We start from the raw sequence: 42585 nt of genomic DNA on the forward strand, positions 1-42585 counted from the left end.
CCAACACGCTTTATTGGTCCTGGCCGGCTAAAACAGGGGGTTTTTCAGTGGTTTCGGACGGTTCTCTTGTTACGCCCGTGCAATCACGCTTTGACTGATACCCGTCAACCTGGCAATCTGCCTGGTCGATATTCCTTCTACTTTTTTAATTCGCCGAAGGAGCTCATCCCGCTTTTCTTTTTCTATGGTTTGAAGCTCAACAGGTATGCTGACCTTGGCTATGTTTTGTATGGCGAGTTTGGCGTCTTGATCGGTTAATTTATACGAGGTGTAACTCATTACGGCTGTCTCTTCTGGTTTTTCGTTCATAAATTGCTTGAATCGATTGAGAGCAATTTCTGGCTCAGAAGAAAATATCCCAAGGGCAAAAGCGGTGTCGATCCAGTCGCTGCCTTCGACATAGTGGCGGTAACTGCTCCAAGGATAGGTTTCTATTGTTCCTTCTCCGGACTTAAGGGGATTTTGATGAATATACCGTAAAACCGTTAAAAAGTATTCATCGGTTTCTACTGCTTCACTTTTAAATCGATCTTGGAATAGGTGCCCATAGCGGCCATATTTTCGATTATACCAGGAGACATAGCTTACACCAATTCGTTTCATGACATGGGCAACGGGTTCCTGGCTTTCTTGAAGCATCAGGTGGATATGGTTATACATCAGGCAATATCCGTAGATGCTATACTGGCTGATTTCTTTGTAATGTGCTAAGTACCACAGAAATTTTTGGTTGTCTTCTTCGTCTTCAAAAATAACTTGCTTGTTTATACCTCGCAGGATGATATGGTAGATTCCGCTTTGGCTAGGTTGTCGGGCTTTTCGGGGCATTCGTCATCACCTCTATTTTGATAGTATCACTTTATTTTTCACGTGTCAACAGAACCGTCCCCTCGAGTCTATCACCTGCCGTATATTCGATATCGGTCAAACCGACGGTCAAATGTGCATATCTCGATATGACCCTACTCAATTATCCAGCAGCAATCAATGTGTCAGACCACTTTTTGCTTTTTTCCACAAACAAATCCAGAGAGATGTGGATAACGGTCATATCAATGCCTAAAAGAGTCACAAGGGGAAGGTTTAACCATCCTCTTGCCGCTGCTCTCTCAGGCAATTAGATTCACTGTATATCTCTTACATACGTTTTATCCCCATTAGGAGATCAGATTGAGGATAACCCTCATCAGCAATCTTCACTGAGCTTCCTAATATATCTAATCATCCCCATTTGGATGCTAGCATCCTTAATGGATGGCAAGAGAACCGTTCCCTTGCCATTCTAGAGGATATCACTATGACGATATAAGACGAACCGGGGGTATCGCAACATTTTTAATGTCTCGATACCCCGGTTTATTTTAAATCACATCGAAAATTTTCCCCGGATTCAAAATCAGGTTAGGATCTAACGCTTTTTTAATGGCCCGCATCATGTTCAGTTCCACCGGGGAAGTATATTCCTGCATCAGCTGCTTGCGCTTGTAGCCGATGCCGTGCTCGCCGGATAGCTTGCCGCCCAGGCGGTAGACTATTTTATACAGGTCATGCTGCATGGCTTCGATCTTGCTGTCCCACTCCGCGTCCGGCATCCTGCCTTTGAGGATATTGAGGTGAATGTTGCCGTCGCCGGCATGGCTAGCCACCCGTGCAGCCAAACTGTGCTTTTGGCTGAGTTTGGTGATTTCGCTCATCATCTCCGGGATCTGATCCACTGGCACTACAATATCCTCTTTGTCCATGATCAGACTTTCGTGACGCACTGCCTCGGCAAAGGCTTTGCGGGCCCGCCAGATTTTTACGGGATCGGCCACCAGCACGCTGAGGGCACCGTTCTGATTACAAAGCTCATCCAGCAGGATGCTTTTGTCATCCAGGGCATCTTCCGAGTCGGCTTCTACCTGGATGATGATGTAGTTGCCCTGATCGCTGGCGGGAAGTTTTTCATTGAGGAAAGACTCCACGCTTTTAATCGTAATATTGTCCATAAATTCCACGCAGGTAGGAGTGACTCCGGCTTTGATGATTTTGTTCACGATGGCAATGGCGGAATCAACGTCAGGGAAAACAGCCAGCAGGTCAGTCACATACCGGGGCAAAGGCATCAGCTTCAGGGTGATTTGAGTCACAATGCCCAAGGTCCCCTCGGAACCGATCATCAGCTGTTCCAGGCAATAACCGGTGGTATTTTTAGCCAGGCGTCCGCCCAGATTGATGATCTCACCCAGCGGCGTCACCACTTCCATGCCGTAAACCTGCTGACGGGTAGTACCGTATTTGACGGCCTTGTTACCGCCGGCGTTAGTGGCCACATTGCCGCCAATGAAGCAGCTGTCGCCGCTGCAGGGATCGCCGGCATAAAACAGACCTTGCTCTTTGGCCGCTTTCTGAACGTCATCCGTCCTCATACCGGGCTCCACGACCATATATAAGCTGTCAGTGTTGATTTCCAGAATTTTGTTCATGCGTTCCAAACTCAGCACAATACCGCCGTGAATCGGCACTGCGCCGCAGGCCAGCCCGGTGCCGGCCCCCCGGGGCACTACGGGGATGAGTTCCCGATTGGCCAACTTCATGATGGCGGCAACTTCTTCGGCTGTTTGCGGCAATACCACCACCTCCGGCAGATGGTGATAGCGGGTTTCAGTCACTTCATCATGAGAGTAAGGCTCTATTTTCTCCTGGTCAGTCATTACATTCCTGGCGCCGACAATTTCAACAAGTTCTGCGATAATTTGCGATGAAACGGATTTATATTTATTCAACCTTACACCCCTCCTTGATAAGAATTATAATCCAGTCCTGACTCCCAGTGCAAGCTCATCGGCAGCCCGAATCCGGGACCGTTTCCTATTGCACCACACCAATCCAACTCCAGTACGTAAACACCATCAACGTCATGAACACGCAGGCCAAAACGCTCATTACGGCGCCGGTCTTCATCAGTTCCCCGCTGGTGATGTGGCCGGTGCCCATGGCAACGGCGTTGGGCATATTGCTGACCGGCAGCAGATATTGGTGCTGCATATTCATGCCCAAAATCAGGGCAAATACCAGCGGGTCGGCCTTAATGGCAACCGCATGAGCAATGACGATCGGCGTCAAAGCAGTGGTTTTGGGTCCGCCACCGGTGAAAAATACCTGGAGAAGAGTAACCACCCAAATGAGAATGACGATTTGCAGACCATGGGACATAGCGGCAATCGGTCCCAGCATGGTTCCGGCCAGCCATTTGGCGGCACCGGAAGTGACCAGGGCAGTCCCCATGGATAAGCCGGCGCCATACAGCACGAAAATATTCCAGGGGACTCTTTGCTGCGCTTCTTTCCAGGGCATAATGCCCCTGGCCGGCCACAGGAGCAGGATCACAGCCAGCAAGCCCACAATGGCAACATTCACCTTATGCAGGGAATCTGTAGCCCAAAGGACCAGGGTAAACAGAAAAATGACCAGGGTATATTTCTCGGGTGCCGTCAGTTTTCCCATGGCTGCCAGTTCTTTCTGGATGTAAGTCTGACCTTGCCCCAGATTGCCGATTTCCGGCGGCCACATGACTTTCAGAACATACACAGAGAGGCAAGCCAGGATAAAAGCAGGCGGTCCGCCGATCTTAAACCAGTCGGACCAGGAAATGACCTGCTTAGTTGCAGATTGAATCAAACCTACGGTAATGGGATTGCCTACGTGGGCAGTCATTACCCCGATGCTCATCATGGTGCCGCTCATGGCCACAATGAAAATCAGCGCTTTGACAATATTGCTCTGTCCCTGCTTGGCATCAAACGCCTGGCCTATGCCTAAGATAATCGGCAGCATTAACAGAGTCCTGGCCGTAATAGACGGCACCAGAAAACTCATTACGGCCATGACCGCCGCCACGGCCCAGTAAACCCTGACCGCAGCTCCTCCTGCCAGATTGACCAATAGCAGGGCAACCCGCTTGGAAAGACCGGACTTTTCCATACAACCGGCCATAATGAAACCAATGACAATCAGCCACAAAGAAGTATTGGCGTAGCCGCTGAAAGCGCCATTTAAATCAGTAGCTTTCAGCGCCGCCAGCAAAAATACGATTACCATTGAGCTAAGCGCATCTTCCAAGGCCTGAGTAACCCAAACAATAATAGCAAATACGGCGATCCCCAGCGTGGCTTTACCGGCAGCTTTTAAACCGGTGATTTCCGGCGTCAGCCACACAATCCCGGCCAGACAGGAAAAAGCCACCATAAGCTGCCACCATTTTTTCGCGGGCACATTCCATTCCTCCCATATATTGAATATTACCTATCGATTGTATGCTTGTATACATGTATATAGGTATAAAGTTTAGTGGGAAGGCAAAAGATTGTCAATATTAAATGCAATTTACATAAAATTAGATTTTTTCACTCTTTTTTTTCGACAGCCTGTCATCGGTATAATAAAAAACCGTTAAACGCTTTATCGCATTTAACGGAAGGGATATTGTTTATGGAAGCTGACAGGGTTACGATCTGTGCGGAATTACGCCCCGGACATGAAACGGATCAACCATTGCAAGCAGCAAAGTACTCCGTTAACTGGAGGACTCCTTCCTTCATGGCCAGAGATCGTTCGATCATATATTCCACTGCCTGCACATATTGCATAAATCTAGCCTGGTCGTTCTGGGCATGCAACTGAAAGAGGCGTTCCATGATACGAGTAATCAGGTCCACCGTAGCCTCGAACTGTATGACGTGCATGCTGCCTTCGGTTGTCCCCTGCTCAATGATCCTCAAAAAAAACNGACCCAAGCATTTCATAGCCTCTCTGCTCGATTCGTTCCAGCAGATGAAAGTGTTTTTCCGGGAACAAATAGCGGAAAACCCTGCTGTTTCCCTGTTTTCCCGGATGCATGGAGACCCTGAAAAGCGCCTGGAACATCAGCCGCAGTTGCTGCGGCGCCGGCTGGCAGCGGTCGATTTTATCACATTCCCGCATGATCATGGTAAAATAACGGACGGCAATGGCATCGAGGATTTCTTCCTTGGTTTGAAAATAGTAATAGAAAGTCCCCTGGGCCACCCCGATCTTTTTGACAATGTCACTGACCGAGGTTTTATCGTAACCATTAGTCAGAAACAGCTCTTCCGCCGCGTCAATCAGTTCATTGGTACGCTCCTGGGGATCTTTTGTCACTCTTGCCATAAAAACCACCTCTACCATTCGACTGACTATCAGTCAACAACAGTATATGCAGATCCCTTCTATCTGTCAATGGGTTTTGCTTTATGTAAGGCGAAATCTAATCCAGCTTTATCACTTGGATGTTTGGTTTTTTTCCTTTATATATGCGGGGATGTTGAACGCCGATATGCTGTATGGTTCTTAGGCTGCCGTACTCAAACGCCTCTGTCAGATGAATCGAATGATCCTGATTCGTATCAGCCGGGCCTGCCAGTCCTTCGATGAAATATTGGGTGAATATGCCCAGGGTCAAGCCTTTAAATGAATCGTCATAGGCGGTTTCCGCATAGTCAGAGGAAACGATCACGGTAAAGCCATACATGCTCAAATCTCTGAATGCCCGATAAGGGCGTTTGGCGCGGGATCTCTCAGAAAAGGTGTGGATTGTCTGATACCCGCGATTTTTGGAATAGCTGGGATCAATGATCACGGTCACGGTTGCCGGCAGTTTTTTTAAGATCATGGATAATTCCGAGGTGGTTACATGGCTTGCTTTGTCATAGCCGGCATCATAAGGGATCAGTGTCTCTTCGTACATATATTCGGAGCGGCCCCGGGCCAAGGTGCGGTCCGCATCGTATGACTGCCAATAAACCTGATTATAACCGCCGTGTCCGGAATAATAGATGATGAGATGATCTTCTGTCGTTAACAAGGCCTGATAACTGTATAGCTTGGCAGTAATGGCTCTTTTAGTCGCTCGGCTGTCGGTTAAAACAGCCACATCCTGCGCTTTACCTGAGAAGAACGCACCAAAAGCTTCGGCGTTTAGCAAGGGCGATTTTAACTCCGGCATATATTTGTACCGGCTGATCCCTATTGCCAATACATAGGGGGCGCGAGACGACGCAGCCGCGGGTTGGTCCGCCGCACCGGCCAGGACGGTTCCGCCAACCGGATTTATGCTGAGACAGATCAGGGCCGTCACTATATATTTTATCATTTTTTTCATAAAACAGGCTCCTCCCTCAGTGATTCCCAATCAATCCTGCCCGGTATGGACATTATATTGAAACTCAGATGTTCCCCGTTCAATATCATAGACCATTTTTTCCGAACGAATCCACCTCTTGTTGACTTGACAGGCCTTTACATTCTCTTCGAATGAAATTTGCCGCAACGTTCCGTCATAAACGGCTGTGTCACTATACACCTCGGCGCCGCCGGTTTCTACAAACAAAACGCCTTCAGCAAAAGTCAAGGCCCCATCACCGTCAGACTGATAATAAAACGAGCCTGCCGTCATGTCGCCGGCTTTCATGGATAGCCTGGCCTCTTTCATCCGAAAAGTATTGTTTGTTACTGCAGCGGCATTAGACGCCTCATTCCGGTACGCCCCCTGAGGCGCTGATATTGTAATGGCGTCGGCCGGGTCGCTATTCACCTGGTAGATCAGATCACCGAACCAGAAAACCTGTTGCGAATCCGGGTAAAAAACAAATTTTCGGGCGGTAATGGCGTCGCCATTTTCCCGCATAATCCGGACGTCAGAGCCTTTCAGTTCATGGTTCTTGGCATTCCAAACGGCTTGTCCGACAGTTAGGGTCATGGTATCCATCATAAAGGTGATTCCCTCGGGGAAATCCACGTCACCGCTTAAAATATTATGATGGGCAGTCGAGGCGATAAAACGGACGGGGGCCGCCTGTTTACGAAAAAAATGGCCTTCTTCAATATCAACAATGGTGGCCAGTGACTCCCCCTCTTTTTGTATGCTGTTGACCCTGGCCTGCCACTGCAGCTGCCCGCTGTGCCAGCCTGCTACGCGAGAATCCTCCACAATCATTTTTTCTTTAACCGTCGGCGCCGGAACCAAAGGGTCGTCGGCAAGACCACCAAAAACAAAGAGAGCGATGAAAGGCAGGGCAATCACGATCACGCTGAATTGTTCCGCTGACAGGTTCAGGTCTTTCCTACTTCGCATGTTTCATATTCCTCATAGTCCGGCCTGGTTAGGGATTTTTAAAGATGAGTTCGGCAAAATACAATTTCTCTTCCGGATAAAATGACAGTATCAAATCACGACAATGGTATTTTCGAGTCAGCCAAATACCGGAAACCACGGACACGTTGGACATTCTTTCAACCTTTACGCCATAAGACCAAATATCGGACAATACTCCCTCCAGATTGACCGAGGCCTCCGTCACCGCCTGGCGTTGAGTCTCATACTTCATTTGGATATACCCCGTCAGGGCGCTGTCGGGATTAAAGGTCAGATAGGCATGGTATTGATTCCATTCTTCCAAATAGGTGTCGTAGGCCGCGGAAACACTCCAATTCCAGAAGGGAAAGGTCCGGCCCTCCAGAGTCAGAGCGGTTACGGCTGCGGTATCCTCGGAAAAATTATGCTCCCCTTCTATTTTAAAGCGGTAATCTTCATCAAAGACATAATTCATGTCCCAGGTAGCCTTTTCTACATCCCTATATAGCCTGGTTTGATAAACCGAATTGTAGCCCTTGGCTGATTCCCGGGTCACGCCGGTAGTGAAATAAATTTGCCGGTTCAGGTTGATGAGAAAATTGGCGGAATGCCGCGTGTTGGTCATTCTGTTGTCATCGCTGAATACCGTCTCGGTTGCATTGGCGGTATGCAGAAAAAATATCTGATCGCTTAGCTTCACCGGCAGGGAACGATAGGAAACTTCCATATCGGTTTGCTGCACCCGCGGCCGGTCTCTCCAGGAAACCTGCGAGGTGGCCAGGGCATACTGGAAGGGTGAGTCGGAGATCGTTCTTAGACTGAGTTTGGGTACTTCCCGCAGTTCATCCAGGGAATCGCTGGCGGATAATTGAGCGGACAGCCAATCACGCCGATAGTCCAACATCAGATTGTACCCGTTCTTTGTATTTTCCGCCGAAAATTGCTCTTCCCGCCGCCAATTCACCATTGCGTGCCCGGTCAAATTTTGGTCCAATCGTAAGGATTGAGACAGACTGCTGTTAACGACGGAGTAAGGCGCCAGTTGATTGTCCTGAAAAAAATATGTGGTGTTAAAATTAGTAGTCCGGAAATCATCCGAGGCCAGATAGCTGGCAGAAGCTTCCCATAGATCAGCTTTCCCAAACCAGCCGTTTTCCCGCCTCTCAAAGGATATGCGCTGGGACGAATCAACATGACTTAACTGCCATTCCCCCCGGAATATTTGGTTGTCCCGCCCGGGAGTGCCTGAGGCATACCAATACAGCTCGTTTTGGGATTTTTCTCCCTTACGGTATTCTCTGGCGCCAAAGCCAAGGCCTCTGCGGCTCATATAATCGCGATAACTCAAGCCATAATCCCGCCGATTCATGTCGTAACGGTTCTGAGTCTTAAGGTACCAACCTTCGTCGTCGTCATACCCTGCCGTTACTTTATCGTACAAAGGCAGAGTGACGGCTTCCAATTCAATGATTTTATGCTGTCCTTCCCAGTAAGCAGCCTTGGTGAGCCTCAGCTTTCGCGAAGAGGGATAATAATCGGCTGTTTTGGCTGTATAGCGAAAGTGAGGCGGGTCTTGGTCGCATACCGTGACAGAGGCGTCTTCAGTGTGATAGGTATTGGACATGCAGGTCAGCTTTGAGCCTGATAATCTATAAGTTACCTCATCCAGGGTGAACAAAAAAGAGTATTTTTGAGCGTCGCTCACTTCACGCTCGGCATCATAGACTAAGGTGTCGGCGGATAGTATCTCGCCGGTTTTTAAATAGTGACGAACCCGGCCTGACATTTGAAATTTTTTTGTCTTGAGGTTGTATTCCAGCTTGTCGCCTTTATAGGTATCACCCTCATATTGCAGGGTAAAGTCATAAAAGATGTACACGCCGGTATTTTTATCGTACTCCATGCTATCGGCCTGCAGTTCACAGGTCTGATTCCGCTCGTTCATATTGCTGATGACTGCGGTGACAGAGCCTTTGGCGATCATCCTGCCGCTCTGCTCGTCATATTCCAGCGTATCCGAGGAGAATGAGCCGTCCTGATCGCTATACCGGATGTTGCCGGAGGCCGTGAAGCGATTCGACTGCTGATCATAGTGCAGTCTTTCCGATTTCAGCGATTCAGCGCTGGCGACCGAAAAGAAAGGATGTACGCCACCGGCACAGAGAATAGGAATCAACCCGATCATGAACCATTGCAAAATAATGGCTGCGTTAGGCACGGTCCGCCCACCACACCCCTAAGCCGCCCAGGCCGCCGAACAGGATCACCGGCAGCCAGGCAGCCCAGACCGGCGGCAGGACTTTGGCGCGGCCGGCTGAGACAAACCAGGAAGAGACCCCGAAAAACACAAAGATAAACAGCAGGCAGCCGGCGGCAAAATAGTACTTATGCTGCATTTTAGCCCGGATGAAGGGAGGGGAGCAAAGCAGGACAAACAGGAACGGCGTCAGGGGCCGGGTCATCTTCAAATAGTAATCCACTTCATAGGAAGTCGTAGGAATCCCCTGGCGGTGCAGGTCCCGGATCATCTGAGCCAGTTGCGCCAGGTCCATATCGGAGGTAGTCCTTTCCGACCGGAACAGCTGGGTGTTGGCCTCGGTATGAAACTGCATCTGCTGATAGCCGGTCTCGTAGGCCATGCGGCCCTGTTTGTCGTATTCCTGTATCAGTCCGGCCCGCAGAGTCCAGGAATGACCCTGGAGGCTGCCGCTTTCCGCCGTAATGACCCTGGCGATTTTATCGTCTTGCAGCTCGTAGATCATAACATGGCTCAGCATTTGCGTTTCCAAGTCAATTCTGCCGATATAGATCACCCGGTTTTTCTCCCGGACAAAGACATTTTGCACCATTTCCGGCGGCGGCGACAGAAAAATAATTTTCCGCAGCAGCAGTTCGCTTTTCGGATAGACCACCGGCATGATTTTGTCGCTGCAATAAAAGGAAACGCCGCTGAAGATCAAAGCAATCGTCAAATAAGGCATTAATAATTTCCGGTTGCTGACTCCGGCCGTACGCATGATCACCAGTTCTTTATCCTTTTCCAGCCTGCCGATAGAAAAGAGAATGGCAAAAAGCAGACTGATCGGCAAAGCGTTTACGAAAAGCAACGGCAAGCGATAGAGCAACAGGGTAAGAATCCAGGCCAAAGGCACCTTATTGACAAAAACATATCTTCCCATCTCAAACAGCAACTCGCCTAAAAATATCAGACAAATCCCCAGAATCGATAATAGTAAGGGAAAGACAAGTTCTTGAATTTGATAACGCAATAAAATGAACATCGTTTTATCCTCAAAAAAGAGTGCCTGGAGAATTATGCAACCCTCCAGGCACTCTTCCAGTAATCAGTGGTGCAAGCAAGCTAAGTCGTGCCTTTAGTTTGTTTGTCTAAAAGTATACGCGCTTAACCTCCAAACTCCTCGATTCAATAGTAATCTTGTACTTAACCTTCACATTGTTGTTAATCTCGCTCTGGCCATTCCACTGCAGTATCAGGTCGCGCCCGACGAACGCTGCAGTATACGTCTCTCCCTCATATATAAAGTGAGTCAGTTTATAATTTCCTACTTGGGTAGTAAATGTAGTAAACGCTCCATTTTCATCAGATGTTGCTTCACCTGGCGTCCCATCCGGCGCCTCATAATAGAACTTTACTCCTGGCAGATTCTTCTTTCCCGTGTAATCCGTTACCACGAAAGACGATGTGACACCTTTAGTACCGCCGCCGTCTCCGCTGCCGCCTCCGCAACCTGTGATCAAAAGAGTCATCGCAAAGAGTGTCAGGAGCACCAATGCAATCTTCTTCATAGGAACACCTCTTTCCAAATAAAAAATAGTTCAACAAATACGCTGTATCGATCTTGCGTCGTTCCCTGCCATAAATCTACTCCGGTTGCGCTATGAATAAAGCCTGGCAGAAATTGCGGGAAGAGATGCATCATCCTTCCCGTTTTGACTCACACGTATATTTAACTAAGTATAGGGGCAAGCAAGGTAACCTGTGCCTTTAGTTGACGCCAGGCGCTTCATTAATGCTAAAACACGAGACTCACCTTGCCATCCGCTTGGATTTGGAGAGTGAATTCTTTTTGGTAAAGACTGATGCTCGCAGAATAGCTCCCGGACGGAGTTGAAATGCTAATCACCGTGATGTTTCCTGGTTGAGTAACAGTTATGGAAGCAGAACCGCTTGCATTAGTCATTACAGTTTTCGACGTTCCATCCGACTCTTGATAAGAGATAGTTGCCCCGGATACCATGGCCCCGTTGTGATCTTTTACCCGTATAACCCGGTTGTCGCTGCTCGGGTTGTCACTACTCCCTCCAGATAATTCAGTAATTTTAAAACTATTGATGCCTATTATTTCACCTGTAGCGGTATTAATCTGAATAGGAAGCGGAATTGTGCCACCAGGCAACCCACCCTCCAATGTCATAGGAATTCCATCTGGATATGACGAATGCGTATAGGCATTACCTTGATATACAATAGCATCTATCATAGTCGATCCCGTTTGGGTAATATATATACTGGCAATGCCATTGGCATTGGTTTTTGCATTTTTTTGCGTCCCATCCGGGTCTCTATATTGGATAGTCGCCCCAGACACTGCATTAAGGGATTGATCTCCCACGCCAATTTGCAAAGTAACTCCTTTACTGCCGCCATCATCCCCGCCGCAACCTGCCGCCAAAAGGGCTAATGTGAACATTGCAAGTATTAAAAATGCCGGTTTCTTCACTTTTGCCACCTCTTTTGAATTGTTAAAACTAAATCTCAAGACTGTTCCAGTCTTGGGTGCTCCCCTATCGGGATGTCTTCTCGCTGCATTATGGATAAGTATTATAAAACCTGCTTGCCACTATATTTATTAATAAGTTCCGCATATCATTGGAAATTCCTTTAGAATAAATTGGTTGAAACATGCATTTCTTGTAATATTTTATCGAAAAACGATCTAATTTGCCATAAATAAAAGGGCACCCGCCAGCGCCCTTTACTTACCCCATTGCTCTTTGAACGATAGTCCGCAGATCGGCAATCGTCAGCTGACGCGGACTGTTAGGCAACAGTCTGTAGTTGGCAGCGTCTTTGACAATATCCTCAGCTTTGTCTTGGGGCACGCCTGCTTCAGCCAAAGTCTGAGGAATACCGATGTCGGTCTCCAGGTCGCGCACGGCACTAACTGCCAAATAGGCTGCATCCCGCAGGGACAGGCCGGTCACATCCTGGCCCATGGCCACGGCGATATCGCGGAACTTCGCATAATCGGCCATCAGGCAGTACTCCATTACATACGGCAGCATAATGCCGTTAGCCACCCCATGGGGCACACCGAACTGAGCTCCCACCGGATGGGCGATGCCATGGACCGCGCCCAGACCGGCGTTAGTAAAGCCGGCGCCGGCAATCAGGCTGGCTGCCGCCATTTGGGATCTGGCCTCAATATCCTTGCCGCATGCTACTGCCCGCCGCAGATGGGACCCAATCAGGCGAATGGCGTGGAGGCATAAGGCATCGGTAATCGGTTCGGCCTGAGTGGCCACATAGGCCTCAATGGCATGAGTCAGGGCATCAATGCCGGTAGCAGCCGTAACTCCTGGCGGCATGCTGACATGCAGTTCCGGATCGATCACGGCCAGTTTCGGCATCATATAGTCATGGGATAATCCGATCTTTTCCCTGGTCTTGGTATCGGTTGTCACAGCCGCAGCCGTTACTTCACTGCCGGTGCCGGCCGTGGTGGGAATGCAAATAAGGGGCAAGCCCGGCCGGCTGATGGTCTTTCTGCCTCGGATATAGTCGCTGATGGAACCAGGATTGCCCTGGAGCATGGACATGGATTTGGCGGCGTCCATGGGACTGCCGCCGCCGAAGGCAAACACCGTATCGGCGCCAAACTCTTTAATCAGGGCTGCTCCCCGGTCCACGGTCTCCACGCTGGGGTCAGCCTCGACTTCAGCGAACAGCCGGACGGTGATACCGGCCTGTTCCAGAGATTCGATCAAAGCGGCCAGATGCGGCGAACCTTTGGTGGAGGTCCTGCCAGTCACCAGAAAGGCCTTTTTCACACCCCAGGTTACGCATTCGACGGCAATACTGCCAAGAGCGCCCTGTCCGAACATGACTCGAGTGGGCAGTCGAAACAGAAAATGGTTCATGGTTTTCCTTCCCTCCCCGGGTATTAGAGTATCATAGTAACCGGCCAAAGGCCGCCGGAATGTTCCGTTTGAAAGGCATTCTGCAAATTAACAGCGTCCAGTTCCTTCACCTTACGTAACGGTTTGCTCTGATAATTGGCCAATGTCAGATGGACCAATTGCTGGCTGGGCCGGTCAAAGTAACGGATCCCATTGTCTTCAAAATATAGATACAGGGCATTGGCGGCCGGCAGGTCTTTGACATTCAGCATATCTCCCTGCCGGCTATAGGTATAGAGCAGGGTTTTGGCTTGACCGCCGGCGTTCTTCTGCCCCGTGATCACTGCAAGCAGTTTCCCTTTATCTGTTTGCAGCGATCCCCGGAAACCGTCGGTCAGGTAGAGCGTGTCCAGCTGTTTGATCCACCGGTCCCGTCCATCGGCGCCAACCGACAGGAGGTAAAGTCCCTGCCGGCTGGGCTGGTAGCCTGACCCTGACGGATCATTGGCTGCTTTCGGGCTGACCAGCTGAGATATCAGCACATACATGCCATAGGGGTGAGTCATGGCGTCGTGGACCTGCCAGGGAGGCTGCCGCAGCGCTTGAATCCGTTTGACAAAAGGCTGGTATTTGCCATCCAGCCATTCCCCTTCCCAGACGCCGCCATTGACAAAAGTGAGCTTTCCCTGCCCATGACGCCGGTTTTCCCAGTAGGTTCCTTCAAAAATCTGGCCCCGGTTCAAAAACTCTACTTTCCAGCTGCCTTTCATTTTCCCCTGGTTCATGCCCCCCTGGCCGCGCTGCACCAAACGTCCATGGGTAAACCATTTTAATTCTCCCCGGCCTTCGGCATACCCTTCCTCACTGCCACCCGACCATCTTACCGTTTCATTGGGCGCCGGCTCCGGATTCCACACCTTTACCCCGGTGACATTATCCCTAATCCACTCAGCAGCCAGAACTTCGCGGCTGACCGTCAGTCCGATCAGACAGATCAGAGTTAAACAAAAAAGCTTGACCGCAGATTGTTGAACCATGCTAACCCCCCGCTTATGTTATAATGCTTCTGATCGTTTTTAATAGCATGCAACATATTCTCAAACATTCTATATTTTTCCGGCTCATTCCTGCTTTATGGATGAACTGCCGGATACAGCTATAAGAAAAAGCCTCCTGCCGCAAAATCATCTGCAGCAGGAGGCTTGGATTCATCGGAACAAGATTCTACGTAATCCAGTCCCTGATCTTATCTGAGGGAAACCTTTTTGTCTTTACGCCCGCTTATTTTAGCCACAATACGTTCAATCACGACAAACAGAACCGGCACTAAAAATATTCCGATCACTGTGGCGCTGATCATGCCTCCTACTACCGCCGTTCCCATGGCGGTTCTGGAGCCCGCGCCGGCGCCTTTGGCCAGAGCCAAGGGCAGGCAGCCGATAATAAAGGCCAGAGACGTCATCAGGATAGGCCGCAGCCGCAGGCAGCAGGCTTCTATCGCCGCCTTCACCGGATCCATGCCCCCATCCACCCGGACTTTGGCAAATTCAACGATCAGAATGGCGTTTTTGGCCGCCAGTCCGATCAGCATGATTAAGCCGATCTGCATGTAGACGTTCACATCCAGTCCCCGGGCATATTGAGCCAGCACGGAGCCCAGCAGTCCGGTGGGAATGGATAAGAGCACCGCAAAAGGAATGCTCCAGCTCTCATAGAGAGCAGCCAGACACAGGAAGCTGAACAGGATGGCAAAGCCGAAGACAATGGGAGCGCGACCGCCGGATATTTTTTCTTCCCGGCTCTGGCCCGACCATTCATAACTAAAGCTAGCCGGCAGGGTCTGCCCCGCCACTTGCTCCAGGGCGGTTATGACCTGACCGGAACTGTAGCCGGGGGCGGCATTGGCAGTGATCTGGATAGACCGGGAGGCGTTGTAGCGGGTGACAACGGTAGGCGCATTGATCATCACCGGCTTTACCAGGGTGCTTAACGGCACCATAGAGCCGCCGGAGCTGCGCACATGCAGAAAGCGGACAGCATTGGCATCGGCGCGGAATTCGCTTTCAGCCTGCATGATCACCTTGTAGGTACGGCCGAACCGGTTCAGGTCATTGACCTGCAGACCGCCGAGGAAGGTCTGCAGGGCGTTGAAGACATCCTGCACCGGCACTCCCAGGGCCTTGGCTTTTTCCCGGTCTAGCTCAAAACGGTAGCCGGGCGTATCACTGCGGAATCCGGAATAGATTACAGCGATTTCCGGGCGCTGACGGGCAGCGGCGACAAATTGCTGGGCTACCTGGCTCATTTCATCCATGCTGCCGCCGCTTCTGTCCAGGAGCATCAGGCTAAGGCCGCCGACTGAACCCACACCGGGCAGAGCCGGCGCATTAAAGGCCATGATCACGGCTTCCGGGATATCTTTGGTTTTACCCATTGCCGAGCGCAGCAGGGAGTTCACCTGAAGAGACTTATCCGCTCGTTTCTCCCAGGGTTCCAGAGCTGAGACCACAAGGGCTGAGTTAGGCTTCATGGAGCCGGATAGGATGTCAAAGCCGGTAATTTCCAGGGTATTTTCTATGCCCGAAATGGAGCGAAAATTCTCGCCGACTTTGTCCACTACGGCGGTGGTCCGGTTCATGCTGGCCGCTTCCGGCAGCATCACCGAGGAGAAAAAGTATCCCTGGTCTTCATCGGGGACGAAGGATGAAGGCAAGGCTGTAAACAGACCTGCCGTCAGAACCACAATGACCACTAAGCCCACCAGCCAGGCGCCGGAACGGCGGATGGAGCCGGCCACACCCCGGCCGTATTTCTCAATGGTGGCGTCAAACCAGTCATTAAAGCGCTGAAACAGTCCGCCCAGCCGGCCGGAATGAGCCGTGCCGTCATGGGGCTGCAGCAGCATGGCGCACAATGCCGGGGTCAAAGTCAGAGCCACCAGGGCCGACAGGGCCATGGACACCGTGATGGTCAGGGCAAATTGCTTATACAGTACGCCAACCGTACCGCCGAAGAAGGCCACCGGAATAAACACCGAAGCCAGCACGAAAGCGATGGCAACGACCGGTCCGGCCACTTCCTCCATGGCCCGGTAAGTGGCCTGGCGGGGATCAAGACCGGAATAGCGGATATGATACTCCACCGCCTCCACCACGACGATGGCGTCGTCAACCACCAGACCTACCGCCAGCACCATGGCGAATAAAGTCAGGGTATTGATGGTAAAACCCATCATCAGAAAAACGGCAAATGTGCCGATAAGGGAAACCGGAATAGCCAGCATAGGAATGAGGGTGGCCCGCCAGCTCTGCAAAAAAAGGAACACGATAATCAATACCAACACTAACGCTTCGCCGAAGGTTTTCAGCACTTCCTTGAGGGATTCCTGCACGAAGATGGTGTTATCCACCACAATTTTGTGCTCCATATCCGGCGGAAAACGCTTGGCCGCGTTTTCGATAACCTCCCGGACCTGAGCTACTGTTTCCAGGGCATTGGCGTCTGAAGTCAGCTGAACCGAAAAGGCGGTGGACTCTTCGCCGCTGATATTGTTTTTAAACGTATATTCCCTGGCGCCCCACTCCGCTCTGGCTACGTCCTCCAGACGGACAAAGGAGCCGTCAGGCTGGGAGCGGATAATGATTTTGCCGAATTCCTCCGGTTCCGCCAAGCGTCCTTCCACTCTGGCGGTATACTGAAATTCCTGCTGGGCCGCCGTGGGCAGCTGGCCGATATTGCCGGCCGGGGACTGAACATTCTGCTCCTTGACGGCATTGTAGACATCACTGGCCGTAATCCCTAAACGGGCCATCTTATCAGGTCGCAGCCAGATTCGCATGCCGAAGTCCGGTCCGAACTCCATGACGTTGCCGACGCCTTTGACCCGTTTCAATTCTTCTACCACATAGATGCTGCCATAGTTTTTGAGAAAAACACTGTCATAGGTTTTATTGGGGGAAAACAGGGCAAAAAACATGACATTATCAGGGGAAGTCTTTTTGGTGACCACACCGGCCTGCAATACTTCCTGGGGCAGCTGAGAGTTGGCCTGAGCCACCCGGTTCTGGACCTGAACCGCTGCGTTATCAGCGTCAACTCCTACCTCAAACTGCACGTCCAGGGAGTATCTGCCGTTATCGGAACTGGAAGACTTCATGGATACAGCGCCTTCCACTCCGTTGACCTGCTGCTCGATAATCTGGGCGATGGACTGTTCCACCACTTCCGCGTTAGCGCCTACATAAGAGGCGCTGACATTGACAATAGGCGGTGAAATCTGCGGGTACTGGGCAACCGGTAAAACGAAGATGGAAATTAAGCCGCCCAAGACTATCAGAATCGACAGGACGATGGCAAATACCGGCCGGTCGATAAAAAATTTAGCCATCAGATTGCCTCCTACTTAGCCGCCGGCTGAGATAAATCGTCCGGCGTAATCATCGTTACCGCAAGAGGCGTTCCGGGGGGAGTTTTCATAAAGCCTTCCACGATTACCCTGTCCTGAGACGTCAATCCTTCTTCCACGATCTGCATATTGCCGATACGGGGCCCCAGTGTGACCGGACGGGTCTCGGCCTTATCCCCTGCCGCCACGACGGTAATCAGGGTTTTGCCGAGGAGCTCCTGCACGGCTCTTTGCGGCACCAGAAGAGCATTGGCGCGTATTTCACCGGTAGCCTGGATACGGGCGAACATACCCGGTACCAGCAGCTGATCCGGATTCTCAAACAAGGCTTTTAAGGCCAGAGTTCCGGTTTGCTGGGCCAGACCCCGGTCCACCTGCTCCACCTTGCCCGGCAATGGATACCGGACGCCGTCGCCAAGAATCAGGACCAGCCCTTCGCCCCATTCGGCGGCTGAATTGCCCGCCCGGGCCAGACGCAGGTATTCGGTTTCACTCATGTTAAAACGGACCCGCACCGGGTCTAAAGAAGAAATGGTAGCCAGTATCGTTTGCCCGGCCTGGACAAAGTTGCCTTCGCTGAGAGTCTCCACATCCACCCGGCCGTTCAGGGGTGAAACCACTGTCGTGTCCTCCAGATCGATCCGGGCCTGTTCCACCCTGGCCTGGCTGGCATTGACCCTGGCCAGGGCCTGTTGCTCTTCCGCCAGAATATTGTCTACCATTTGCTGGGCAACCGCCTGCTGGGTAACCAGGGTCTGATACCGGACCACATCCCGGCGCACCCGGCTCAAGGCCGCCTCGGCCTCGGCCAGTTGGGCCTGGTAATCACTCTGGGCCGCCTCATAGGGGCGGCGGTCAATTTGAAATAAAGGCTGCCCTTGTTTTACGGCATCGCCGCCTTTGACCATTTTAGCGGTAATATTGCCGGACACTCTGGCCCGTACCTGGGCCTCGTCTCTGGCTTCCACCTCGCCAATAAATTCATATGTAACAGGTGTCGCCTGTTGCAGGACCTGCATGGCTTTCACTGCAACCGCCTGAGAGGGCAGATCTGTCGACTGCTTACCGCCGCATCCTGTCAGAGTCAGTAACGCAAGTACACCGGCGCACAGGGCCACGCCTCGCATTCGTAAACTCATGGATGGTTGAATGAACATATTGTGTTTCCTCCTTATGCGGTTGTATGTATATAATAACGTCCTCCCGGCACCGGTTGTCTTCGACGCCGCAAGAACGATGACTGGAAAACTGAGACGGCTATTTCCCGCCGAATTTATTATCCTCTCGGAATCAGCCCGTAGAGCAGGAGATGAACCGTGGAGGATTTGGCCTCTTCCAAAGAGATATTATGCTGCGCCAAAAAGCGATGATCAACGATTTCACTCATACAGCCTTTAATTATCTTTTTTAACAGAGTCAGATGCATCAGACAGAGCTCTCTTCTGTCCATAGCGGCCTGCAGGAAATCCGCCATGATCGCCCAATCCTGTTCAAACAGATGCTCGATCCTATGCCACTCCTCCGGCATAAACCGTTTTATTTCTTCCCCCATCCTGCCGGTAGTGGGAGAAAATACGGTAGGGGTTACGCATAAAATGTCTCTCAATTTTTGCTGAAAGGGTAAAGCCGGATCGGCGATAATTTTCTTATGCTGCTCCCGGATATCCAGAAAGATGGCATATAAGATGGACCGAATCAAATCCTCTTTCGATTCAAAGTGCTCATAAAGGCAACGTTTGCTGACGCCAAGCTGACGCGCCAGATCACCCATAGTAAATTTTAAGCCTCGCTCACTCATTTCCTCCACAGCGGCAGTCATAATCCTTTTTCGCACCGATACCCCACCCATCTCGCCAAAATTGCCTGCAAAAGTCACTCGCGGTACTGAAATAGTTTTTCTAGTACCACGGGTTTAATTATATCATATGGGGCACTGCTGTCAACAGAGGCACGGGTGCTTCAATGCCGCGCAGTGTCCCGAAAGCTAGGATTTTGTTCTTGTTTTCTAATCTTCTTGTATAAAATTTACGACTTACTCTTGCTGTCTCTCTTTTTCGAAGTAGTGGCTGAAGCTGCCGATGGTAAGACCAGGGACCCAATCCTGAAGCTGACGAACAAAGCGACTGATGCCAACCGCCTTGGCCACAGACTGAGGCATGATGCTCAGGAAGGCGTCCGGATCCAGATTCAAGTTGCGCAACTGGATCATGGGCACAGAAGTTTCCCGCAAAAAGTCCCGCCAGGCCGCCAGTTCTTCCGGCCGGTCATTCAGGCCGGGAAACAGCAGCATATTCAGGGATATGCTGACGCCTTTGCCCTGGGCGTAAGCAATGGATTGCTTTACGTCATCCAGAGAGTAGGAGGAACGGTAATAGGCCTGATAAGTGGCCGGAATGGCGCTGATGATGCTGACCCGCATGCTGTCAAGGCCGGCGTCGACGATGGCCCGGATTCCTTCCGTAAAGCCGGCGTTGGTATTGATATTAATGATCCCACGTCCGGTCTTTTCCCGCACGGTCCTGATGGCTGGCGCGATCTGGGCATAGGCCAGGGAAGGTTCCCCCTCGCAGCCCTGACCAAAGCTGATGATTGGCTCCGGAGCGTAAGTCAGGTGATAGGCGGCCACAGCCGCGATCTCTTCACTGGTAGGGCTAAAGTCGATCCGGTTTTGGGGGGACGGACAGCATTCGGCCGGCTGCAGGGAGATACAGCCGAAACAGTTGGCGTTGCAAACCGGTGAAGCGGGAATGCCGGCTTCCCAGCGGCGATAGAACAGATTCTGGGCCGTGCAGCAGTGCCAAGTCAAAGAACAGCGGGCTAACTGTCTGACAATCCGGTTGTCGGGAAGCTCTTTTTCCACTGCCTTGACCTTTTGCGCCAGGTCCGGCGAATTATAGCGCCAAGGATGCCATTTATGGTTATTGTCGGTCTTCATGGCGGCCACCATCATCTGGTCCTTGCGCAAGGCCACGGCGGCATAACCATAAAGAGGCAGAACCGGCGCTTCCTGCTGCCGGACAAAAGCCGGCAGCAGGGTACGGGTATAGCCCACCGGCAGCATGGCCGCCACAGCCAGCAGAGGGCCGGCAATAGGCTGAATCTGCCCCTTGCGGGCTGCCAGTGCGCTTCTTCCCGGCAGGAACATTAACTCCGCCCCTTCAGGCAGCGGAATTACATCCTTGTCGGTCAATACCGTCTGGTCATACCCACTCCGGCCAACAGCCTGATACCCGGGAGCATCGTAGATTTCCCCTTTGGAGTCTGCGTATAATGCAGTCAGCATGCCGTTCCCCCTACTTGTTAAACTCATTCATGGCTTTAGTCGCCCCATGTTTTAGGATATACTCTACGGCATCAACCGCTCTGGTAATGCTCGCTTCCATGGGGGCTTTTTCCTCGGCAGTAAACCGGCCCAACACATAATTGGCGGTCTCCCAGCCGGCAGGTGGACGGCCGATGCCGACCCGCATCCGGATAAAGGTATCTTTATCCAGATGCACCAGCAAGGATTCAATGCCCTTGTGGCCGCCGGAGCCTCCCTGGAGTCTGAGCCGCAGTTTGCCGGTTGGCAGATCCATGTCGTCGAAGACTACGACCACATCCTCCGGCTTTAACTTATACCAGTTAAGCACCGAAGCCACAGCCACTCCGCTTAGATTCATATAGGTCTGGGGCTTCACCAGGATCACCGGTTCAGCACCGCCCCGATATTCGCTGACCAGAGCTTCATGTTTAAAGCGCCAGTTCTCACACTGCCAGCGCTCAGCCAACTGATCTAAAGTTATAAAACCCACGTTATGCCGGGTCTGGCTGTACTCCTGTCCCGGATTGCCCAATCCCACAACTACCTTCATCAGATTCACCAACTTTATCGGAGACCGTTGAAAAAGGCCCATCTGCGTCGTTGCTCCTGCGGGCGGGCGTTCGACGTACCATCCGAACGTACAGTCTCACGCCCGTCCTCGTCGCGCCTAGCATCTGAGCCTTTTTGAACGGTCTCTATATTATATTAAAATGATTACTCGTTAAACAGCTTGCTTACGGATAAATCGCCATAAATACGGATAAGAGCTTCGCCAAACAAAGGAGCCACAGACAATACTTTCACCTTGGCGGTGCGTTTTTCCGGCAGCACCGGAATGCTGTTGGTCACCACCAATTCTTTAATACAGGATGCTTCGATGCGCTCAATAGCGGGAGGGCTAAGCACCGGATGGGTACAGCAGGCATAGACTTCTTTGGCCCCATGGGCCTTTAAAGCGGCGGCGCCTTCCGACAAGGAACCGGCCGTATCGACAATGTCATCTACGATGACAGCGGTTTTTCCCTCTACCGAACCGATCAGGTTCATGACTTCGGCCACACCAGGGGCCGGACGCCTTTTTTCGATGATGGCGATAGGAGCATGGAGACGGTCGGCCATTTGTCGGGCGCGGGTCACGCCGCCCAGGTCGGGGGATACCACCACAATATCACTGAGTTTTTTCGATGTAATATAATCAGCCAGGATCGGCACTCCCAGCAAATGATCCACCGGAATGTCAAAAAAGCCCTGGATTTGACCGGCGTGCAGGTCCATGGTAACCACTCGGGTCACCCCGGCCACTGTCAGCAGGTTGGCCACCAGTTTGGCCGAAATCGGTTCCCGGCCACGGGTTTTCCGGTCTTGGCGGGCATAGCCGTAATAAGGAACCACGGCTGTAATGTGCCGGGCCGAGGCCCGTTTGACCGCATCCACCATAATTAAAAGTTCCATCAGGTTTTCATTGACCGGCTGACAGGTGGGCTGAACAATAAAGACATCAGCACCCCGTACGCTTTCATCTACCAGGACCTGAATTTCCCCGTTATTAAACCGTCCCACAAAAGCTTCGCCTACGGAAAGTCCCAGATAAGCCGCGATTTCATCTGCCAGCTCACGGTTCGCATTACCGGTAAGGATCCTGAGTTTTTTCTCGTCTTCTAACACCATGTCGTTTTTCTCCTCCAGAATTAAGATCAGCCTGGCTATTTCTTGACCCAGCCCTCAATATTGGTTTGGCGGGCACGGGCCACCCCTAATGAAGCGGCAGGCACTTCTTTGGTTATAGTCGATCCGGCAGCTACATAAGCGCCCTGCCGGACAGTCACAGGCGCAACCAAATTGGCATTGCAACCGATGAAAGCGTCATTCTCTATTGTTGTGCGGTATTTTTTCTTACCGTCGTAGTTCACGGTAACAACACCGCAGCCGATATTAATTCCGGACCCCATGTCGGTATCGCCGATATAGCTCAAATGAGGAATTTTGCTTCCTTCACCCACATGGGAATTCTTCACTTCCACAAAATTTCCGATCTTCACGCCGTCCGCGAGGACCGTATCCGGCCGAATATGGACATAGGGGCCGGCTGTCACATGATTGGCGATACGGCAATCATGGGCATAGGCAAACTGAAGGGTAACCTGATCGCCGATGCTTGAGTTTTGAATGCGGGTATTGGGACCGATCTTACAGCCGGAACCAATCACTGTGTCGCCTTCGATCCAGGTGAAGGGATAGATGACGCTGTCGGCGCCGATCTCTACGGCAGCATCAATAAACACACTGGCCGGATCCATGATGGTAACGCCGCTTTCCATCAGACTGTCGAGTTTTTTCCGACGCAGGATGGTTTCGGCCTGAGCCAGCTGCAACCGGGAATTAACGCCTAAGGTTTCTTCAAAATCAGGCGCCGCCACTGCCGCCACCGGCAGTCCTTTCGCGCGAAGAATGGCGATGCAGTCGGTGAGATAATATTCGCCCTGGGCATTATTGCAGGTCAGTTCATCCAGGGCGGCAAACAAATGCTGTTGCTCAAAGCAATAAATAGCGGTGTTTACTTCCCGGACAGCTAATTCCGCCGCATCGGCATCTTTCTGCTCCACGATTTTCACCACCTGCCCCGCCCCGTCGCGGACCACCCGCCCGTAACCGGTAGGATCGGGCATCAGGGCCGTCAGCACCGTAGCCGCCGCCCGGGAATTTGCGTGGACCCGCTGCAACAGTTCCAGCGTATCCCGGCTCAAAAGCGGTGTGTCACCGCAGAGAATCATCACCGTTCCCTGCTTTCCGGTTAAAGCCGGCTTGGCCTGCATCATCGCATGGCCGGTTCCCAGCTGTTCGGCCTGCACTACGAATTGAGCCTGCCCGCCGATTGTTTCAGCGACGCTTTCAGCGCCAAAGCCGATAACTACAATGCATTGATTGGCGCCGGCGCCCCGCGCCGCATCCAGCACGTGTTGCACCATAGGCTTGCCGCCCACTGTATGCAGCACTTTCGGCAATGCCGACTTCATGCGGGTTCCTTTGCCTGCCGCCAGTATCACTGCCGTAATATCCGCCATCCTAGTTCCTCCTATCCACTATCAGGCCAGTATCATTATATAACTGCTGTTGCCCACTCTGTAATCTTTCGCAAGCGGGCAACCATAAATGATTTCTCTTGTTTTTTTTCACTTTCCTGCTAAAATCCTACAATAGGAAAAAAGTTTCAATGCAAATTATTTCTTATATAACCCGAACCGTATACCCTTCCTGGCGCAGTGTCGTCAAAATGGTTTCGGTATGCATGGCATCCTGGGTCTCCATGCTGACTTCCACTACGGCCTGCCCCAGGGGCACGTTCCGTTCCACCCGGTCATGGTATACATGGACCACATTGGCCTGGAGCTTGGCGATAATGGTCATGAGCCGCTGCAGAGCACCAGGCCGGTCCAGCACCAAGGTGGATATTCTGACCCGGCGGCCGGCCTTCACCAGGCCCCGTTCAATAATCCGGGAAATAAAGTTTACGTCTATATTGCCGCCGGAAATAACGCAGGCTACTTTGCCCTTGGCCGGCAGCTTATGATGCAGCATGGCGGCCAGGCTGACCGCCCCGGCCCCTTCCACCATCAGCTTGGCCCGTTCCAGGAGCATAAGGATGGTTCCGGCAATAGCCTCATCGTCCACTACCACGATATCATCCACATATTTTTCCACCAGGGACCAGGTTATATCGCCCGGCATCTTGACCGCAATGCCGTCGGCGATGGTAGAAGCCTCAACGGTAGCCTTAAGAGACTGGGCGCGTTTTGACATATACATAGCCGGCGCACCTTGGGCCTGCACACCGTAGACCTTCACATGGGGGGCGCGCTCCTTCACCGCCAGAGCAATACCGGCAATCAGCCCGCCGCCGCCTACCGGCGTGACAATTGCAGCAACATCCTCCAGCGCGTCCACGATCTCCAAGCCGATAGTACCCTGGCCGGCAATGACGTCCCGGTCATTAAAAGCATGAATATAGGTTTGGCCGGTCTGAGCCTGAAGCTCCTGAGAACGCTGATAGGCTTCGTCGTAAACGGTTCCCGCCAGGACCACTTCCGCCCCATAGCCGCGAGTGGCAATGACCTTGGCCAAAGGCGCTGTCTCTGGCATGACAATAGTGGACTTAATGCCGGCCAGCGTGGCGGCATAGGCGACTCCCTGAGCATGATTGCCGGCTGAAGCGGCAATCACCCCTTTTTCCCGTTCAGCCTGGGAAAGAGACTGTATCTTATTATAGGCGCCGCGAATCTTAAAGGAGCCGGTCTTTTGCAAATTCTCCAGCTTCAGATGCAGATCGCAGCCGGTCATGTCGCTGAAAGTGCGGCTCCGGTCAAGGGGCGTGTCATGGACCACCTCTTGCATCCTTTTTTTAGCCTGCTCGATATCCCGAAGCGTCAATGACTCCATTTGACATCCCCCACATCATATTGGCATTTTGGGTGTAATGACGACTTTTTTAGTTTGTTCATCTACTTCGGATAAAATAAGCAATGTGACATAATCATCCACCAGTTTATGTTCCGGTTCGCTGGTAGCCACCAAAACGCCAGTTCCGACCACTTCGGCGCCTACTTCCCGGGCCAGATCAATCATTCCCCGGGCCGTGCCGCCGGCTTTCATAAAGTCATCGATGATGAGCGCTTTTGCCCCGGAGGCTAAAGCCCGTTTGGGCAGAGACATGGTCTGAATGCGCTTGGAGGAACCGGTCACATAGTTGATGCTGACGGCCGGTCCTTCGGTGACTTTGCTGCCGCGGCGCACAATGACCAGGGGAATATTAAAGGCTCTGGCAGTCATCATGGCCAGGGGAATCCCCTTCGTCTCCACTGTCATCACTACATCCGGCGAGGTATGAGCGAACAGGGTCATGAATATTTCTCCTACCCGGGCCATCCGGTGAGCATCATAAAGTATATCGGACATGTATAAAAAACCGCCGGTAATAATGCGGTCTGAGGTCGACATCTTTTCCGACAGCTCAGTCAAGAGGCTGCCCATAGAGTCCATAGACCGGCAGGGCAGGTAACGCACCCCGCCGGAGGCTCCGGCCACAGTCTCCAGTTTTCCCAGTCCGAATTGTTCCAGAGACTGGCCAATGGCTTCCATATCTTCCGACAGGGTGGACTTCGCGGCTTCAAACAAGGTGCTGAAATAGCTGAGAGAAAATAACTGACTCGGTCTGCTGGTCAGTATTTTAGTGAGCGCGACGCGGCGCTCGGTGCGTTTAATCTTTTCGGTCATGGCATCCTCCTGGGAGATTGCCGCAAAAAGCCCATCTGCGTTGTTGCTCCTGCGGGAGCGCGCTTGCCGTACCCTTTCGAACGTACTATCTGCGCGCGCTTCCTCGTCGCGCTGTATCAGAATTTGTGACTTTCCGGGAGATTGGTGGTAGCGGATATTTTTCTCATAGGCCGAAAAGTCACCTAAATTCTTCAGTACGGCAACGCAAACGTTGCTCTTACCTAGCATCTGGACCTTTTGCAGCAATCTCCAACTGTAGAAACTATAGTTGATTCTGCATTTGACATTCTCTGTCCAGTCGGTAATCCCTGCACAAAGATTGCGAACTTTACACAAAACCACGCGGGAGGAAAGCAGCAGCTGCTATCCGTCCGGCGTGGTTGTTTTCATTTATGAGTCGGCAGCAAATCCCGAAAACGATCATTCACCAGTTTCAGGTCACTGGGTTTATCGACATCAATGCCTAGTTCCGGATAACCTGATTGGATGACTGTCCCCCGGATCTGCAGCAAGTCTGACACCCGTTTTTCAACCAGTTTCAAGCTGAGAGTCCGGGTTAAAAAGCGCCAGATAAAGGTCCATCCCAAGATGCAGCATAGTTTCCAGGGATTTTTGCGATGCTCAATCAGACGGTTGCCGATGGCCAAACAACTAGGTACAATTGCAGGATTTACTAAAAAAAGATTGCCGCCGGTAAAGACGCCTTCCCTAAGTCGGACATAGGTCCTCCTGGTCCCGGGGTAATACCGTTCATTCATCTCACGGTTCACGATAGGATAGTATAAATCCGCGTCAATCATAGAGCAGTTCGCCAAGAAATCATTCACTGCCGCCGCGGTCAGAAGAGGGATATCCGCTGTGGCCACAATGACCTTATCCTGATGTCCCAGCGCGTTCATGCCAATCATAATGGTCTCCATGATGGTCCTTCCTCCGGCCAGCAGGGTAGTATTAGCCGGAAAGCGGCAATTTGCGAGAGCATCAGGACCACAGACGAAAATCCGGTCAATTTTATGACTGTCAGCCAGGGCCTGAGCGACAAATGTCACCATCGGCCTGCCGTCAATTTCAATAAGCGCCTCATATCGCTGCGGCGACACCCCAGCCAAATCTTTTCTGTTTTCTCCCCCCGCCAGAATGATGGCGTCATACATGGATTGAGTTCCTCCGTGTTATTCCTATTCTGTACAATCCATCTGTCGCCTCGCAACAGGGACCGTTCAAAGAGGTCCAGATGCTAGGTAAGAGCGATGCTCAGCATCGCCGTACTGAAGGATTTAAGGAACTTTTCAGCTTTAGCAGAAATCTTCTATTACCACTTCCTCCTGAAAAGTTCTAAATTCTGTCAGAAGGTCGAGGACGCGCATGAGACTGTACGTTCGGGAAGGTACGTCGAATGCGCGCCCGGAGACCTGACAACGCAGATGGGCCTTTTTCAACGGTTCCCCTCTTCGGTTTTGGTGCGGCGCTCATCCAGGTCCAGCAGCAGGGTTTGCTCGGAATTCTCCATATGCTCACGGGCTAGCTGCTGAGCCAGATCCGCATTGCGCTGAGCGATGGCTTCCACCATGCGGCTGTGTTCTTCCAGGGTCCGCTTCATGCGCCCGGGATACTGCATGGAAATCGAGCGGAACCGGGTAAATTGTTCCCGTAAATTGCTGATAATGCCTACTAAACGGTCATTGCGGCTGGCCCGATACAGAATGTCATGAAACAGAGTGTCAGCTTCGATCAGCTTTTCAATATTGCGCTGTTCAATATGGGTGCTGATCTCAACCAGGGCCCTTTCCAGGGCTTCCATTTCTTCTTCGGTAATACGCTCTGCGGCCAGGCCGGCGGCCAGCACGTCGAGAGCCATGCGAATTTCGTATATTTCATTGATATCCTTGATGGACACATCCGCCACATAAGCACCGCGACGCGGCACCATAATCACAAAGCCTTCCAGCTCCAGTTTGCGGATGGCTTCCCGAACCGGCGTGCGGCTGACTCCCAGTTCTTCCGCCAGTTGGATTTCCATCAGCCGTTCTCCGGGTTTCAGCGCCCCGCTGATGATGGCTTCCCGTAACGCTTCACTGACCACTTCCCGCAGCGGCTTGTAGCTGTCTAATTTTATAGGCAATAACCGGCGTTCCATGACTATGTCCCCCCACAAATCAATCTCGAGGAGACCGTTGAAAAAGGCCCACCTGATTCTAGACTGCAGATGAGTTTACAACGGTCTTTTAACGGCGGCCGGCAATTGTACTGGTTACATACACCTGCGCCTGAAATTCTTTTTTTATTGCCTCTGCGATGGATTCAGCCTGTGACTGATCAGCCGCCACACCGAACACGGTGGGCCCGCTGCCTGACATTAGGCTGTTTATCGCGCCATGCCGGATCATTGCACTTTTTAGCCTGCCGATATCCGGGTGGTCCATTAGGGTCACTGTTTCCAAAACGTTCCCCAGGCGTCGGGCGATTCCGGCAGCATCACTGCTGCGGATGGCCTCCAGCATACCATCTGTATCCGGATGATGCAGCGCGGCATCCGGACGATAACGCTGGTAAACGGAAGCGGTAGAAACAGCCACCGGCAATTTGGCCAGTACCAAATGCAAAACCGGCGCATCAGGCAAGGGCTGTAACAGTTCACCCCGGCCGGTAGCCAGCATAGTACCCCCATATAAACAGAACGGAACATCCGATCCCAGTGTCGCCCCCAGTTCAGCCAGGCGATTCAGTGAAAGATTGAGCCGCCATAAGCGATTGAGTCCCAGCAGCACAGCCGCGGCATTAGCGCTGCCGCCGGCCATGCCGGCGGCAACCGGAATTCGCTTATACAGATGAATGTGAACCCCTTGACGCAGACGACAGGTCTCTGCTAGTAAGACTGCCGCCCGGCAGGCCAGATTGGTCGAGTCCATCGGTACAGCATCGTTTGCCTGATCCGATGCTGTATCAGTCGTCAAAGCAATGCCGTCAGAAGCGTCCTGGCAAGTCAGCCTGACTGTATCAGCCAGGTCGATAGCCTGCATGATCATCTTTACTTCGTGGAACCCGTCTTTTCGTTTATAGAGTACATCTAAGGTAAGATTAATTTTAGCGTAGGCTTCCAGCTGATATGTATCCATTACTCCTCTACTCTTCGACAGCCATCTTCTTTAATTCAATTGTCTCCTGCGTGGTCAGAATTTTATCCAGATTTAAAAGAATGATCAGTCGGTCCTCCAGTTTACCCACACCGTGAATATACTGGGAATCCAGAATAAAGGCGGGGGGCGGCGGCTCGACGTTATTGGCCTGAAGCCGGACAACCTCAGTCACAGCATCCACAATAACCCCCAGGGTCTGGCCGCTGATTTCGATGATGATAATCCTGCTGTCCTCATTATGGTCCGAGGCCGACAGTTGGAATCGCTTACGCAGATCTACAATAGGGATCACCCGTCCCCGCAAGTTGATAATGCCTTCAACAAAAACCGGTGTGTGGGGCAGTTTGGTAATCGACACCATCTTGTTGATCTCTTGGACTTTAGTGATGGGCAATCCATATTCTTCTTTGTCCAGCTTAAAAATAACCAGTTGTAATTCTTGAGCGGATTGTTGCTGTACTTTTTCCATACGACACCTCCGGATTTAATCATAAAGTCTGCTGTCCATAGCTTCTTAGGCATGCTTCATGTATATTGTACCCTGTCGAGGTATCGCCTGCAACTGTCAACTCGGTAGTTTACGGCATTTTTTTCATTTTTATTGGTTTTATTTTACAAAACGGACGAAAGAAAATCACTTGCTTAAGGCTGAACAGGCCCCCACCGCCTGCTGTTCCGGCAGCTGCCACTGTCCGGAAAAATCGGGCCGGGCGGAATCGTCTCGCCAGGCTTGACGATAGTCCTCAATAGCCTCCATGACCACATGGTATTTCTCGTAGAACACAATGATCAAATCGTCGGGTTGCGCGTTTTCAAGCGCTGTCCGCACTGCATCAGTCTCAGACAGAACCAGATGGATCTTGTTTTCCGGGAATCCCGCTTCTATGACCCCCGCCCGCAAGAGTCCCGCTGTTTCCCCCGGCAGCCTGCCTCGCAAGTCCTGGTCTTCCTTGATATAGATCATATCAAATCCCTTGCCGGCAATACGGCCGTTATTCATAATCACGTCATCCCGGCGATCGCCGGGGGCGGCTATGACTCCTACCAGCCGTTTGGCTCCCAGGCGTCGGCTGGTATCAATGATAGCCTGGTATCCGGCCGGGTTATGACCATAATCCACACAGATTCTAAAATCGTCCAGCCTGATGATATTGAGCCTGCCGGGGTTTTCCGCGAAACCGGACAATCCCTGGCGGATGCTCTCCAGGGGCAGCTTAAGACTATAACAGGCAGCAGCGGCGATGATGGCGTTTTGCAAATTGTGCAGGGCGATTCCTCCCAAAGTAGCCGGAATTTCCTCGGCTTTGATGATCGCCTGAGCCTGATTCCCGGTAGCGGCGTAAACAATTCCATCCTTGACGAAAAAAGCCGTGCCGCCTATTCCTAAATGCCGCCGTACTAAGATATTGTCCTCGGCCGTACTAAAGTAGACGATCTCGCCCCGGGCTCTGGCGGCTAGTGTGCCGGCACGGGCGTCGTCGGCATTGACCAGGGCATAGCCCTCAGACTTGACCGTCTCCAAAACCAATGCCTTGGCATAGGCCAAATCATCCATATCTTCGATGCCATCCTGGCCCAAATGGTCTTCGGTAATATTGGTAATGATGCCCACATCACAGCGGTCAAATGCCAGCCCGCCGCGCAGAATCCCGCCCCGGGCGGTTTCAAGCACTGCCACCTGGACGTTTGAGTCGGACAAAATGAGCCTGGCGCTGGCCGATCCGGTGGTATCGCCGTCCATGACACATTGCCCGTCGATATAAATTCCGTCCGTGGTCGTCATGCCCACTTTGTAGCCAGCCTGCTGCCAGATATGGCCGATCATACGGGTGACCGTAGTTTTACCGTTGGTACCGGTAATAGCAATCACCGGTATCCTTCCCTGATCCCCGTCGGGGAATAAAGATTCAACGATCTGTCCGGCCACATCACGGGGTTTACCGGCGCTGGGGTAGTGATGCATCCGGATGCCGGGAGCGGCGTTCACCTCAATGATCGCCCCGACTTGTCGCAGAGAGCGGGTAATATCCGGCGTTACAACGTCAATGCCGGCCACGTCCAGACCAAGCACCCCGGCGGCCCGCTCAATCATGCGGCCGGTCTCGGGATGGACAATATCAGTGACATCCACTGCCGTACCGCCGGTGCTCAGGTTGGCATTTTCCCGGATCACGACGGTTTTATCCGCCAATGGTACCGATTGGCCGTTGAGTCCTTGTTTAGCCAGCACCACCATAGCTACGGCATCCATTCGTATTTTAGTCAGGGATTTTTCATGGCCATCACCCCGGCGGGGATCGGCATTCACCGTATCGATCAACTGCTCCACCGTGCTGACGCCGTCTCCCGTCACATAGGCCGGCAGCCGCTCGGCTGCCGCCACCAGTTTACCGTTTACCACACACAGCCGGTACTGCCGGCCGCTGATAAACTCCTCTACAATCACCCGTTCGTCATATTCGCGGGCAATGGCAAAAGCCCGTTCGGCTGCGGCATAGCTCCGGACGTCCAGAGTGACGCCCTTGCCTTGATTGGCATTGACCGGTTTAATGGCCACAGGCCTGTCTAAGTAAGCTAAAGCGTTAGCCGCTTCAGAAGGGGCGGTCACCACCATCCCTTCCGGCACCGGCAGGCCGGCATCAGCCAGCACCTGTTTGGTCAAGTGTTTATCCCCGGCCAGATCCGAAGCTAGCAACCCGGTTTTATTAGTGACAGTCGCCCATACCTTTCGCTGTTTACAACCATAGCCCAATAGCAGGAGATCTTCTGAGCCAATCCGGGTCACTGGAATATTCCGTTGGCAGGCCGCATCGTATATGGCCTGAGTGCTTGGTCCCAGCCGGTCGGCATCCTTCATCGCCCTCAGCCGGGCAATAAGATTTGGGAGATCCGCAGCCGGGTTTTGTTCTTGCGCTCCATAGGCGGCAAGCAGAATGTCAAGAGCGGTTTGAGCGGCCGCCCTGGCCAGAGACTCGGACTGATAACCGACGACTACATTATAGATTGCTTTTTCGCCGCTCCATCGGGCTTTGCCGAATCGGATGTCGCAACCGGCCAGAGTTTGAAGTTCCAGAACGATATGTTCAAAAATGTGGGCCCCATAGGTACCCTCCCGCAAACGCATGACAAAGCCGCCAGGCAGGCCATAAGAACACTGATGTTCAGCCAGGCCAGGCAGCCAGGCCAGCAGCTTATCGACAAAATCCCCGAAAGCGTTACTGGCAATGCTTTCGTACCCGCCTAAATCCAGCCTCACCTGCAGCACCGGGCGATAGCTGTAGAGATTCGGCCCCTTTAGGGTTCGTACCGACAAGATCTTCAAAATGTTTGACACCTCTTTTATTTTTGCAAACTCATGAGCCGTCTCGAGCCAGAGACCGTTCAAAAAGGTTCAGATGCTAGGTAAGAGCACCGCCTGCGTTGCCGTACTAAAGGAATTTAAATGACTTTTCGGCTTATAAGAAATCATTCGCTACTGCCTATCTCCCGAAAAATCACAAATTCTAATGCAGCGCAACGAGGACGGGCGTGAGACTGTACGTTCGCAGGGTTCGGCGAAAGCTGGAAAGAAGCGAAGCCTCATGAAAGTAGGAGAAAGTAAGGTGCTTTTCGAGTAGTCACAACGAAGTAGCTATCTAAAATAACCCGAAAAGTACTACTTTCTGAACTACCCGCCTCAGGAAGCGACGATGCAGATGGGCCTTTTTCAACGGTCTTCCACCATAAATGGTTGACGACGTCTTATATCAAAGCCGAATCCTGCCGGCAAAATGTGCAGGAGCACGTTAGTAAGGGCCAGCGGGTCATTCGGTTGGGACTCGGATATATTGGAGTGCAGGATCTGTTTGCCGTCGGCAATGGTTACAGTCTGGGTACCAACCACCGTCGAGCGCCCCTGAGGATTTACCAGGAGAGCAGTATCTTCATCAATACCCACCCCCAGCACAAAGGGGTTTTGCGCCACCGCCGCCAGGATCCGGTTCATCCGTCCCCGTTGGGCGAAATGCTGGTCAATTACTACATCGGTCAAAAGTCCCATGCCATGGGCCATGCTGAGACTGGACTTTTTGGGAGTATCGCTGGAGTCCCCTTCCACGATCATGGTATTGCTCATCACTGAGGCGCCGGCGCTTGTCCCGGCAATAACTGCTCCTCTGGCGTGAGCCCGGCGTATGGCCTCATCGGCGCGGGTGCCGCCAAGGATGCTGGTTAGCCGCAATTGGTCGCCGCCGGTGATGAAGATCCCGGTGGCACTGTCGATTTCCCCGGCCTGGCACCGGTCGTTGGCAGTCTCCCGGTCATCAATGTAAATGATAGAGCAGGAAACCGCGCCCAGGTTTAAAAACAGGCTGCGATATTCACTGCCCACTTCCCGGGGATACTCAGTGGCAGTGGTGATCACGGCAATCGCAGCCTCCCGGCCTTGGGCCAGCGCCAAAAAATGGCGCAATATCAGACAATCACCCTGCTTGTCCTCATTGCCGCCGATGACCAGCAAGTCGCCTTCCCCTTTCCCCATCGCCAGCTTCTCCTTTTGCCACAACAAATTCTTGTCTTGTAATTTCTCGATCTGTATTATTTTTGCCAATTCCGGCGGAATTTTATGCAAAAATTGCATCCGGTAAACAGCTGACGGCCAACTGACCAATTCTCAGTCGAAAGCATATACTATCGCGGAAAGATCTCCAGATTCGAGGTTGCAGACGAATTTTACAACAGATTCCTAATATTTTAAGAGAGGAGTGAAAAAATGATTATCCGAATGCTGGGAAAAGAGTCTGAAATCCAGGTGTCTCGGGAACGCGCCGTCAAGACCGCCGCTCAGGGCCGGATCCTCATTGTAAGATCCAGCCGTCTTTTGACCTTATATAACGGCAATACCCCGATGCGGCAATTTCCGGTTGCCTTAGGCAAGGTTGCCACCCCCACCCCTTTAGGTAATTTTGCTATAGCCAGTAAAATCGTCAATCCGGGCGGAGTTCTTGGCACCCGCTGGATGGGTCTGAATTTTGACGCTTATGGCATACACGGGACCAATAAGCCTGCTTTAATCGGGTCCTACGTCTCCAATGGATGCATCCGGATGCACAACTCCCATGTGGAGGAACTGTTCTTCTTGGTGGGGATCGGCACGCCGGTCTGGATCCGGGATACACCGGCATAAACGTTCCGCCAAGTCCATCACCTTAGCCAGGCGCTTCACCATATAGGCGAGCACTGCCTGCCGTTCAGAGGCGTCAGCCAGCCATTCCGACGGTATCTCTTCTATGATCTCTGCCAGTTGTTCTTGGGTGATATCCCTAAATTTTACAGCATAGTGCATAATATCATCGGCTGTAAAATAGTATTTGAGCAACATCCGAAAGGAGCGGCGATAATCAATATGAATTTTATCGGCCAAAAGAGCCAGAGAGTCGGTTGTCCAGCGGCCCCGCCGAAAGAGATGTGAATGATCAATGGCATAGATCCGGTATCCCTGATCTTCGCGGCGAATTAATAAATTTTTGTAATTCTGAGTCCGGTCCATATTGTGAAACAAATGATCGAAGAGCACTACCCCGGCCATTTGACGCTTATTGACTGCCCTGGGTAGATTAGCTTTCGTCACATAGCGGCTTCCGGCCAGAAACAATGAAGCGAAATGATATCCCGATCCGGCGGCGGAATGGGCCCGATGACGGTGAAACACTTCCCGGGGCTGGATAAAGATAATGTCACCCGACGGAAAACATAGGTCCGTCAAAATTCCCAATCTGGCGGCAATCAGTTCATTGACCAGGATTTTCGGGCCCAGGTGATTATTTTGCAATTTCACCACATAAACTTGTCTGTCATCCGCCAGAAACAGCTGCGGCGATGTTACTCCCAGGCCAACCGGTCCCAGATATCTGACGGCTTTTAACATATTGCACCCTCCTCCGGCAGACTCGAAAAGTGATTCTGTTTTTTTGCCGATTGCCGGCACTCTTTTTTTGCATTATTACAATATATGATCAACATACTATCTTATAACAAAAAAAGACCACGGTATGAACCGTGGCCTTCTCTTATCCTTTGGTTTCCAGCGGAAGCGTCCCTTGATCCAAGAGCCAGCCGGCAATCCAGCCGTTTGTCGAGCCATCGGGGAGCATCACCCGATACCATCCAAAGGCCTGTTCCCGCAGAGTGACGACAGTACCCTGATTTACTTTACTCACAATCGGAAAATTGGTACCCGGACCGCTGCGGACGTTGACTACTCTGCCGCTTACGGTAGCAGTTCCGTTGGTAGTCACCGGCGTACCGGCGGTAGGCACCAACGGAGTGACGATGGGTGTAACCGTTTCACTGACCGTGTCCGGCCCATACATGGTTTCACTGGCGACGGCCGTCACATCTCCGCCGCCGGTGGAAGAGGCGGATACTTTATCCGTAGTGGAGAGTGTGGCGCTGGGACTACCGGTATCGCTGACATAATCTACCGGCGTCAGAGCGTATACCTCCATTTGGGTGGTACTGACCACTCTAGCCCAAGCCTTAAAGACAATCGTTATGTGCACTTTCCGATCATCGTGCCGACGGTGGAAATCATAATCCACAAATTCCACGGCTACATCGGCAGTGGCGTCCATCTCCGGCCTGGCGCCTTCAATTTCGATATCCCGGGTCCAGCGGACATGTCTCTTCTCAAAAGCGTGTACCGGTTGGTTGGGCAAATCGGCCACATACATCACTTTTACCGCCAAATCGCCCCGGACTATGACTTTGTCGCGAATAACCGTTACTTCTTTTATTTCGAGATCTTTAATATAGACGTCGATGACCTGCTCAATCGGCGGCTTCCGCTCCGGTACAAACATATCGAATTCCAGGACCCGCTGCGCCATTTGCGCGCCCAGCACCTGTTCGACTTCAATTGTTTCCGGGCCGGGTTCAAAGCAGACGCATGCATCCTGATCCCCGTCAATAGTGCGGATATTGGCGGCATTTACTTCTTCACCTTTATCTTTTCCTGCTTTGGTATCTTCGCTCACGCATTTTTTCCCCCCTTCTTTCGGAGTTTCGGGAACTACTGTGTCCTTTTATCCTTTGGGTGTTGATGGTAGAGTATAACCGCCGCCGCCAAGCATTACCTCGCGGTCTGCCATAACTTTCGCGGTGATCTTCAATACGACAGAGACCATAAAGTCACGGAAGTAATGATGGTGGTGATGATGATCATTGCAGTTATCGTTATCATCGTTGTCACAATCCGAGTAATCGTTGCAGTCGTCATCGCAATCATAGTGATGATGCCGTTCATCGCGATGATGGTGGTGGTGATGCTTCTTGCAGCCGCAATCGTCTTCATCCGTATCATAGTCCACAAATTCGACAATTACGCTGGCATCTGCGTCCATGCCGCGTCGAGCGCCGGGAATTTCAATATCCTGGGTAAATCTGAAATGCCTTATTTCCACCGCATGAACCGGCTGGTCGGGCAGGGCTGCAACATAGATAGCCTTGATTTCGAATTCACCGCGCACGATCACTTTATCGGTGATGACTTCCACATTGCATACTTCCACGTCTTTGACAAAGACATCCACAATCTGTTCAATAGAGGGCTTGGGATCAGGAACCACTACCTCAATATCCAGAACCTTCTGCCGCTCTCTTTCGCCAATAATCTGGCGTACAACGATGCTTTGCGGTCCGGTCTCGGCTCCCAGGACGCACTGATTATTGTTTATATACGCGCGTTGATCTTTATCGTCCACACAGATTCCCCCCTTTATCGGTTTCTGTTTATATATATGCGCCGACTTCATGTTGTGTGCTACGTCCGACGGCTGTAGAAAATAGCTCAGCCGCGACATTGGCCTTATTTTCACTTTTCGGATAAAATCCCCTTGCCGGCAAAGATTAGGCCCGGTATGATATAGGAAGATACTCTGTATTTGAAAAATAGGAGGGCAATGACTTTGACGTTTGATATCCGACGTTTTTTGATGATTGGACTGGGCAGTATGATTTCCGGTATAGGAATCAATGCCTTTCTCGTGCCGCACCATATGCTGAGCGGTGGGATCAGCGGCCTGGCAATGATCTTTTACTTCCTGTTTAACTGGCCACTGGGCATGATGATTGCCATTGGCAATCTTCCTCTCTTTTATGCCGCTTATCGCCTGCTGGACCGGGAATATTTGTACTGCTCCCTATATGGCCTGCTGGTCTTTTCCCTATCCGTTGACGGCACCCGTTTTCTCGCTAATATCAACCTTGCTGACGATATCATGCTGGCCGCCATCTTTGGCGGCGTCATCTCCGGCATCGGCGCAGGCCTGATCTTCCGCAACAACGGAAGCTCCGGCGGCACGGACATCATCGCCATCATTGCTAAAAAATATTTCTCCCTGAACATAGGAATTGTGGTTTTTAGCATTAATTTTTGCATTATGCTGATCGCCGCTTTTCTCTTCGGCGCGAAACCGGCTATGTATACCCTGATATCCATGTACGTGGGTTCATCCGTGACTGACAAGGTCATTGAAGGATTTAACCGAAAAAAAACCGTTATGATCATCTCCGAACACAGCGGGGTAATCGCTCAGTCGGTCCTGAGCGAAGTAGGCCGCGGGGCTACTTTCCTGAACGGGGAAGGCGCTTATACCCGTCAGGACAAAAAAGTTTTATTTATCGTTGTGACTCTCACCCAGATTGCCCGCATTAAAGTAATCGTGGAAAAAATCGATCCCCATGCGTTTATGATTGTGCAGGATGCGGCAGAGGTAGCCGGCAAAGGCTTCAGCCGCCGTTAAGCGGGACGGTGACACGACAGGCTCAGTTTCAAGACTCTGAGCCTGACACTGATTCCCGGAACTGCATTGCCTGTCATCTCGCTGGAACATAACATTTTGACTTTTCATAGAATATAGCAGTGCTGCATGATATTTTATGAGGAGGTTTGTCTGAAATGAAGGGCATGGATAAGATGGACTACTGTAAGCCCAGCGGCGTCAATGATCTGGATAAATGCTGCCACCAGCCGAAATGGACCCATCAATGCGACTGCCAGGAAGATATGCACCACACGGATTGCTGCGAAATGCCGCCGATGAAATGCAAGACCGAAAAAGAATGCGTCAAAGTCTTTAAATGCTACTATAAACTGTACCGGATCTGTCAGTATCGCCTGTATAAGGTATGTCCACGCTGCGGTCAGGAATATGATTATTATCAGCAGCGAGGGGTGTGCAACCGCTGCGGTTTCTAGAGGGACCGTTGAAAAAGACCCATCTGCGTTATCAGATCTCCGGGCGGCTGTTCGACGTACCCTCCAAACGTACAGTCTCACGCCCGTCCCCGCCCTTCCTAGCATCTAGACCTTTTCGAACGGTCCCAGATTCTAGGCCGCAGGTGAGTCTTGCAACAGATTCTAGGATTTTCGTTAAACAGACGCACTGTTTACTTGTTATGTAAACAGTGCGTCTGTTTTGATGCCAGGCTGTAACCACTTATAGGTTTTCCTAAACTGTTTGTAAACTGCAATCTGATTTGTGTTGTCTGTTCTTAATTTGAACTGCTATTTTCCAATGAATTCCTGAACCACATACGCCGAACCCTTGGAATTGTAGCGAACGCCAAGTCCTACGTGGGTATAATTAGGATTCAGAATGTTGGCCCGATGTCCGGAGCTGCTCATGAATGCCTTTTCAGCGCCTTCTACGGTTGAGTTGATAGCCAGATTTTCACCTGCATGAACGTAACTCACGCCGTATTGCTTCATCCGGTCAAAGGGAGACTGACCTTCCGGATTATAGTGGGAGAAAAAGTTCCGGTCAATCATATCCTGGGCGTAGTCTCTCGCCAAAGCGGTCAAAGTGCCGTTTAAGGCAAGAGCCGGTAACCCGTTAGCCTGCCGGTCGGCATTTAAAAGTTGCAACGCCTTTTTCTCTGCGGCGGCGGACGATACAGCCGATTGGCCTGATCCATTGTTGCCGGCTGTGCCTCCTGGCGTAGTCTGCTTGTCTTCCTTCTTGTCTTTATGCCCTGCCAGAATGGCAACCAGTCCTAACGTCGCCAGACCTATCGCTACTTCTTTCTTCACGACACTATCCTTTTGTTCCGTATCGGAAGAAGGAGAAGCAGCATAGGCGGCCGTCAGGAAACTTCCACCAATCGACGTGACTGACAAGGTGAGGATTAAAAGACTACTAGCAAATAATTTGAGGATTGAGTTTGCTAGCACGGTATGCTCCACCTTTCGGTCTAAAATGATTAGTGGTTACAGCCTTGTTATATATATTCTCCTTTTATGTAAACTTTCCTGTTCCCTGGCCCTTTGTAAATAATACCTCTGTTGGGAGACCGTTGAAAAAGGCCCATCTGCATCACTCCATCCTCCTGTGGGCGCACGCTGTATCAGAATTTGTGACCTTTCGGAAGATAGGCAATAATACGGCAACGTAAGGGTTGCTCTTGCCTAGCATCTGGACCTTTTTGAACGATCCCTGTTTCGAGGCTGCAGATTTTTAAATCGGTCAGGCTGATACTGACAGTTCTTAGTACCCCTTCTAATAGGGAGTCTTAGGCATTCCCAGGCGGAACTTGCCGCGGGTTTCGACTCCGCCCACACCGTCTACGCCGGTTACTGAGGCGCTGATGGCATCGGTAATATCCACTGTCTTATGAATCGGCGTAAAAGCTACTTTTTCAGCGATAAACACCGGATCATAGGCGTGAATGAAAATCCGGGTAGGCGAGCTGGCAAAGTTGGCGCCGGCCTCCAGGATGGCCTCAAAATAGGATTGACAGGCGCCGGCGAAGATCACCAGATCATCCTTAGAGGGCTGAAATAAACGGGCAATACGGACCGACTGCACGAAATATTTGGAGTTGCGATAACTGTCCAAGCTGCGAAAATCTTTTTTGCTGCCGCCGGTTAAGGCGTCATGGCCGGTCAGTATGACTATGTCGGGACGGTATTCCTCCAGCAGCTTGGCGATTTGCTCGGGTTGCCTTGCCTCATCCACAAAAACCCCGGCAGCCTGGATTCGCAGCTGCTGATATGTTTTTAAACACATCTTAAGATAATCCTCGTCGCCATCAATGTGCAAAACCCTGCCGGGTACGTCAAAAACCGGATATTTTTTCCCTGTGTCGCCGCGCAGGAACTGGCTTTCTTCCCGCATCATCCCCCGCCGTTTCATCACCCGGTTCAGATTCTCATTATGGCTGTTTTCCATATCAATAATCGCCTTGCGCAGATGCTCCGCTCCAACCGGTTCCAGGTCGTGCTTGGGCGCATCAGCCAGCAGGCGCAGATGAAGGCCTTTCAGTACATATTCCTCCACACCGTCTTCGTTTTGCACACATTCGGTCACTTTGAATAAGATATCACCACCGTGGGATTTACGGATCACCAGATCGCCGACTTGTATCTCAGACACAAATGCCCCCTCCCTTCGCGTATTACATCTTATGACGGCTATGATCAAACTGCCACTTGAAGAAGGCTAAGCCCACCTGGCGCATATTTCCCGCATCACACTGTAGCAGAGAACTCCCCTGCTCCATATACTGTAATACAACTGAATAAATGCCGAATCTGCTGTCAGACTCATCTGTGCCCTCGAACCTGGAGCCGTTCAAAAAGGTCCAGATGCTAGGTAAGAGCAACGCCTGCGTTGCTGTACTGAAGAATTCAGGTGACTTTTCGCCTTACGAAAACTATCCGCCACTGCTGATCTCCCGAAAAGTCACAAATTCTGGTACAGCGCGAGGACGCGCGTGAGACTGTACGTTCGCAGGGTATGTCGGACGCGCGCCCGCGGGAGGCTGAAGTGACGCAGATGGGCCTTTTTTCAACGGCTCCCTGCGAGGTGATAGAGTGATATCCGTTGTAGTCCCGGCAAGGAACGAGGCAGGCCGAATCAGTATTGTTCTGCAAAACCTGGGCATACTTCCTGTCGATCATATTATCGTGGTACCAAATGGGTCGAAAGATGACACCATGCGGGAAATACTGCAAATGCGACTCCCCAAACTTCAAATCCTCTATTTTCATGATTCTCTGGGAATCGACACTCCCAGGGCCATCGGGGCCAAAGTGGCAGCCGGCTTGGGAAGCGACGTGGTGATCTTTGTTGACGGTGACATGGTAGGCACATTTTCGGAGAATATCATGGAACTGGCGGATGGGATATTATGTAAACATTTGGATATGGCCCTGACAAACTGCTACCCCTCGCCCCCTCGCCATATTGAACGACATAACCCCACATTTCAATGGCGCCTTAACCTCAATAAGGAGCTGGGGTTAGACAAGAAAATCGGATTAGCGACACCGGCTCACGGCCCTCACGCCGTATCCCGGCGATTTTTAGAGACCATCCCTCTGAAGGAATTGGCCATTCCCCCGGTAAGCATGGCGATGGCCCGTTTGCAGAAATTAAAAATCGATGTGGCAACCACCATTCCCCATTACCGTCTGGGATCATCCATTAAAAATCAAATTCATACCAATAAAATTATTGATACCATTGTCGGAGACTGTTTGGAGGCAATCGCGGCCTATAAAAACGAGCCCCGTACCCGCAAATGCCAAAACAACCATTATATCGGGTACCATGGTGACCGACGCTTTGATCTTATTAATGCTTTGTTATAACCTTTCTTCCCTTATGCCGCCCGCTCTGCGCAGAAAATCAACTCACCCCTGACCAAAGGACCCCCTGTCGGAATGACAGGGGGTCCTTAAATGAGGAGACCGTTGAACAAGGCCAGTGGCGGATATTTTTTTTCGCAAGGCGGAAAGCCACCTGAATTCTTCATCAGTACGGCAACGCAGGCGTCGCTCTTACCTGGCATCTGTATTCCAACTAAGTGGAGCGTACGCCAAGACGTTTCACTCCAGGCGCATAATTTTTTTCGTCGTGGGGGATTGTTCGGTTTTTTTCTATTCCCTTGTGGCTCATCCTCCTTGACTCTAGCCTTACATCGTTAGGTGCTTCCGTATTTGATAAAGTCGCACCACATCTGCATATCCTCTCCTTGCTTTTCTTTTGGATGTCGGACTTTTCCGGGTATGGTTATCACCTCTACTTTTGAGAATATCACTTTATTGGCTGCTCGTCAACAGAACCGTCCCCTTGAGTCACCTTTATGGGGTCAGCGGTCGTGCTTTGTTGTACACATTAGCCGAAAAAGGGAGCTTGTCGTTAGAGGATGTCCAAGT

At 51.5% G+C, this 42585-nt stretch carries 37 protein-coding genes; 4 read left to right on the top strand and 33 right to left on the bottom strand.

Features of this window, described 5'->3' with window-relative positions:
- Positions 1 to 69: 69 nt before the first annotated feature.
- The 28 genes from ALO_RS08890 to ALO_RS09020 all read right to left on the bottom strand — a co-directional run bounded on the left by ALO_RS08890 (position 70) and on the right by ALO_RS09020 (position 33906).
- Positions 70 to 828 carry a transposase gene (locus ALO_RS08890; RefSeq protein WP_004095033.1) on the bottom strand — a complete coding sequence of 253 codons (759 nt, stop codon included), beginning with the start codon at positions 826 to 828 and terminating at the stop codon, positions 70 to 72.
- 533 nt (positions 829 to 1361) lie between these two features.
- Positions 1362 to 2765, bottom strand: a complete 1404-nt coding sequence (locus tag ALO_RS08895; protein ID WP_004095040.1) for an FAD-binding oxidoreductase — start codon at positions 2763 to 2765, stop codon at positions 1362 to 1364.
- 85 nt (positions 2766 to 2850) lie between these two features.
- A complete protein-coding gene (locus ALO_RS08900; RefSeq protein WP_004095043.1) occupies positions 2851 to 4254 on the bottom strand; it encodes an SLC13 family permease in 1404 nt (467 codons plus the stop codon).
- A 272-nt stretch (positions 4255 to 4526) separates the two neighbouring features.
- Positions 4527 to 4724 carry a hypothetical protein gene (locus ALO_RS20795; RefSeq protein ID WP_169313136.1) on the bottom strand — a complete coding sequence of 66 codons (198 nt, stop codon included), beginning with the start codon at positions 4722 to 4724 and terminating at the stop codon, positions 4527 to 4529.
- Positions 4725 to 4746: 22 nt separating this feature from the next.
- Positions 4747 to 5187 (bottom strand): TetR/AcrR family transcriptional regulator, encoded by a 441-nt coding sequence (locus ALO_RS21740; RefSeq protein ID WP_461781519.1) that lies wholly within the window; start codon positions 5185 to 5187, stop codon positions 4747 to 4749.
- Between the two features lie 79 nt (positions 5188 to 5266).
- Positions 5267 to 6160: a caspase family protein gene (locus ALO_RS08910; RefSeq protein WP_004095046.1), complete on the bottom strand. Its 894-nt coding sequence runs from the start codon at positions 6158 to 6160 to the stop codon at positions 5267 to 5269.
- A 30-nt stretch (positions 6161 to 6190) separates the two neighbouring features.
- On the bottom strand, positions 6191 to 7132 hold the full coding sequence (locus tag ALO_RS08915) for a hypothetical protein (RefSeq protein ID WP_004095047.1): 942 nt from the start codon (positions 7130 to 7132) through the stop codon (positions 6191 to 6193).
- A gap of 28 nt (positions 7133 to 7160) precedes the next feature.
- On the bottom strand, positions 7161 to 9350 hold the full coding sequence (locus ALO_RS08920) for an LptA/OstA family protein (RefSeq protein WP_004095048.1): 2190 nt from the start codon (positions 9348 to 9350) through the stop codon (positions 7161 to 7163).
- The gene (locus ALO_RS08925; protein ID WP_004095049.1) at positions 9343 to 10413 is read right to left on the bottom strand and encodes an LptF/LptG family permease; all 1071 of its coding nucleotides are present in this window, start codon (positions 10411 to 10413) and stop codon (positions 9343 to 9345) included. The genes ALO_RS08920 and ALO_RS08925 overlap by 8 nt, the downstream gene beginning before the upstream one ends.
- A 106-nt stretch (positions 10414 to 10519) precedes the next feature.
- Positions 10520 to 10939 carry a hypothetical protein gene (locus tag ALO_RS08930; protein ID WP_004095050.1) on the bottom strand — a complete coding sequence of 140 codons (420 nt, stop codon included), beginning with the start codon at positions 10937 to 10939 and terminating at the stop codon, positions 10520 to 10522.
- Positions 10940 to 11166: 227 nt separating this feature from the next.
- Positions 11167 to 11874, bottom strand: a complete 708-nt coding sequence (locus tag ALO_RS08935) for a carboxypeptidase-like regulatory domain-containing protein (protein ID WP_004095051.1) — start codon at positions 11872 to 11874, stop codon at positions 11167 to 11169.
- 259 nt (positions 11875 to 12133) lie between these two features.
- Positions 12134 to 13294 (bottom strand): iron-containing alcohol dehydrogenase, encoded by a 1161-nt coding sequence (locus ALO_RS08940; protein WP_004095054.1) that lies wholly within the window; start codon positions 13292 to 13294, stop codon positions 12134 to 12136.
- A gap of 23 nt (positions 13295 to 13317) precedes the next feature.
- Positions 13318 to 14310, bottom strand: a complete 993-nt coding sequence (locus tag ALO_RS08945) for an MORN repeat-containing protein (RefSeq protein WP_004095057.1) — start codon at positions 14308 to 14310, stop codon at positions 13318 to 13320.
- A gap of 209 nt (positions 14311 to 14519) precedes the next feature.
- Entirely contained in the window at positions 14520 to 17660 is a 3141-nt protein-coding gene (locus ALO_RS08950) for an efflux RND transporter permease subunit (RefSeq protein WP_004095058.1), read from the bottom strand.
- An 11-nt stretch (positions 17661 to 17671) separates the two neighbouring features.
- Positions 17672 to 18835: an efflux RND transporter periplasmic adaptor subunit gene (locus ALO_RS08955; protein ID WP_004095061.1), complete on the bottom strand. Its 1164-nt coding sequence runs from the start codon at positions 18833 to 18835 to the stop codon at positions 17672 to 17674.
- Between the two features lie 119 nt (positions 18836 to 18954).
- Positions 18955 to 19512, bottom strand: a complete 558-nt coding sequence (locus tag ALO_RS08960) for a TetR/AcrR family transcriptional regulator (protein ID WP_004095065.1) — start codon at positions 19510 to 19512, stop codon at positions 18955 to 18957.
- 198 nt (positions 19513 to 19710) lie between these two features.
- Positions 19711 to 20961, bottom strand: coding sequence for a radical SAM protein (locus ALO_RS08965; RefSeq protein WP_004095068.1), 1251 nt, complete (start codon positions 20959 to 20961; stop codon positions 19711 to 19713).
- A 10-nt stretch (positions 20962 to 20971) separates the two neighbouring features.
- Complete coding sequence (pth, locus tag ALO_RS08970; RefSeq protein ID WP_004095071.1) at positions 20972 to 21574, bottom strand: aminoacyl-tRNA hydrolase; 603 nt, start codon at positions 21572 to 21574, stop codon at positions 20972 to 20974.
- A gap of 122 nt (positions 21575 to 21696) precedes the next feature.
- Positions 21697 to 22650 carry a ribose-phosphate diphosphokinase gene (locus ALO_RS08975; RefSeq protein ID WP_040293040.1) on the bottom strand — a complete coding sequence of 318 codons (954 nt, stop codon included), beginning with the start codon at positions 22648 to 22650 and terminating at the stop codon, positions 21697 to 21699.
- Positions 22651 to 22685: 35 nt separating this feature from the next.
- The gene (glmU, locus tag ALO_RS08980) at positions 22686 to 24044 is read right to left on the bottom strand and encodes a bifunctional UDP-N-acetylglucosamine diphosphorylase/glucosamine-1-phosphate N-acetyltransferase GlmU (RefSeq protein ID WP_004095079.1); all 1359 of its coding nucleotides are present in this window, start codon (positions 24042 to 24044) and stop codon (positions 22686 to 22688) included.
- 163 nt (positions 24045 to 24207) lie between these two features.
- Positions 24208 to 25416 (bottom strand): threonine ammonia-lyase, encoded by a 1209-nt coding sequence (gene ilvA, locus ALO_RS08985; protein WP_004095081.1) that lies wholly within the window; start codon positions 25414 to 25416, stop codon positions 24208 to 24210.
- Between the two features lie 15 nt (positions 25417 to 25431).
- Positions 25432 to 26250 carry a pur operon repressor gene (gene purR, locus ALO_RS08990; RefSeq protein WP_004095083.1) on the bottom strand — a complete coding sequence of 273 codons (819 nt, stop codon included), beginning with the start codon at positions 26248 to 26250 and terminating at the stop codon, positions 25432 to 25434.
- A 386-nt stretch (positions 26251 to 26636) separates the two neighbouring features.
- Positions 26637 to 27404: a nucleotidyltransferase family protein gene (locus ALO_RS08995; protein ID WP_004095084.1), complete on the bottom strand. Its 768-nt coding sequence runs from the start codon at positions 27402 to 27404 to the stop codon at positions 26637 to 26639.
- Between the two features lie 281 nt (positions 27405 to 27685).
- On the bottom strand, positions 27686 to 28387 hold the full coding sequence (locus ALO_RS09000; protein ID WP_004095086.1) for a GntR family transcriptional regulator: 702 nt from the start codon (positions 28385 to 28387) through the stop codon (positions 27686 to 27688).
- A gap of 88 nt (positions 28388 to 28475) precedes the next feature.
- On the bottom strand, positions 28476 to 29366 hold the full coding sequence (ispE, locus tag ALO_RS09005) for a 4-(cytidine 5'-diphospho)-2-C-methyl-D-erythritol kinase (protein WP_004095097.1): 891 nt from the start codon (positions 29364 to 29366) through the stop codon (positions 28476 to 28478).
- 7 nt (positions 29367 to 29373) lie between these two features.
- The gene (locus ALO_RS09010) at positions 29374 to 29856 is read right to left on the bottom strand and encodes a chemotaxis protein CheW (protein WP_004095098.1); all 483 of its coding nucleotides are present in this window, start codon (positions 29854 to 29856) and stop codon (positions 29374 to 29376) included.
- A 165-nt stretch (positions 29857 to 30021) separates the two neighbouring features.
- Entirely contained in the window at positions 30022 to 32709 is a 2688-nt protein-coding gene (gene cphA / locus ALO_RS09015) for a cyanophycin synthetase (RefSeq protein ID WP_004095099.1), read from the bottom strand.
- A 384-nt stretch (positions 32710 to 33093) separates the two neighbouring features.
- Positions 33094 to 33906, bottom strand: a complete 813-nt coding sequence (locus ALO_RS09020) for a cyanophycinase (protein ID WP_040293044.1) — start codon at positions 33904 to 33906, stop codon at positions 33094 to 33096.
- A 231-nt stretch (positions 33907 to 34137) separates the two neighbouring features.
- Here ALO_RS09020 and ALO_RS21365 point away from each other — a divergent pair, with 231 nt between their 5' ends.
- Positions 34138 to 34551 carry a L,D-transpeptidase gene (locus tag ALO_RS21365; protein WP_193760809.1) on the top strand — a complete coding sequence of 138 codons (414 nt, stop codon included), beginning with the start codon at positions 34138 to 34140 and terminating at the stop codon, positions 34549 to 34551.
- On the opposite strand, the gene ALO_RS21745 is transcribed toward ALO_RS21365, so the two are convergent.
- The 3 genes from ALO_RS21745 to ALO_RS09035 form a co-directional block, all read right to left on the bottom strand.
- Positions 34435 to 35292, bottom strand: coding sequence for a HipA family kinase (locus ALO_RS21745; RefSeq protein WP_004095103.1), 858 nt, complete (start codon positions 35290 to 35292; stop codon positions 34435 to 34437). The two genes, ALO_RS21365 and ALO_RS21745, sit on opposite strands and share 117 nt — an antisense overlap.
- Before the next feature lie 142 nt (positions 35293 to 35434).
- Complete coding sequence (locus ALO_RS09030; protein WP_004095104.1) at positions 35435 to 36400, bottom strand: SPOCS domain-containing protein; 966 nt, start codon at positions 36398 to 36400, stop codon at positions 35435 to 35437.
- A gap of 48 nt (positions 36401 to 36448) precedes the next feature.
- Positions 36449 to 37126 carry a DUF3794 domain-containing protein gene (locus ALO_RS09035; protein ID WP_004095105.1) on the bottom strand — a complete coding sequence of 226 codons (678 nt, stop codon included), beginning with the start codon at positions 37124 to 37126 and terminating at the stop codon, positions 36449 to 36451.
- A 198-nt stretch (positions 37127 to 37324) separates the two neighbouring features.
- On the opposite strand from ALO_RS09035, the gene ALO_RS09040 reads away from it, so the two are divergent.
- Positions 37325 to 38167 (top strand): YitT family protein, encoded by an 843-nt coding sequence (locus ALO_RS09040; RefSeq protein ID WP_004095106.1) that lies wholly within the window; start codon positions 37325 to 37327, stop codon positions 38165 to 38167.
- 155 nt (positions 38168 to 38322) lie between these two features.
- Positions 38323 to 38622, top strand: coding sequence for a hypothetical protein (locus tag ALO_RS20800; protein WP_004095107.1), 300 nt, complete (start codon positions 38323 to 38325; stop codon positions 38620 to 38622).
- A gap of 309 nt (positions 38623 to 38931) precedes the next feature.
- On the opposite strand, the gene ALO_RS09050 is transcribed toward ALO_RS20800, so the two are convergent.
- Positions 38932 to 39597, bottom strand: coding sequence for a CAP domain-containing protein (locus ALO_RS09050; protein ID WP_050806997.1), 666 nt, complete (start codon positions 39595 to 39597; stop codon positions 38932 to 38934).
- Between the two features lie 325 nt (positions 39598 to 39922).
- On the bottom strand, positions 39923 to 40798 hold the full coding sequence (gene yabG, locus ALO_RS09055; RefSeq protein WP_004095116.1) for a sporulation peptidase YabG: 876 nt from the start codon (positions 40796 to 40798) through the stop codon (positions 39923 to 39925).
- Between the two features lie 440 nt (positions 40799 to 41238).
- On the opposite strand from yabG, the gene ALO_RS09060 reads away from it, so the two are divergent.
- Entirely contained in the window at positions 41239 to 42018 is a 780-nt protein-coding gene (locus tag ALO_RS09060) for a glycosyltransferase family 2 protein (RefSeq protein ID WP_004095118.1), read from the top strand.
- Positions 42019 to 42585 lie beyond the last annotated feature (567 nt).

Origin of the sequence: Acetonema longum DSM 6540, assembly GCF_000219125.1 — a bacterium.
In the GTDB taxonomy this organism is placed as follows: domain Bacteria; phylum Bacillota; class Negativicutes; order Sporomusales; family Acetonemataceae; genus Acetonema; species Acetonema longum.

What these genes read in the sequence shown, in the direction of transcription:
- ALO_RS08890 (WP_004095033.1), bottom strand. Translation starts at nt 828, where the DNA reads ATGCCCCGAAAAGCCCGACAACCTAGCCAAAGCGGAATCTACCATATC.
- ALO_RS20795 (WP_169313136.1), bottom strand. Translation starts at nt 4,724, where the DNA reads ATGCACGTCATACAGTTCGAGGCTACGGTGGACCTGATTACTCGTATC.
- ALO_RS08910 (WP_004095046.1), bottom strand. Translation starts at nt 6,160, where the DNA reads ATGAAAAAAATGATAAAATATATAGTGACGGCCCTGATCTGTCTCAGC.
- ALO_RS08915 (WP_004095047.1), bottom strand. Translation starts at nt 7,132, where the DNA reads ATGCGAAGTAGGAAAGACCTGAACCTGTCAGCGGAACAATTCAGCGTG.
- ALO_RS08925 (WP_004095049.1), bottom strand. Translation starts at nt 10,413, where the DNA reads ATGTTCATTTTATTGCGTTATCAAATTCAAGAACTTGTCTTTCCCTTA.
- ALO_RS08930 (WP_004095050.1), bottom strand. Translation starts at nt 10,939, where the DNA reads ATGAAGAAGATTGCATTGGTGCTCCTGACACTCTTTGCGATGACTCTT.
- ALO_RS08940 (WP_004095054.1), bottom strand. Translation starts at nt 13,294, where the DNA reads ATGAACCATTTTCTGTTTCGACTGCCCACTCGAGTCATGTTCGGACAG.
- ALO_RS08945 (WP_004095057.1), bottom strand. Translation starts at nt 14,310, where the DNA reads ATGGTTCAACAATCTGCGGTCAAGCTTTTTTGTTTAACTCTGATCTGT.
- ALO_RS08950 (WP_004095058.1), bottom strand. Translation starts at nt 17,660, where the DNA reads ATGGCTAAATTTTTTATCGACCGGCCGGTATTTGCCATCGTCCTGTCG.
- ALO_RS08955 (WP_004095061.1), bottom strand. Translation starts at nt 18,835, where the DNA reads ATGTTCATTCAACCATCCATGAGTTTACGAATGCGAGGCGTGGCCCTG.
- ALO_RS08965 (WP_004095068.1), bottom strand. Translation starts at nt 20,961, where the DNA reads ATGCTGACTGCATTATACGCAGACTCCAAAGGGGAAATCTACGATGCT.
- pth (WP_004095071.1), bottom strand. Translation starts at nt 21,574, where the DNA reads ATGGGCCTTTTTCAACGGTCTCCGATAAAGTTGGTGAATCTGATGAAG.
- ALO_RS08975 (WP_040293040.1), bottom strand. Translation starts at nt 22,650, where the DNA reads ATGGTGTTAGAAGACGAGAAAAAACTCAGGATCCTTACCGGTAATGCG.
- glmU (WP_004095079.1), bottom strand. Translation starts at nt 24,044, where the DNA reads ATGGCGGATATTACGGCAGTGATACTGGCGGCAGGCAAAGGAACCCGC.
- ilvA (WP_004095081.1), bottom strand. Translation starts at nt 25,416, where the DNA reads ATGGAGTCATTGACGCTTCGGGATATCGAGCAGGCTAAAAAAAGGATG.
- purR (WP_004095083.1), bottom strand. Translation starts at nt 26,250, where the DNA reads ATGACCGAAAAGATTAAACGCACCGAGCGCCGCGTCGCGCTCACTAAA.
- ALO_RS08995 (WP_004095084.1), bottom strand. Translation starts at nt 27,404, where the DNA reads ATGTATGACGCCATCATTCTGGCGGGGGGAGAAAACAGAAAAGATTTG.
- ALO_RS09000 (WP_004095086.1), bottom strand. Translation starts at nt 28,387, where the DNA reads ATGGAACGCCGGTTATTGCCTATAAAATTAGACAGCTACAAGCCGCTG.
- ispE (WP_004095097.1), bottom strand. Translation starts at nt 29,366, where the DNA reads ATGGATACATATCAGCTGGAAGCCTACGCTAAAATTAATCTTACCTTA.
- ALO_RS09010 (WP_004095098.1), bottom strand. Translation starts at nt 29,856, where the DNA reads ATGGAAAAAGTACAGCAACAATCCGCTCAAGAATTACAACTGGTTATT.
- ALO_RS09020 (WP_040293044.1), bottom strand. Translation starts at nt 33,906, where the DNA reads ATGGGGAAAGGGGAAGGCGACTTGCTGGTCATCGGCGGCAATGAGGAC.
- ALO_RS21365 (WP_193760809.1), top strand. Translation starts at nt 34,138, where the DNA reads ATGATTATCCGAATGCTGGGAAAAGAGTCTGAAATCCAGGTGTCTCGG.
- ALO_RS21745 (WP_004095103.1), bottom strand. Translation starts at nt 35,292, where the DNA reads ATGTTAAAAGCCGTCAGATATCTGGGACCGGTTGGCCTGGGAGTAACA.
- ALO_RS09040 (WP_004095106.1), top strand. Translation starts at nt 37,325, where the DNA reads ATGACTTTGACGTTTGATATCCGACGTTTTTTGATGATTGGACTGGGC.
- ALO_RS20800 (WP_004095107.1), top strand. Translation starts at nt 38,323, where the DNA reads ATGAAGGGCATGGATAAGATGGACTACTGTAAGCCCAGCGGCGTCAAT.